The organism is Flavobacterium granuli (genome assembly GCF_900129705.1).
Lineage (GTDB): Bacteria > Bacteroidota > Bacteroidia > Flavobacteriales > Flavobacteriaceae > Flavobacterium > Flavobacterium granuli.
In genome coordinates this window covers 115,344-156,126 of the sequence record NZ_FQWO01000010.1, presented here as the reverse complement: position 1 = coordinate 156,126, position 40,783 = coordinate 115,344, and the positions used below count along the sequence as shown (strand labels likewise).

At 35.5% G+C, this 40,783-nt stretch carries 28 protein-coding genes (1 of these 28 running past the window's edge); 17 read left to right on the top strand and 11 right to left on the bottom strand.

The features are described from left to right. Nucleotides 1–3,171 (bottom strand): vWA domain-containing protein (locus BUB25_RS13005; RefSeq protein WP_139256915.1); only part of this gene is annotated, 3,171 nt, incomplete at its 3' end. A 50-nt stretch (nucleotides 3,172–3,221) separates the two neighbouring features. Beyond that, complete coding sequence (locus BUB25_RS13000) at nucleotides 3,222–3,716, bottom strand: hypothetical protein (RefSeq protein WP_072945054.1); 495 nt, start codon at nucleotides 3,714–3,716, stop codon at nucleotides 3,222–3,224. A gap of 1,024 nt (nucleotides 3,717–4,740) precedes the next feature. Here BUB25_RS13000 and BUB25_RS12995 point away from each other — a divergent pair. The 6 genes from BUB25_RS12995 (at nucleotide 4,741) to BUB25_RS12970 (ending at nucleotide 10,699) form a co-directional block, all read left to right on the top strand. Continuing rightward, nucleotides 4,741–5,595, top strand: a complete 855-nt coding sequence (locus BUB25_RS12995; protein WP_084089596.1) for a hypothetical protein — start codon at nucleotides 4,741–4,743, stop codon at nucleotides 5,593–5,595. A gap of 210 nt (nucleotides 5,596–5,805) precedes the next feature. After that, nucleotides 5,806–6,324, top strand: coding sequence for a hypothetical protein (locus tag BUB25_RS12990; RefSeq protein ID WP_072945050.1), 519 nt, complete (start codon nucleotides 5,806–5,808; stop codon nucleotides 6,322–6,324). Nucleotides 6,325–6,424: 100 nt separating this feature from the next. Then, nucleotides 6,425–7,165 carry a CsgE family curli-type amyloid fiber assembly protein gene (locus tag BUB25_RS16355; protein WP_084089594.1) on the top strand — a complete coding sequence of 247 codons (741 nt, stop codon included), beginning with the start codon at nucleotides 6,425–6,427 and terminating at the stop codon, nucleotides 7,163–7,165. Nucleotides 7,166–7,230: 65 nt separating this feature from the next. Next, nucleotides 7,231–7,635 (top strand): curli production assembly/transport component CsgF, encoded by a 405-nt coding sequence (locus BUB25_RS12980; RefSeq protein WP_072945048.1) that lies wholly within the window; start codon nucleotides 7,231–7,233, stop codon nucleotides 7,633–7,635. A gap of 111 nt (nucleotides 7,636–7,746) precedes the next feature. Beyond that, nucleotides 7,747–9,120 (top strand): CsgG/HfaB family protein, encoded by a 1,374-nt coding sequence (locus BUB25_RS12975; RefSeq protein WP_072945046.1) that lies wholly within the window; start codon nucleotides 7,747–7,749, stop codon nucleotides 9,118–9,120. A 97-nt stretch (nucleotides 9,121–9,217) separates the two neighbouring features. Further along, complete coding sequence (locus BUB25_RS12970; protein WP_072945044.1) at nucleotides 9,218–10,699, top strand: carboxypeptidase regulatory-like domain-containing protein; 1,482 nt, start codon at nucleotides 9,218–9,220, stop codon at nucleotides 10,697–10,699. A gap of 358 nt (nucleotides 10,700–11,057) precedes the next feature. Here BUB25_RS12970 and mobC read toward each other — a convergent pair whose 3' ends face one another. The 4 genes from mobC to BUB25_RS12950 form a co-directional block, all read right to left on the bottom strand. Further along, nucleotides 11,058–13,040 carry a conjugal transfer protein MobC gene (mobC, locus tag BUB25_RS12965; RefSeq protein WP_072945069.1) on the bottom strand — a complete coding sequence of 661 codons (1,983 nt, stop codon included), beginning with the start codon at nucleotides 13,038–13,040 and terminating at the stop codon, nucleotides 11,058–11,060. Between the two features lie 17 nt (nucleotides 13,041–13,057). After that, on the bottom strand, nucleotides 13,058–14,374 hold the full coding sequence (locus BUB25_RS12960; protein WP_072945042.1) for a relaxase/mobilization nuclease domain-containing protein: 1,317 nt from the start codon (nucleotides 14,372–14,374) through the stop codon (nucleotides 13,058–13,060). Further along, nucleotides 14,362–14,751 (bottom strand): plasmid mobilization protein, encoded by a 390-nt coding sequence (locus BUB25_RS12955; protein WP_072945040.1) that lies wholly within the window; start codon nucleotides 14,749–14,751, stop codon nucleotides 14,362–14,364. Before BUB25_RS12955 ends, BUB25_RS12960 begins: the two co-directional genes overlap by 13 nt. Before the next feature lie 283 nt (nucleotides 14,752–15,034). Next, nucleotides 15,035–15,934, bottom strand: a complete 900-nt coding sequence (locus tag BUB25_RS12950) for a toprim domain-containing protein (protein WP_072945067.1) — start codon at nucleotides 15,932–15,934, stop codon at nucleotides 15,035–15,037. Between the two features lie 157 nt (nucleotides 15,935–16,091). On the opposite strand from BUB25_RS12950, the gene BUB25_RS12945 reads away from it, so the two are divergent. The 3 genes from BUB25_RS12945 to BUB25_RS16475 all read left to right on the top strand — a co-directional run bounded on the left by BUB25_RS12945 (nucleotide 16,092) and on the right by BUB25_RS16475 (nucleotide 18,646). Further along, nucleotides 16,092–16,385: a hypothetical protein gene (locus BUB25_RS12945; RefSeq protein WP_072945038.1), complete on the top strand. Its 294-nt coding sequence runs from the start codon at nucleotides 16,092–16,094 to the stop codon at nucleotides 16,383–16,385. A 389-nt stretch (nucleotides 16,386–16,774) separates the two neighbouring features. After that, entirely contained in the window at nucleotides 16,775–18,304 is a 1,530-nt protein-coding gene (locus BUB25_RS12940; RefSeq protein ID WP_072945064.1) for a DoxX family protein, read from the top strand. Nucleotides 18,305–18,379: 75 nt separating this feature from the next. Then, a complete protein-coding gene (locus BUB25_RS16475) occupies nucleotides 18,380–18,646 on the top strand; it encodes a DUF6520 family protein (RefSeq protein WP_139256914.1) in 267 nt (88 codons plus the stop codon). 134 nt (nucleotides 18,647–18,780) lie between these two features. Here the strand turns inward: BUB25_RS16475 and BUB25_RS12930 are convergent, their stop codons facing one another. Genes BUB25_RS12930 through BUB25_RS12920 form a run of 3 tightly spaced genes read right to left on the bottom strand, consistent with a single transcriptional unit; the run spans nucleotide 18,781 to nucleotide 25,813 of the window. After that, nucleotides 18,781–21,381 carry a S9 family peptidase gene (locus tag BUB25_RS12930; protein ID WP_072945034.1) on the bottom strand — a complete coding sequence of 867 codons (2,601 nt, stop codon included), beginning with the start codon at nucleotides 21,379–21,381 and terminating at the stop codon, nucleotides 18,781–18,783. Between the two features lies 1 nt (nucleotide 21,382). After that, complete coding sequence (locus BUB25_RS12925) at nucleotides 21,383–22,762, bottom strand: RagB/SusD family nutrient uptake outer membrane protein (protein ID WP_072945032.1); 1,380 nt, start codon at nucleotides 22,760–22,762, stop codon at nucleotides 21,383–21,385. A gap of 18 nt (nucleotides 22,763–22,780) precedes the next feature. Continuing rightward, nucleotides 22,781–25,813 (bottom strand): SusC/RagA family TonB-linked outer membrane protein, encoded by a 3,033-nt coding sequence (locus BUB25_RS12920; RefSeq protein WP_072945030.1) that lies wholly within the window; start codon nucleotides 25,811–25,813, stop codon nucleotides 22,781–22,783. A gap of 1,539 nt (nucleotides 25,814–27,352) precedes the next feature. Here BUB25_RS12920 and BUB25_RS12915 point away from each other — a divergent pair. The 7 genes from BUB25_RS12915 (at nucleotide 27,353) to BUB25_RS16855 (ending at nucleotide 34,595) form a co-directional block, all read left to right on the top strand. Further along, on the top strand, nucleotides 27,353–27,661 hold the full coding sequence (locus tag BUB25_RS12915; RefSeq protein WP_139256913.1) for a hypothetical protein: 309 nt from the start codon (nucleotides 27,353–27,355) through the stop codon (nucleotides 27,659–27,661). A gap of 477 nt (nucleotides 27,662–28,138) precedes the next feature. After that, nucleotides 28,139–28,696 carry a mobilome CxxCx(11)CxxC protein gene (locus BUB25_RS12910; protein ID WP_072945026.1) on the top strand — a complete coding sequence of 186 codons (558 nt, stop codon included), beginning with the start codon at nucleotides 28,139–28,141 and terminating at the stop codon, nucleotides 28,694–28,696. A gap of 11 nt (nucleotides 28,697–28,707) precedes the next feature. Then, nucleotides 28,708–28,887, top strand: coding sequence for a hypothetical protein (locus BUB25_RS12905; protein WP_072945025.1), 180 nt, complete (start codon nucleotides 28,708–28,710; stop codon nucleotides 28,885–28,887). Nucleotides 28,888–29,068: 181 nt separating this feature from the next. After that, nucleotides 29,069–29,716, top strand: coding sequence for a hypothetical protein (locus BUB25_RS12900; protein WP_072945023.1), 648 nt, complete (start codon nucleotides 29,069–29,071; stop codon nucleotides 29,714–29,716). Nucleotides 29,717–29,861: 145 nt separating this feature from the next. Further along, on the top strand, nucleotides 29,862–32,804 hold the full coding sequence (locus BUB25_RS12895; protein ID WP_072945020.1) for a type I restriction enzyme HsdR N-terminal domain-containing protein: 2,943 nt from the start codon (nucleotides 29,862–29,864) through the stop codon (nucleotides 32,802–32,804). A 205-nt stretch (nucleotides 32,805–33,009) separates the two neighbouring features. Then, on the top strand, nucleotides 33,010–33,813 hold the full coding sequence (locus BUB25_RS12890; RefSeq protein WP_072945018.1) for a DUF2971 domain-containing protein: 804 nt from the start codon (nucleotides 33,010–33,012) through the stop codon (nucleotides 33,811–33,813). A 593-nt stretch (nucleotides 33,814–34,406) separates the two neighbouring features. Next, nucleotides 34,407–34,595 (top strand): hypothetical protein, encoded by a 189-nt coding sequence (locus BUB25_RS16855; RefSeq protein ID WP_317047066.1) that lies wholly within the window; start codon nucleotides 34,407–34,409, stop codon nucleotides 34,593–34,595. A 249-nt stretch (nucleotides 34,596–34,844) separates the two neighbouring features. Here BUB25_RS16855 and BUB25_RS12880 read toward each other — a convergent pair whose 3' ends face one another. After that, complete coding sequence (locus BUB25_RS12880) at nucleotides 34,845–35,510, bottom strand: nucleotidyl transferase AbiEii/AbiGii toxin family protein (protein WP_084089589.1); 666 nt, start codon at nucleotides 35,508–35,510, stop codon at nucleotides 34,845–34,847. Continuing rightward, nucleotides 35,507–35,971, bottom strand: coding sequence for a type IV toxin-antitoxin system AbiEi family antitoxin domain-containing protein (locus tag BUB25_RS12875; protein WP_211297021.1), 465 nt, complete (start codon nucleotides 35,969–35,971; stop codon nucleotides 35,507–35,509). Before BUB25_RS12875 ends, BUB25_RS12880 begins: the two co-directional genes overlap by 4 nt. A gap of 726 nt (nucleotides 35,972–36,697) precedes the next feature. On the opposite strand from BUB25_RS12875, the gene BUB25_RS12870 reads away from it, so the two are divergent. Beyond that, on the top strand, nucleotides 36,698–40,783 hold the 5' portion of the coding sequence (locus BUB25_RS12870) for an MBG domain-containing protein (RefSeq protein WP_072945016.1). The gene runs 3,915 nt beyond the window's last position; only the first 4,086 of its 8,001 coding nucleotides appear in the window; it begins with the start codon at nucleotides 36,698–36,700; its stop codon lies off the right edge, out of view.

The window sequence follows — 40,783 nt, the reverse complement described above, 5'->3', positions numbered from 1 at the left end:
ATCCCATAAGTAGGTGTATCCTCCATTTCCGCCAAGCGGAGTAACAGTGGCTTCACCATCACTTAAACCATTAGAAGAAACAGCTTTGTCTTGTATAATTGAACATGTTAATACATCTTGGGGTTCTGTTATAGTAATTTGTTCAGTATCGCTACATCCTTTGGAATCCGTTACTGTTACAGTATAAGTACCTGCGGCCAATCCAGAGGCTACGGCTGTATTTTGCACAGGATTGGTATTCCAGCTATAGGTATAAGTTGCAGTTCCGCCAGTTGCCGAAGCATTTGCCGAGCCTGTCGCACCACCTTTACAGTTTACATTTGTCACAGAACCAATTGCTGCTACGAGTGCATCTTGCGGTTCTGTTATAGTAATTTGTTCAGTGTCGCTACATCCTTTGGAATCCGTTACCGTTACGGTATAGGTACCTGCAGCCAATCCAGAGGCTACGGCTGTATTTTGAACCGGATTGGTATTCCAGCTATAGGTATAAGCGGGAGTTCCGCCAGTAGCCGAAGCAGTTGCAGAGCCTGTTGCGCCACCTTTGCAATTTACATTCGCCACAGAACCAATTGTTGCTACGAGTGCATCTTGCGGTTCAGTTATAGTAATTTGTTCAGTGTCGCTACATCCTTTGGAATCTGTTACCGTTACAGTATAGGTACCTGCAGCCAATCCAGAGGCTACGGCTGTGTTTTGAATAGGATTGGTATTCCAGCTATAGGTATAAGTTGCAGTTCCTCCAGTTGCCGAAGCAGTTGCCGAGCCTGTCGCACCACCTTTACAGTTTACATTTGCCACAGAACCAATTGCTGCTACGAGTGCATCTTGCGGTTCAGTTATAGTAATTTGTTCAGTGTCGGTACAACCTTTGGAATCCGTTACTGTTACAGTATAGGTGCCTGCAGCTAATCCAGAAGCTAGGGCTGTATTTTGAACCGGATTGGTATTCCAGCTATAGGTATAAGCGGGAGTTCCGCCAGTTGCCGAAGCAGTTGCCGAGCCTGTCGCACCACCTTTACAGTTTACATGCTCCACAGAACCTATTGCAGCAACAAGCACATTCTCCGGTTCTGTTATAGTAATTTGTTCAGTGTCGGTACAACCTTTGGAATCCGTTACTGTTACAGTATAGGTGCCTGCAGCCAATCCAGAGGCTACGGCTGTATTTTGAACAGGATTGGTATTCCAGCTATAGGTATAAGCGGGAGTTCCACCAGTTGCCGAAGCAGTTGCAGAGCCTGTTGCACCACCTTTACAGTTTACATTCGTCACAGAACCAATTGCTGCTACTAGTGCATCTTGAGGTTCAGTTATGGTAATTTGTTCCGTGTCTGTACATCCTTTGGAATCCGTTATCGTTACGGTATAGGTACCTGCAGCCAATCCAGAGGCTACAGCTGTATTTTGAACTGGATTGGTATTCCAGCTATAGGTATAAGCGGGAGTTCCACCAGTTGCCGAAGCAGTTGCAGAGCCTGTTGCACCACCTTTACAGTTTACATTCGTCACAGAACCAATTGCTGCTACGAGTGCATCTTGAGGTTCAGTTATGGTAATTTGTTCCGTGTCTGTACATCCTTTGGAATCCGTTACTGTTACAGTATAGGTACCTGCAGCTAATCCAGAGGCTACAGCTGTATTTTGAACTGGATTGGTATTCCAGCTATAGGTATAAGCGGGAGTTCCACCAGTTGCCGAAGCAGTTGCCGAGCCTGTTGCACCATCTTTACAGTTTACATTCGTCACAGAACCAATTGCTGCTACGAGTGCATCTTGCGGTTCAGTTATAGTAATTTGTTCCGTGTCTGTACAACCTTTGGAATCCGTTACTGTTACAGTATAGGTACCTGCAGCCAATCCAGAGGCTACGGCTGTATTTTGAACAGGATTGGTATTCCAGCTATAGGTATAAGCGGGAGTTCCGCCAGTTGCCGAAGCAGTTGCAGAGCCTGTTGCACCACCTTTACAGTTTACATTAGTTGGGCTAATAGAAGCAGTTAAACGGCCAGTAATAAATCCTGTGCCATCTATGGTGTTTTGATTAAGTACTTGAACACATAATGAATTGATATAATTCATTTTGGTGTTACTTACCGTTTGATTTCCAGGATTTGTATTCGCAGGAGTAGGCTGTACTTGATATTTAAGAGTTATCGTTTCGGAAGATAGAATATCTTTATTAAAATAAATTTCTTGTAATGACTGAGTGGCTGTAGTTCCCGCTGAAGCTATGATAGAACCAGGAACTATTGTGAACCCACTTGTTACAGTTTCAGTGATAAGGTTTAGTCCTGTAATTTTTTTTGCTGCCCAAGATAATTGACTTAAAATTTGACTATAGATGCCACTTAAATTAGCGGCACTATTTGTATAAAATGCTCCACCAGTATTCTGTATAGCATCTAAGGCAAAATGAGCATCTGCTAAATTCGAAGCAGAAACCCCTCCCATTAAGCCAATGGAGAAAATTTGATTTTCGTACACTACAGAGCTAACTACAGTTGTTTTGGCTGCATTTGCCGCGGTGATAGCACTTTGAATGCACGTTCCCCCGGAACCACTGCTACAGTTATTTCCACCTGTACCCGTTCTGTTGGCTACACCATCTGTAAGCAGTATAATGCTTCGTGCTGTTTGACAATCAAAATTTCCATTTGGTGGTGATAAGGCTATATCAGCCTTCACAATACCATCTTGGATATTTGTTGCTCCACCATTTGCACTTAAATTACTGATGCTAGTAAGCAGACTAGTTTTACCGGAAGAACCCGTCAAAGGAGAAACAATAGTAGCGGTTGTGCCGTATTTAACGATAGCAACTCTATTTAATCCAGTTGGGTTATTCGCAAAAAGATTATTTATAAAATCTGTTGCGGCTGCCTTAGCATAATACATTGAGGTATTGGTATCACCCGGTATGTTGTCAGACATGCTACCTGATACATCAATAACTAATACAACATCTAGTGGCCTTACTGGGGCTACTCCTGTAATACTAAGGGTAACATCATAAGTATTACAAGATGAGGGAGTGGCTATTATTGTTTTTGTTGGAGTTATTTGTTGCTGACCAAAAAAAGACAATGAATAGAGTAAAAAAAGGAATAAAAAATAGATTTTCTGTAATTTTCTATTTAATTCAGTAGAATTAGGTAAAATTATTTCCATGATATTATTTTTAAATAAGATAATATTCTTTTAAAAGGGGATTTGGTTATTTAGTCCTCATTAGGATCAAGAACAAATGTTTGAACATCTGTTTGGGTCTTATAATTACTACAATTAGAGGATTGAGCCTCAATTCGCGTACAATTCCATCTTTTTACATTTGTACTAATTGGTTTGTCTACTTTAGCATAAAAAAGAATAGATTCATTTGCAGACAATGTTATAGGTGTATTTATTGGGGTTAAATTTTTGTCTAGAAAACTAAAAGATAAGTTTACGTTAAGTGATGAATCAGATTGATCATTATTATTACAAGAACCATTAATATTAATAGCTGAAACGGAAAAGGAGTCCGACTGATTGCCCGTATTGGTTAGTACTAAGGGATAGTAAATACTTCCTTTATTTATTGTACTTATATTGTTGTTTTTTTCAACAACTAGTGTTGCCTTACAACCATTTTGAGAAAAAATAGTAGTTGAAAACATAAGAAAGAAGAAGAAAATAGTAACATTTTTTTCAAAAAAGGTAGAGTTGTTTTTCATAATAATTTTGTATTACGGTGTTAATAGCTTGGTGAAATAAAAAATCAATTTTATAAAAGGTATTAATTAGAAAAACACCTCGTGTTAATCCTATTTTAATACGTATTTAAGTATAATTCAGGGGCGGGTATCTCTATAATCCAATAAGAAAGAACATATAGTTCATTAAAATTTGAAAACAGAATTTATATTTATACTTTGTTTGTTTCTGGACTTAAAAAGTAAGAAAATAAAAAAACAACAATTGTTAATTTGGTATTTGAATTGTTAAATTGTTAGATAAATTTATAAACAATAAATTGTATTAAGTGCTTTTTGTCTTTAAATAGCTTAAATAATCGTTTAAATGTATTTTTCTTATAAAAACAATGGATGAATAGTTAATAAAGAGTATATCTGTTTAATAACTAGTTAGTTATTTTTGTGTTTTCTTTTTTTTAGAAGAAAAGTCCTTTATTATAATGGCATGTAACATATGTTTTTTTTTTTTTGCATTTGAGGGTATAAAACAGAAAAAGAAGTACATCATCCATACCATTGGTTTGACATATCATGAGAGCTTAGGACTGTGGGAATACAACAGTTGATATTTTGATTTGAATAGATAAATTAGAGAGGAAAATACAATTTATTTGGAACACTAGATTTATCATTGATGAGTTATATTACATTATAGTTTGGTATAAAATGGAAATTTGCCTTAATACACACTATTTATTTTTAGATTCCCCATTTAACAGTAGAATTTGTTAAAAATTATTAACAATTGTTTTCTTATCGGATTTTTTTGACTTTTCTGTTGTTTAACGAGTGAGACTTACTTTTTAACGATTTTTTTGTTAAATACATGAATAACAATATATTATGTATTGTTATTTGGTCGTTGTTTTTATATCTTTGAGTATGAAATTTAGTTAAACAGTTTTTAATGTAAATACTAAACTTCATTAAAAAAGGATGACCCAATAACTTTTTTAAAACCTACATAATAAGTTGTATTAATAACCAATTAAATATATTTATTATGAGAAAAGTAGTTTTAAGCATCTCCGTGATGCTGCTGTCAATGGCTGGATTCGCACAGTTAAACAACAAAAGTACAATTTTACAATCTGGTTACGATAATGGTGTAACTGTTCTTCAGGATGGATTTAAAAATTTATCAGATGTAAAACAGGCTGGTCATGGAAATGACTCTGACGTAAATCAAGATGGTAGCTTTAATAAAGCGACTATAGTGCAGTACGGTAAAATGAATAATGCTACCATCAACCAAAATGGTAATGGTCAAATTGCAAGTATTAATCAAGAATGCGATAGTGATGATAATACTGTAGTGATTTCACAAACAGCAAGTGATGGTAATGACTGTCTAACATGCTATGTTCCTGATCCTTGTAAGACATGTGGCGATGATAATGAGCATGGAGACAAAAAGGATAAAGACAGAGACCGTCGAGATGATAAAAAAGGACATGGTGATAGCCATGGTAATAGTCATGGTTACGGCAGTGGACCTAATGTAGCTACAGTGGATCAGGGAGGAAAGCATAACGATGCTGAAATTGATCAAGATGGAAAAGGGAATGAAGCTAATATTGATCAGGAAGATACTCATAACTGGGCTAAAATTGTTCAATCTGGTAAAGATAACAAGGCCGATATTGATCAAGAGGGATCCTTCAATAAAGCTTTGATTGATCAAAGTGGAAAAGATAATACTGCTTTTATTGATCAGGATGGTTATTTTAACAATTCTATGATTACGCAAGGTGGCGAAGATAATTATGCAAGAACAAATCAATCCGGTTTAAATCAATGGAGTAAAATTACGCAATGCGGTAAAGACCTTACTGCTAGTGTAACGCAAAGAAATTAAAATTAGAATGTTAATTATAAGTGGATTTGAGTGTTAGGTCAGGTCCACTTATAATTTTTTAAATTTAATCATTACTACTTACTGGTTAAAAGTTTATTGAAGGATCGTTATTTACATTTTTTTTCAATATCGGTAAGTATTCGGTTTTTACATATATCCCTTAGTTAATATAATTAGCTTTTAGAAGAAATAATTATTAATCAACAAGTCATGGAGTCAATAAAAAACAACTATCTATTGGTAATAGGTTTACTCTGCTTTTCTTTCGGAAATGCACAGTCAACGGAATTCAATTCTGATCTAACTCCAATAAAGAAAGTGGATAAAGAGACGATTTATTTTCAAGATAGCGGATTAGGTAATGCTCAGTTGAATAATAAGTTTTTATTGAATCAGAATATAGTTCAAATTTCTCAAATGGGAAATTCTCAAAGCATAGATTTAAATATTGCCAGCTCTAACTCTAAAATAAGCATTGATCAAAATGGTTTTAATAATCATTTAGAAGTATATAAGAATGCAAAACAATTAAATCAAACTATTGTTCAGAACGGAAAAAATAATTTTATAAGCGATGTATCTTCATATTATGAAAAGGCAATTAATATGGACATAAATCAAGAAGGTAATAATCTAGTTCTGTTCAATAACGGTACAAATTCGATATCAAAAGATTTAAAAATATCACAGAAAGGAAATTCAGGTAGTGTATATATTTTTAATCATTAAGTTGTAAGTTAGTTACTTATGATAAGTTTATTTGTTGGAAAAATAGATAAACAAGAAGAAAGTAAAAATACATATCCTCTAACAATTTAATCTTACAAATATGAAATACTTAACATCATATTGTGTCTGTATCATTTTCATTTTTAATATTCAAGTGGCGTTTTCTCAAACAGAATTTAAAGAGGTCAAGGCTAAAATAGAAATAGAACAAGTTGAAGATGTTTTGTCTATTGTGGCCATGGTAGAAAATTTGAAATCAGAATATAAAAACATCTCATTTATTCTCTATGTTTCTAAAACAAATAAAACCAACACCAATAAAGCTAATAATTCCCAAGATGGTCGTGCTACATTAGAACCCTTACAAAAAACTTCTTTGTCGAGCACGCGAATTAATATTGACAAAACAGATCAGATTATGATAGCATTATTTATTTACGATGAAAATAATGTCGTCATAGGAAAAGATAAAATAATGATTGGAGGGGAACAAAAAGAAAACTTAAAGGTAGCAATTGCAAAACCGGTTGATGGGATTGTAATGAAGGGTATTGTTTCTAACGATACAAAAACTAAGCTAGGGAATGATTTTTATGATTTATTTTTTAAAGAATTGGCTAAATTAAATGCCAATTCTTCGAAAACTGTTACTATTCAAGAGGAATTAACTTATGGTAGAACTACAAAAATAATTGTTGATGTGGAGGGAGAAATAGTAGATGAATTTATAGCTAAACCAGATGAAGAATTTTTAGAATATATGGCTGTTTCATCTTCTTCGAAAGTGTATAAATACTTTGCAATGAAAGAGAAACAAGACAAAAGTATATTTCAATATTAACGTTATTAGCTTTTTACGGGAAAAATAAGAGCTATAATTTTTGTCATTATTTAAATAACTATATTATGAAAATATTTACTATATTTATACTAGTGTTTGGGTTTAATACTATTTCTATTGCCCAAGATTTGGTTTATAAACCAATAAATCCAGCTTTTGGAGGGGATACCTTTAACTACAGTTGGTTATTAAATTCAGCTGAGTCGCAAAATAAGTATAGAGAGCCGGATAATAATTCAAGTAATTTGACAGCTCTGCAATTATTCAAAAATAATCTTAATAATCAATTGCTAAGCCAAGTATCAAATTCTTTATTTCAAAAACAATTTGGTGACAAGGGAGTAGTACCTGGATCTTATACTTTTGGAAGTTTGGCAGTAAATATCTATCCCTCTAATTTGGGATTGGTAGTTGATATTTTAGATACAGATACTGGTGAAAAAACACAAGTTTTTATTCCAGGCGGATGATAATAATCTAGTTTACTGCTAATATTTTTTTTAAAATTCATTTTAAGTTTTTGTTTTGACAAAAATCGCATCTGCATCTATTACTGTCCTCAAATCTTAAAAAAGTTAGTTATGAATAAAAATGCGACTATTACTCTTTTATTTGTATTTATAATCTCCGGTTGTTCAGCCTATTTTAATCAGCCTGTTGGTGTTCAAAAAGCAGTTTACGGAGAGAATACACCTGCAACATCGTCCTTAGCTAAATTGCCAAAACCTAAAGAACAAATTGTTGTTGGGGTTTATAAGTTTAAAGATCAAACTGGACAATACAAATCCACAGAACTAGGAAGTACTTTTAGTACCGCTGTAACGCAAGGAGCAACTTCGATTTTAATTAAGGCTTTAGGAGACTCAAAATGGTTTGTACCTATTGAAAGGGAAAACTTAGGAAATCTTCTCAATGAGAGAAATATTATTAGATCTACAAGACAGGAATATTCAGGAGGTACACCAGACCCGAAGGACAATCAATTAACTCCCTTACTATTTGCAGGTGTTTTATTAGAAGGAGGAATTATTTCATATGATTCCAATATCATAACTGGTGGATTTGGGGCTCGATATTTTGGTACAGGAGCTTCCACAAGATACAGGCAAGATAGAATTTCAATATACCTTAGACTAGTATCAACTTCTAATGGTAAAATTTTAAATACGGTTTATGTGTCTAAAACAATCTTATCCCAAAGTGTAGATGCCAATTTGTTTAAATATGTAAATCTTAAAAAATTACTTGAAGTTGAAACAGGTTTTACCAGAAATGAACCCATTCAATTAGCTGTTACCGAAGCAATAGAAAAAGCTGTTGAAGGATTAATTGTTGACGGAATTAAAAGTAATTTATGGCAGGTAGATGCTACAAATCCAGAGGTAGTAGATTTTTTGGAATCCTATACTAGAGAAAGAGATGAAGCTGATTTGGGAATGCTTTATGGAAGAAATCAAACGGAAAAAAGAGGTAAGATAGGCCTAGAAGGAACTGGAGGTGTCACTTTGATGCAAGGAGATTATCCTAACCCAGTTGCTAAACCCATGATTCGTGGAGCAATTAAGTATTTTTTTGCTCCAAATTTTAATCTTAGTGCATCAACAAATGCTTTTTGGTTAGGAAATAAAAATGTGTTGGATGTGGGATATGCTTCGTTCGATTTGAATGCCGAGTTATTGGTTCTACCCTATGACATTTTTACCCCATATATTTTTGCAGGTGCCGGTACAAGTTTCAACAAAAAATTTGAAAATAATTATTCAAAAGTTCAATATGGAGCTGGTTTGGAGTATCTAGTTAGTAATAATTTTGGTTTTAAGATATATGGGGAACACAATTTGACTTTTTCAGATAATGTTGACTATGCTGTTCACGGCAAAAGAGACGATTTTTATTGGCGTTTTGGAATCGGTTTAACTTATTATTTCCCTCATAAATTAAAAATTAAAAAATAGTTTATATTTTTTGATGTATCAGAATTAGAATTGAAAAAGCATTCATGTATGTAATTATGATTTGGGTAGTTGTCTAATATAATAATACAATCTCAAGATGAAAAAAATAGTATTAAGCGTATTAATGTGTTTTATTCTTTTGGTTTCTTGTAGCGAGGATCCTATAGTTGATGGAGGTTATGGAACAGTAAAAGGAAGGGTAGTCAAAGCAGGTACTTTTGAACCTGTGGAGAATGCGCGAATTTCGACAAGTCCTTCAACAAGTACTTTCTTCACAGACAAGGATGGTTATTTTGTTTTTGATAAAATTTTGGTGGGAAAATATTCTTTTCAGGCTCAAAAAGAAGGCTACACGGCAAAGTTTGAGCCCGCAGTTGTTACTGTAAATAATGAAATACAAATTGTGTTTGAGTTAGAAATTGCGACTGCTAACAATAAGCCACCAGGAATTCCAGTACTTACAGCACCACTTGATAATGCAAAAAATCAGGGATTAACATTAAACTTAACATGGACAGCGACAGATGCAGAAACCGATCCGTTGACATATACTGTGATGGTAAGAAATGGAACTACTGATGTAATAACGACATATAGTGATATTAAAACAACAAATTTGTCAATATCGGGGTTGAGTTATAGTACTAAATATTATTGGCAGGTAGCATCATCAGATGCTATAAATAAACCATCAAATAGTATTACAAGTTCTTTCACCACCTTAGCTTTTCCAAATCCAAGATTTTTATATGTTAAGAAAGTTAATTTTAATAATGTCATTTATACTGCCGATGAGTTAGGAAATGAACTACAACTTTCTTCCGCAGAAGTGAATAGTTATCGTCCTCGAAAAAATTTACAAACCAATAAGATTGCTTATATTAGTTCCGATGGATCTCAAAATCAAATTTATACTATGGATCCCGATGGGTCTAATGTTTTTAAGGTGACTAATACCGTTCCTATTTCTGGATTTAACATGGAACATGTAAATTATTGTTGGAGTACAAACGGTAGCCAACTGATTTATCCTAGTTTTGATAAACTATATCGTATAAATTCTAACGGTAGTGGATTGGTTCAGTTATATCAAACTCCAAATGGCAAGTTTATTTCAGAATGTGATTGGAGCCAAGATGGAAGTCAGATTGTACTTAAAGTAAATGATGTTTCAGGTTATAATGTAGAAGTTTATGTTATTAATACTTCTGGCACCGTATTGTATGAAGTTCTTTCTGGATTGAATGGCGCTGTTAGCGGATTAGATATTTCTGTCGATAATCAAAAAATAGTATATACTAGGGATGTTTCGGGTTTTCAGAATGCTAATTATAGAAGACTTGATTCTAGGATCTTTATATATAACCGATCTTCCAATACCTCAATAGAATTAGACAATCAAAAACAAAATGGTTTTAATGATCTAGATGTAAAATTTTCCCCGAATGAAGCGGAGGTTATCTTTACGAATACGTCGAATGATGGATTATCTATTAAGAATATTCAAAAAGCTAGCGTTACAAATTCAACAGCACGAACTACATTGTTTGCTGGGGGGTCAATGCCAGAATGGAAATAAGATTTTAAAGTTATATAATCAGGAGAATGAAGAGGAATGGCAGGGATTAGAGCCATTTCTTTTCATTTGTTATAACCTATAAAATAGAGATGTAACTGAGCTATAAAATCTTGAATAAAAAAATTAAATGTTCTTTTTAACTGATGAAGCTGTCCTAAAATCAGTATTTTTGGCTCTGAGATAATCGACCTAAAAATGTACGATGCCAATTCGAAATTGGGGAATTGTTTTTAAATTAATTTACCTTTATATTTGAAAAAAGGCTCAGATTATAAAAATCGAGCCTTAACTTTTCAACTTACACACTTTTTGGGATAGTCTCCCGAAGAGGCAGAATGAGTAGGTAGGTTCTTTCGAATCACTTCCTAACCACCAAATAGGCCAGCCCTGGATCATTCAGCAACCGTTCTATTTCAGAATGTACTATTTCCTGAACATCTTGTTTGATCTGTAAATAGTTTCTTTGTACGATAGAGGAATCTAACTTGCGAATAACTGCTATATCGGTATAATTATCCTGTTCTTTTTTTAAGGCTTCATGGTCATTGATAATTTGACAATGAAACGTCTTCAATTCAATTTTACAATCAGGATCATCGGCAACCATACCAACAAACTCACCTGAACTTAAGGAGGATATCTTAGAAGGAGGGACGGCTGATTCTAATTGTTTGGAACGGCTGATCGAGCTATCTGCACTATTAGTAGACAGACTCTCTCTATCCTGCATAATTTTCCCAAATCGTTCTGAAAGTTGCTTGGCCGTGTCTCCAGTTACTTGACCGCTGACAATGTTTCCGGTGATGTTCATAATCACATCTGCCTGTTCACGACCATAATCTTTACGAAGCTGACTGAAATCTTGTATGCCTAAACAAGTGGCTACTTTATTGCTTCGGGCAGTGGCAATAAGACTGTCCATATTATTGAGATAGATAGTCGGAAATTCATCGAATATAAGACTGCTTTTTAGTTTGCCTTTTTGATTAACGAGTTTTACCAAGCGGGAGACGTACAAAGATAAGACAGCTCCATAAATTTGTATCTTTTGAGGGTTATTTCCCATGCAGATAATCTTTGGTTCAGCTGGATTATTGATGTCTAATGTAAAGTCATTTCCAGATAATACATAATACAATTGGGGCGAGGAGAGTCTGGCCATGGCAATCTTAGCCGAAGCGATTTGTCCTTCTAATTGTTCCATTACATCATTGAGATAAGCATTTACAAAAGGATTAATAAGTACCTCAATTTCTTTTTCTGTACGCAATAATGTAAATAGGCTATCATAGTCGAGTTGCATGAGTTCAATAACGTGAGGAAGGGTACAGAATTGGCCTTCCTTGTACTTCCTTAAATACCAAATTATAGCGGTCAGAAAATTGATAGGTGACTCCACAAAAAAGTCTCCCTGTCTTTTAATCCATTCTTTGTTGAGCCCCAATAAAATGGTCCGGGCTGATTCTGCTGCATCTGTGATGTCTGTCATCGCAGATGGCTCCAGTGGATTGCATCGATGTGTGCGGCTCAAATCATCAAAATTAATTATATAAAACTTCGGAGGGATTGGATAGAGGTGCTGGTATTTCAGCCAGCTGTTATAAGTAATTTTAGAAAGGTCATCAAATTTAAAATCATAGACGAACATAGTAAAACCTTTACGGATATGTTGAGTAATGACGTGACGAATGACAAAATAGGATTTACCGGATCCTGGTGTACCCAAAACCATCAAAGCGCGAAAGGGATTAATGATGTTGATCCAACTGTTTCTAACTTTATCTTTCAAATGATAACGGGCTGGAAGATTGATGGAATATTCATTTTCAAGCAATCGTTCTTCCTGAGGAAAAGTTTCATTTTCTTTATTGAAAATATCTTTATTGCTCAGACTGTTTTTTATTATTCTGGAAAGTAATGTACCCCCGGAGAGGACTAATAAATATCCTATACAGGTATTAATGATATAGACAATCGCCACTTCAGTACTATCTATTTTTATGAACAACGATAGATAGCTTAGAAAGTAGATTAATATCCCCGTAATGATATAGGCTAAGGCTGTTTTATGATTCAATTTCTCCTCTTTGCGTCCTTTCGCTCCAAGTAGGGAAATCAGCAAGAATCCCAAGGTGAAAAGTTTGGATTTATGAAAATTACTAAACAATCCGGTGCGGTATATATTGCCTAAAATGGTATCGCTGAATTCACTAACATAACCCCATTCTTTGAAAGTGATATAGCAGTAATAATAAAAATGGATCAATAAAATTACGATACTGATGAGTCGGGTCATATCCAGTATTTTTCGTAATGCCTGTTCGTTTTCTCCGGTTTGCATAGCCATAATGCTGTCTTTTATTGGTTATCAGATTGTCCTTTTCGTTTCTTTTTTTTCTTCTTGGCTTTCAATTCATTCGGCAGGTAGGCTGAATCTTGTTCCGACTGCATAAATGTGTTTACTAATTTGCCAATCTCAATAGCGGGTTTAGCAGCTGAATTCTTTAGTGAATCAGTAAAGCTTGATGCAAGGAAAACTTCTTTGGAATTTTTTTGTGTTGTGGCTCCTTGTGGTTTTTCATTTTTAAAAACGCTTGCTTTTTGCAGTGCCATTTTATTTAAACCGCAGCGTTCCTGAATGGCCTTTGCACTGTATAGTTTTCCTAAAGCACTTCCATTAAATACACATTGCGTTTGATGATCTACATACGTAATACCATATATTAAACCCTCTCCGTTTTGTCGAAAGACCATATTGATTCCAGAAAGTGCCACAGTTTTTTTAAGTTCCTGAATCGACATTCTTTTCTTGTCCAGTAATGTCATATCAATTGTGTTTTTTATTCTGGACTTATAAGGTGTGCGTGCTTTTTCATTTTCAATAAATCGCTCTTCTAAAAATTTCAATGTTGGATGGCTATAAAAATCACTAGCTTTGATTGGAACTCCAACAGCTTTGCCTTTTTCATCTAGTATCCGATACAGCAATCCTCTGTTTTGAAAAATCCTTGAATTTTCGCTTCCTCTGTCTGCTGTAACATTATACTGTTGAAGCACTGCATTTAATTCTGGCAGGCTGGCATATTTGTAATTTTGAAGTACTTTGTCAAGAACATTGGTTATCGCGCGTTTTGATTCACTTCGTCCATATTCTACTTTACTGGCGTCAACTGGTTTTACAATCAATTCTTTTTCTCGTTTATGCTTCTCTGCCCTAATTAATCCATAAGCTGTTTCGATTTCTTTTCGAGCTTTTTCGGATTGGTTTCGACCAATATTCTGCATATCAATCCGGCTGCCATCAGCTCTGACTTTTAAAGAAATAATATGGATATGCGGATGTCCAGCATCATGATGTTGATAAACCAGATAGGGCTGTTCTTTAAAACCAATCTTTCCCATATAAGTATCAGCTATTTCCATCAGTTTCTCTTTTAAAATTTCTGTTTCCCTCACGTCAAAATTGAGCGAGATATGCACACTATTGCGTTTTACATTTTCATTTAAATTAGCCTGTTTCAACAAGCGGTTTAGTTTCATGGTAAACCCCATTTTTTCGATATCGACAGGGTAATTGCCAGCCCCAATGCATTCCGCTACTCCCTGCTGCACTTTGTTTTCATTGTAGTTTAAAATCCGATGGATGGAATGCCCCGTTTTAATTATTGCAACCATGATTCTGCCATTTTTTGAATCTGTTTTTTTATTTCATCCACCTTATTAAAAAGTGTTTTTTTCTCCAGTTCATAGCTGATGAGCCAGTGCTTAAAATCGGAAATCTGTTGAAGGGTATGCAGTTTTTTTACAGACTGATTAAAGTTGTTCCCGATGGCATTAAGTTCCCCTCTCAGGCGTATCATTTCTGCCATAAAATCGTCTAAGGATTTATTTCGATAGGTCCTAACGATAGGTTTCTGTAAAAGGTTTTTTCTGGCGTAATCGCTTAGTTTTCGACAAGTTGATTTGCTGAATTCCTTTTCTATTTTTTGATGCTCTTCAGGTGTCAAACGAAGATGAAGCCACTTCGTTCTGTTGTTGTTTCTCTCTTTCATTAGTTCTCCTTTTACTCATTACTTCAAATTGCCTTTTATCGGTATTTATGAATTCGCTATGCTTCATTTCATATTTACAAACTCTTTTGTCCTTTCAGTTTCACTGCCCACGAGTCCCGAGTGAATGGGCAGCAAGATATCGGTTGTGATACAACCGGACATCTTGCCGATTGCAGGAACGTGGCAATCTTTTAGCCATTTTTAATGTTTTGCAGCAGCTTCAACTGTTCAGAAGTAAAAAAAACATTGGAATTACTTTTAGCCTTGGAACAAAGAATGACCATTATAATTTTCTTCCCAAATGCCTTTTTGCCGACTTTCCGCAGTTCATACTCCAATCATTTAAATCCTTATAATGTTCATAGAGTTTACTTTCATCAGTGTATTTAGTACTCAGAGAAAGTGCACGGCTGGTATAATTTTGCCCCGTTTCATCCCGATCTAGAAAAAGCCGAATGGATTGATGGTTTTCCATAAAAGGACGTGCTCTTTCGAAAAAAGAAACAGAATTTAAAACAACAAAATCCTGACTATTTTCAGGAAGGTTTTTGGTTGTGGCTTTAAAAGATAGAAAGTCTATAAAACCTTCAAATACAACCACCTCATTACTGCAATTGTCAAAGGAGGTTATGCCCTTAGGGGAACTGCTTGTTTTGAAGTAAGGATTTCTAATTTCGAAACCTCCAAGATCATTTTTAAATCCAATACCATAGTAGGTATTTTTATTTAACGCATATCTAATTTCAACACAAAATTGCTGGGCTATTTTGATTGGAATTCGTCTCTGTTCGAGGTAGCGCAAAAGGGATGGAGAAGCTAGTGGCTCCTCTTTCAAAATTTGGATCTTATACGTCCTTTTTGGATCTTCATTTGCATGTTGGGTTATTGGTTTTTGAAGAGAAAAAGTATGACTTAAATTTTGCAGCAGTTCACTAATGGAACAGTTGTAATAGAGTAGCCCAAAAGCGATTAAGTTTCCGCCCTTTCCTATCCCGTGATCGTACCAGCAGTTTAGCTTTTGATTGACTTTGAAAGAAGGTGTTTTCTCCACTCTTAAAGGAGAGAGAAACCAGAAATCCGATCCCTTAATTTTTGAGGGTTTAAAACCTAAAACAGCTAAATAATTAATTAGATCCAGTGTTTTAGCTTGTGCAATGGTCATGTTGTGGTTGCTGAAATTCATAAAAGTCATTTTATCAGGTTCATAATTCAGGTTTACATTACTAAATTATAGAAGCTAAAGAGACTGTCCAATCCTCTACATATTTTGATTGGGAAGAATTCAGATAGGCTGTCTATTTTTGTATGGAGAAAGAGTACTAACTTAAATGATTTGAATTATGATTACAACAAATGATGTAGCAAGAGTGTACGATACTATTTTGAGTACACCAGGAATGAATGAGTTGGTGAAGATTGATTTAAAAATCTCCCGAAAAAACGTATTGTTATTAAATCAGGTAATCAGGCGCGGCTTATCTTCAAAAGAAGAAAAGGAGGAGCTTCATTTTTTAGGGAGCATGTCTGAGGAAAACCTTCAAGACTTGAAAGCCTTGGCAGGGGATTGTCTGTTAAAAGCAGGGCTAGTAGAATTGAATGAAAAACTGGGGACATTAACTAGAGAAGGAAAGTAATTTGGTTTAATCGGCTGCCTGTGAGGAGTATATTTCACTTCCTCTATAATTTTTTTTAAAATTCAACTGAGAACGCCATTTTGATAAAACAAAATGGCGTTTTTTATTAAAAAGCAGATTTTTCAAAACTTTTGGCTGGATTTTGAAATACAGTTATTGGTTTAATAACAATAATTTTGTGATGCTGTTCAGTTTATAAGTTGTTAGTCATTAGTTTGTTGTGGATGAAATGCAACTAAAAATTGATTTTATAAAGATTTATCTGGAAAAAGAGTTGAATGTATCTAATGATAAAAGTCAGTATGCTGGCATAGGGCTTCATCTCAGAAGGATTGCTTTAGCAGCAATTATAATAGCGTTTATTGTTTGATACTAAAATTGCGGATGACATGAAAGTAAAAACAAATATTAAGGGAATAATTATCGAAGCTATTTGTTTGCTGTACATTCTATTGTTTGTATATGCTGCAGTTAGTAAGCTGTTTGATTTTGAGAACTTTCAGGTTCAACTAGGACAGTCGCCCTTGTTGAGCGCTTTTGCTGGTTGGGTCTCCTGGGGAGTACCTATTGTAGAGCTTTTGATTTCAGTACTGCTTATTTTTTCAAGATTCCGTTTACTAGGCTTGTATGCCGCTTTTGCGATAATGACAATGTTTACCACCTATATAGTTATTATTTTAAATTTTAGCTCTTTTGTTCCTTGCTCTTGTGGCGGAGTTCTTGAAAAGTTAGGTTGGACAGAACATTTGATTTTTAATATAATTTTTATTGCTTTAGCCTTTATAGCTATTCTACTGTTTATCACCCAAAAAACAGATACGAATGCAAGAAAACGCCAGCATCTGTTTACTAGAATACCAGTTGTATTTGTAAGTAGTATAATTGTTATGATTGCACTTTTTCTATGCTCGGAAGATATTATTCATCATCGTAATAATTTTATCAGGAGGTTTCCGAAGCATCCCACAATATTTAAATACAGTAAAGAGCTTCCTTATGATTCTTACTATCTTGCGGGATATGATCAAGGGCATATCTATCTGGGAAATCGGACAGCGCCACTAGTGGTTACAGTAATAGATACCGCCTTGCAATCAAGCCGACAATTCAGGATTGATCTTCCTAAAAACAATTTTCCTTTTAGTTCACCAAGGTTAAAAGTTGTATCTCCAAATTTCTATTTTATAGATGGGACGGTGCCCTGTGTTTATAGTGGCAGCATTTCTAATTGGAAAGCAAAACTGAGACTTTATAAGAATGCTTATTTTTCCGTTTTTGAACCAATCTCTTCCGATAAGGCAGCTATAAGGACAATTGGAAGTAAAAGCAAAGAGCGAGTGATTGGAATAATCGATTTAGCCAATCAGCATACATTAAATCTAAATCATCATCTCCTAGAGAAACAAATAGATGGTGTTTTTGATACGGATGGAATGCTACTGTACAACAAACAGTTGGACACCCTATTGTACACTTACTATTATCGCAATAGTTATTTGAAGATAGATCCCTCGCTAAAGAGACGTAATGTGGGACACACCATTGACACGATTACAAAAGCTCAATTAAAAATTGCGAAAATTAAATCTAAAGGGATTAGTACTCTAGCCAGTCCACCTTTGCTTGTCAACAAGAATACCGCTACCTATGGGAACTATCTATTTGTCGATGCGGGATTAATGGGGCAATATGAACCGGAAGAACTCTGGCAAAAGGCCTCGATTATAGATGTGTATGAGTGGACCAAAAACCGATATGCTTTCAGTTTCTATATCTATAAAAGAGATGGTCAAAAAATGAGGGAATTTATGGTGAACAATATGCTATTAATAGCACTTTATGGAAAGTATTTGACCGTTGAAAAACTAAATACTGTCGATTACAAACCTTGGGAAAAGGAGCAGAACAATCTTAAATAATAATATACAGCGCTGTATCAGGGGAAGATCGAAAACCTGTAAAAGAGTAGATCATTAACTATTAAATTTTATATTATGAAAACGAGAATTTTAAAACCCGTACTTTCTTTTTCGGCAGTGGCTTTCGCTGTGTTAGCAGCCTTCGCTTTCAGTACTGCGCCCCAGAAAACATCTCTTGTAGATGTAACTGGTTTAGATCCAAACAATGATTGCGAACCTACATCTACCCAATGTACGACTATAAGCGGCACGCCAGTCTGTACCAATGGAATTAATGGGCCGCAATTGTTTGACATGAATTTGAGTCAAACGGATTGTAACGTTGAATTATATAGAAAGTAAGCTCAACAACAGCAATCAAAAAGGCAATGCCGGAAATCATAGAAAGATTCCGGCATTGTTTCTTTTAACTAATGCATTCCAATGAGGATTGAATCCTTCCGTTCATAGAAAGATTCCGGCATTGTTTCTTTTAACTAATGCATTCCAATGAGGATTGAATCCTTCCGTTCTTTGAGATAATAGTCAAACCAATTTTTTGTTTTGTTGGTAAGATCTTTTTGCAGTTCTGGGGTACGAATCGTATGCGATTCATTTTCATAGACAAGAAACACATTCTTTTTTCCTAACCTTCGTAAGGCCATATGCAGCTCGGCACTCTGCTTCCAAAGCACATTATAGTCTTTCTTTCCTGCCCAACTGAACAAGGGTGTTGTTATCTGATTGGCATATCTGATTGGTGAGTTCTCTTGGTAGGATTCCCAATTGTCAAATGGGGTACAAGCCATGCGTCCTTGCTGGGATTCAAATCGCCAAGCATTGGATCGGATATTCTCCGGCTCATATGTAAAATAGCTTGCCGTGAGATTCATAATGCCCGAACCTGAAACAGCAGCAGCAAATGTACTGCTTTGAGAGATTACAAAGGCAGCCTCATAACCCCCATACGAATGACCAATAATACCAATACGGTCTTCCAATACCATTTGGCGTTTTTTCACCTCAGCTATTGCCGATTCAATGCAATCGGCAGCCGATTTACCGGGCGAGCCTATGGTGTAACGGATATCAGGCATCAATACCAGATAGCCATCAAGGAAATAGTGGGGAGGGGTAAATCCCATCGGACTATATTCTGTAGGCCTAATATAGTCATTAAACTTAGGAGTTATTTTTTCATACACCAGTACAACCATAGGGTATTTTTGACCTTGAATATAATTTGAAGGTTTGTACAAAATCCCTCTTAGTTTCTGATTAGCACTGTTTTTATAGTCAATCAATTCGGCAGTACCCCACAGGTATTGTTTTGCGTGGTTGTTCGATTGAAACACTAGCTTAGATTGCAGAACCTTACTTTCTTTGATCATCAGTCTTGGTGGCAAGGAAGCGGACTCTTCTATAAAGAGATAAGTTTCTCTATTCCTTGCTTTTCTCAATCGGCTATTGCCGGTTTTCTCGTATACTATTTTTTTGAGTTCTGCAGTAGGCAACCACTTAAAGTAGCCGCTTTCCATATCCTTACCCAAGGCTTCCAATACCAGTCCTTTTGAGAAATCATAACTTGAAGACGGGAGATCATCCTTAGTTTGTTTTATATTTCTATTGTAGAGATCTTTATATATTCGGTATCTAATCTTATCTTTTCTCCCATCGGTAATTCTCGTTCTCGTTTTTCCATCGGCTGAAAACAACCAAATGTCATAATCATCATAAAAAATTATAGTCTTCCCGTCGATGGACCAACCGGGACAACCAACTGGGACTACCAAACCCGGATACTGATCACTGCTGTCTGTTAATTGCAACCCCAAACCCTTTGTTAGATTCAAATGGCTTCGTTTTGTATTGTCGTATATCCACCAATCCCCCTCTTTGAAGTAATGAATGTAACGTCCATCAGGTGATCCCCCCATCATACCTATTGCCGTAGAACAATTTTTTAAGAGAAGATGCTGCTCAGATGAAGCCCAATCCCTAATGTAAAAATCTGCTGGAGGATAATGCTCATATTGCGGTTCGTACAGCATCGGATTAAAAATAAGGGCATATTGCTTAGTAGCATCCAATAAAACACCGGGGTTTTCTAGGGTTGACACCTGCTGTAACTGAGCTGAGTCCACTGTCCATACCCATAATTTAGGTCGGCTTTCCATAGTAGAATGGTATTTGTTTAGCGCGTATTCGTAGGCTGTAGCGGAATCCCAAATTTGATACTTTTCTTCTTCAATCGGGACAGCTTCAGAGGCTACTGCAAAAAAGAGGCTGTTCTCATCGCCAGAAAATGTCGCTGCCGGAGCCCCTTTTCTCAGTACAATCCGTTGCGGTTGTAACGAGTCAATAGCAGATGATTCCAATAACCTAAGCTTGGAATCCTTTGTAGTATACCAATAGATTTTGTGGTTTTGGGGTTTGATTCCATCATCAGATAACTCCTCAAAGAATGTCAAGGCATGACCACTTTTACTCCATTGTAATTTTTTGAAAGTTGCATCGACATCGGTAGCTATTGTCTGCAGTGTAAAATTTTTAGCAGGCTTCATAATGGCTACATCATGTGACCTGATAATGGCTATTGTTCCATCTTTTGCTATACTAAAGTCCTTCACATCTAAAACCCGCCTTACTTGGTTCTTTCCGTATTGTTGAATGATAAGTTCGGTAGATTCACCAAGATTACTAAGGACTACCCAATACTTCATCGGGCTATGGAACTCATGGCGAATCACTTTTGCATAGGTTTTCAGTTGTTCCGTTTTCAATTCGAGTACTGATAATGTATTTTCATTATCGGTACAGCTAAACCACTTGCCATCATCGCTAAAAATGGCATTAGTAGCAGAAGGAAAAGCCAGCCTTTTTCCGGAATGGGTATTCTGCACAAAGAGACTATCCGCACCATAATCGTATCGTAATTTATAGCTGACCCATAGACCGTCAGCTGATAACTCTTCGGCATATAACAGATTCCATTTTTTATAATCTGCCAGCCTTACAGCACGTTTATTAGCTTGCCCCAAGACTAATGTCGGGGAAAATAGCAGTGTTAGCAGTATGTTATAAAGTATTATTTTCATTTTAATAGCCGGGATTTTGCGGCAACAGCTGCTTGTTCAATAGCAATTCTGCCTGTGGAATGGGCAATAGGACCTGAGTGTTTTCCCAGCCCGATTTTATAGGACGCAATACTGCTTCGGCAGTATTAGTGCGTTTGAGGTCAAACCAACGATGCCCTTGCTCCGTAAATAATTCACTGCGCCTTTCCATAGCTACGGCTTCCAAAAGACTTTCAGGGGTATCGGCGGTCGTATTAGCCAACCCCGCTCGATTTCGAATCTTATTCAAATCGGACTGTGCTCCAGCAATATCACCTAAGTGTGCCCTTGCTTCTGCACGGATTAAATATTGCTCAGCAAGGCGAAAGAGGATTGTATATTCTTGCGATGTTGTTGTGCCTAGGGTTTTTTTGTACTTGTAGGGGCAGTACCAGGTGCCAACACTGTTGCTAATGGTTCGTACCCATAAGTTCTTTCGTAGATCTCCGGACTCAAAAGAAGCAACAAAGGCGGGGGAGAGTTCGGGTTTGCTTGGAGGTCCGCTGGAGAATACAAAGAACCGGGCATCCTTGGTGTTCACACCGGGATAACCCGGATGCAACGCCCAGATCGTAGCTGTAGATTCCTTTAAGAATTCCAGTGCGGGATTAGTGACCCAAACATATTTTGGATTTTCAATTAGGGCGCTTGCTTTTAGGGCGGCATTAGTCCAATCTTCCTTATACAGATAAACGCGAGCCAGCATGGCATTGGCTACAGATTTATTAGCTCGGATTCTTTCGGTGGTTGGATAATGTTCAGAGAGAAGTACTTCTGCTTGCTGCAATTCAGTTGTAATATGTTCCCATAGTTGTTGCTGGGATGATTTTGGGATAGTCTTGTTCAGGATGTAATCGGTACTGCTGACATAAGGCACCTCGCCAAAAAGATTCACCAGATAGAAATGGAGAAAAGCCCTTAGGAACAAGGCTTCGCCTTTGAGATGATTTTTGTCCTCATCAGCTATTTTTGTGCTGTTTTCCAATCCTTCAAGTATGAGGTTTGAGGCGTAAATTTGTGAATAAGTGGCATTCCATAAGGCTAGGATCGAACTATTCGATGGTACTATGCTATGGTTAGTAAATTGTTTGATTTCGATACTGGAACCATAATATTCCATTTCGTCAGAATAGTTTCCCATTAAATTGGATAGTCCGTAGAAAGTGCCATTGACCATGCCTTGCTCTCGAATCTGTGCATAAACATCAGCCATTGCAGCATCTGCTGTTGCCGTGCTTTCAAAGACAATCGGGCTTGTAAGCTGTGACTGAGGTATATCTACCGCAATAAAATCCTCACAAGAAGAACAAATAAGCATTGCAAGAGTCGCGATGACGTATAATGTAAATTGTATAGTTTTCATTTTTTTTATTTTTAAAAGTTAGAAGCCTAATTGAAATCCTACACTAAACTGACGTAAAGGGGGTAAGGAGCTAAAGGATTGGTTCTCTGGATCTGGACCCCTGAAGTGGGTAAAAGTGAGTAGGTTTTGACCTTGCACATATACTGTAGCACTACCTTTTTTGGACCAATTAGGAATCTTGTAGGACAGGCTAACAGACTTTAAACGAATGAAAGAAGCATCACTGAAAGCCGCATTACTATCCCTGAAATTGTAATAGGCTTCTACTAGCGTACTATTTTCTCCTGTTGAATATTGTTGGGCTATGGCAGTGGAACCATCTTGTGGAAAATGACTCAACATTTCTTTTGCCTGATTGACAAATGTCCCTGCCAAGGAAGCAGTATAGAGGTAGTTTCTACCCAGTTGCTTGACAAACTGAAAATGAGAATCGAAGTTCCAGTTACCAAATGAAATTTGATTGCCCATCCCTCCATAAAATTTAGGGGAAGTATCAGCTATAAGCTGACGGTCAGCCTCAAAAGTAATCTGTCCATCATCATTGTAGTCCTTAAAGGTATAGGCACCCGTTTGGGGATCGATACCCGTATAGTGGAATACCTTACGTATCGAGAGAGATTTTCCTAGAACCAGACTGTTCGCATAGGTGGACGCTTCTAAGTTAGGAAACGCAACCAGCCTGTTTTTAGGCACAGTAAGGTTGAGGCTGGTAGTCCATGAGAAATTCTTTTTCTTTAAATGAGCGCTTCGCAATTCCACTTCCAGACCTGTATTCTCTACAGTCGCATCAAAATTAGATTGGATGGAAGGAAAACCGGTAGTGGCAGGCAATGGAACTCCTATCAGTTGGTTGGAAGAACGATTTTTAAACCATGCCGCTGAAAGGAAGAATTGATCTTGCAAAAAGCCGAGTTCTAAACCCAGTTCCAACTTCTTATTGGTTTCCCAACCAAAATCAGGGTTGTATAGACGTGATGGTGCCAAACCGGACACAGTATTGTACAGGTATGGCGATACCTGATACGTATCGAGGTATTGATAGTCGCCAATCTGGTCACTTCCGGAGATACCATAGCTGGAACGAATTTTACCAAAACTCAGTAGACTTTGTCTATTTTGAAAGAAGGATTCCTTAGAGAATATCCAAGCTGCTCCGATAGCTCCAAAATTAGCAAAACGGTTTCCGTCACCAAATCGGCTGGAACCGTCACGTCTGCCCGTCAGGTTTAAAATGTATTTTTCATCCCACTTGAGATTGAGACGGCTAAATGCGGCATTATAACGGAATTCTACCACTTCATGATTAATCATAGCTATGGTAGAGGCTGCTTTCATGTTGTTGATCAGCGCATCACTGGTAAAACCGGAACCCATCTGCGCGAGTCTGGTCGTTTCTTGATTTTGAAATGTACTACCCAGTAGCAAGTCTAGATCGAGACGATGGAACTTTTTGGTGTAGTTCATTTGCGGTTCAAGAATCCACGAAGTGCCTTTGCCATTGGCAATGTAAAGCGAAGCTTGATGGGTACTCGTGTCAAATGGATTATATATGCTTAACGGACTGGTGATCGTTTGTGATAGAGTGGTCTCATTATAGCCCATACTTGTTTTTAGTTGAAGCCCAGGTACCAACTGATAGGATAGGAGGCTATTAGCTAATAGGTTTGTGTTAGCGGTATGGTATTGACCTTCCAATACGGCCAGCGGATTGTTGAAAGTTCCTCCTTCCCAGTTGAGCTTTCCCTGATCATTATAAAGTTCTGGCGCATTTGGAGCCAATGAATAAACACGATAGGTGAGATCGCGACCGGGAAGGCTGTTGCTGTCGGAAGTATAATTGGTAGAAAATTGAATACGGAAGCGCTGGTCTGAGGAACTGTGATTCAAACTACTGTGAACAGCTCCCTTGTCATAATGCGAATCTCCGGGAAAAACAGTGGTCTCTCTTCGATACGTCCCGCTAACTAAGTATTGGGTATTGTCTTTTCCCCCAGATACCGCTAATTGGATGTTGTTAACTAGTGCAGTACCACCTAAAAGCAGCTTAGTCCAATCTACATCACGGTTGGGATCCCATGTGCCATTAATATCATAGGCATTGGCAGGGTAGGAGGTTATTCCATCATTGGCAAATGCCTCCGCCCGCATTTTCAAATACTGTTTGGTATTCATCAGATCCAAGCTGCGACTTATTTTTCCCATACTGCTAAAAGCATCAAGGCTGAAACGCGTTTCACCACTGCGACCTTTTTTGGTAGTAATCAAGACCACACCATTAGCACCTCTTGAGCCATAGATGGCGGTAGCATCGGCATCTTTTAATACTTCGATACTTTCAATATCGGCAGGATTCAGGTTGTTAAGCGGATTAGCCAGTCCGGTAATAGCGCTCGCTGCTATGGTGGGATCGGCGAGCGACTGTGAAGCAAAGGGCACGCCATCAACAATGTACAGGGGTTCATTGCCTTCGGAACGGATACTATTGATCCCACGTATCTGGATACTAAAGCCCCCGCCAGGCAGTCCCGTGTTTTGCACTATATTCACCCCCGCCATCCTGCCTTGCATAGCAGCAAGTGGATTGTTGACGGGCTGTTTTTCAATATCCTTAGCCGTGATGCGAACAATGCTTCCGGTGCGTTCTTTTTCATTGACGGAATAATAACCGGCATTGATGCGGACTTCCTGCAAGGAGGTGATGTCTTCCTGTAGCTGGATGTGAATGTTTTTGCGGTAGTTTATTGGGATTATGGCTGTTTTATAGCCTATGTAGCTCACGACTAAGGTATCATTGGCTTTGGCTAGGAGGGTGTATTTGCCATCAAAGTCGGATAGGACAGCATAATTGATTCGGTTTTTTATGGCGATGGTGACGCCCGGCAAGGGTGCTTTGCCATCAGTTATGGTACCGCTTATTTGGTTTTGCTGTCGTTCAGACAATAGTGGCCTTAGCGGCTTGTTAGCTAAGGCTGGGCTGCTGCTTAGTATGAACGCGATAAATATCAGGTAACATAAAGCCGAAGCCGCTTTGTAAAATGAATAATTTTTCATAATTTTATATTTAATGTTTTTTATCGGTCTTATGTCATTCGCAAATAGCTATTGGTGCTTGCATCACGCCAGAGTTATGCTCATTTCATAATATTGGTATAGTTAAATAGAACATTAGTTCTAATTTATTAGGGTCCTCTATTTAAGTTTGTCGACGGGTAGTAGAGGACCTATTTTTTATGTCATTGCGAGGCAGGGAGCAAAGCAATTAATGGTGTTATTTTATCATAGGCAATGAGGTATAGTTAAGGGTATGGTTAAAGGTGACGTATTATAGGCTTTGAGTTAAGTGTTATAGGCTAATTAAGTAGTGATTAGGCGTTTTTTTCTCTCCGTTCTTGCTTCTTTGTTCTATATTTCTCAACCATAAATCCAAAGGCATATCAATGTTATAAATGCTAGTATTAATAAGGCTTGTATTTGTTTGTAATATTTCATGTTATTTAGTAGGTTATTAGTTATCAGTTATCCGCCCCGATAGCGATCGTGATCTGTTCGTTTTGTGTTTAGCTAAAACATCCTGCACCATTAATAAATTCAAATTAAATTAATGAGATCTTTTGCTCAAAGGACCGTGCGGTGCAGGAGTTTTTTTTTAGTCTTAAGATCTCCAATCGAAGGTATTAAAGTCTTTAAGGATGCGGTTTTATTTTATCATAGGCGTTTTTTTTAGTTATGGGTTGTGAGTTATCAGTTGTCGGTTTTCAGTCCCGATAGCTATCGGGATCGGTTGATTTCCGTCACTTCGAGTAATTTTATAAAATAGCGACAGCATTTTTATAAAATTGTATCGAGAAGTTGGCATAGGAATTCCTGACCGGTTAAGAAAAGTGCATTTTCCTGACTGGGATTTTGTGGTTTAGTGATATAAACCACGGTTAACGCAAGGCGTTGGTTTTTTAAGGGGGCATTGTTATTTTATTCATGGGCTTTTATAGTTAATGGTTAATAGTGAGTAGTTCATCGTTTAAAGTTGGCATAGGTATTGCAGACCAGTTTAGAAAAGGTGGTTTTTTAGACTGGTAATGAGTGGCTTAGTAATAATAACCACGGTTAACGCAAGGGGTTGGCTGTTTTTAGGTGTGTAATTGCATTTTGGTCATAGATTTGAAATTAAAAGGAGGACAGCCAATGGCTGTCAGGTGTTTTTCGACGAAGCGACCTCGTCAAGTCATAGCAATATTAAAATCAAAACTTTGCGAGACTATGAAAATTATGAAGTGTTGCTAAGAATTTAAGCGGAGTATTGAGCCAATAGTATAAAAAAAAATGGCATGGAACTCAGCTTACTGCACTAGAGGTACTGGAATACCGAGCAACAATAAGTGAGCCCACGCCATGGGGCGTGAGCATCTTACTTATTATCTCGTTGCAAAAATTTCCAGTTTTCTAGTGCGAGATTCTAAGCGAATGCTTCAAATATTTTATATGAAGAAACGCAAATTTATGTATTTAATCTAAATAATGAATCAAATATAAAACATTTTAACGACATAAAAGTAGTTAAAACAAAAATATTTTATGTTTTTTTTTACATTTATGAAAAATCAGAAAATTGAGGATTTTAAAATTGCAGTCATTTTGACGTTAAAGCAACTTCGCAAAGAGAAAGGTGATATTTCGCAGGCAGCTTTTAATGCTGATATTTTAGATAAAACTGGTTTTACCCATAATATAGGTAGAAATGAGGTAGAGGGTAACTTTAATATGGAAACTCTTTATATATACTCGGTATATTTTGGAATTGAGCTTACTGACTTTTTTGAAAGAGTCTGTAAGGTATCTTCACAAGACATAGAAAAATTTAAAATCGACAAGATTAAAAGGAAAACAAAAAAAGATGCTTAAGCATCTTTTTTATTTTAGAAATGCTCCCAAATTGCATATTGAATTTTCCAAAATGCATATTATATAAAAAATGAAACACCTATTTTGAACTTACTTAAAGATTCAAAATATGGAATGGTATGAAATTATAGGACTAATTGCGGTATGGGTTTTAGGTCTTTATGTGACAGGGAAGTTTTATGAGTTAATGAGAGATTATTTATATAAAGATAGCTGGAGAACTAGAAGTAAGAAATGAAAAATATGTCACATTAGAATTAGCTTACTATTATATTCTTTAATTTAAGTCAAAATATCACTAAATGTGGGTATTGTGATTTCAACTTAAAAAGCTTCCATTTGTAAGTAAAGATAAATAGTATAAATAACCTTACTATTTTAAAAAAGATGTTTGTGTTTGATGTTATATGCTAGTTGTAGGCAATGCAACAAGACTACGCAGAAAAAAACTGACGTTGGCAACAATTATAAAGAACTATGCAGAATAAAATTGACCAAACAAAATTTAATGCTATTTCGGCAAAAATCCTGCATCGCAAAGCAAAAAACTATTATGATAATTTAAATAATATTTTGCTTGTTTTGACTTTGATTGTTCCTCTATTGTATATAATCGCTCAATACGTGACTGTCGCAACAAATTGCGAAAATCTAGTAAATATTATTAGCTTTATTTTATCAATTCTTCTTTTAGCAGCTTCATTCTTATCTCTGATTTATAAAGTTGGAGACAAAATACTGATTCATAAAATGGGGCTAAAGAACAATATTTACATTGCGAACGAATGCGACAATATTTCTAAATTGTCTGAGAAAGAACAAGAATGGTTTTTTAGATATGTCACTGAAATGGATAATAATGATAATGATACATTTGCAAATATTTCAGAAAAAGATAAAAGAAATGCTTACAGGGAATCTCTAAAAGAATTTCAACATGGAAATTATAATGCTGAGTGCCCCCATTGCCATTCTTCTCCCTGGAATTATAAACCTGGTGATTGTCAACTATGCGGTAATACGAAACAAATTTAAAGATTATAAATATGTTACAAAAAATTAAAATGCTGCTCGCAACATTAAGTGAAGCAGAAAAACGTGAATTAATAAGATATTTGCAAGGTGGAACTTCTACAGGTTATCCAGGTTCTGGCGAGGCTATGCAAAAAGGAATACACACTGGCCCAATGAATACAAGTGGAATATGTCCTAAATGTGGCAAATAAATACTGGTAACAGCTACGGTTTCTTTGCGTGTGCAACACGAATAATGAAAGCTGTGTTGAACGGAATCAGAGGTAGTTTAAAAAAAATGTTTGTGGTTTAGATCACATATATTTACATTCTTATTAACCAAATAAAGTTCGTTTGAAGGTTTTTAGACGAACTGAAGTTAGCTACAATTTTATGAGAATAGTACTCAAAACCATTGAAGGACATATTCAGTTATATTGGATAAAGGGAACATCAAGATCAATAACTGGATGGATTGCAGGTGATTTGATAAAAAAAGACTTTAATGTTTCTAATGATACAACAGTAGACCTTCATTTTACTTATCCAAAAGATGGTAATTTCCACCATTCGTACAAGATTGTAAATCAAAAAGAAGAAGTTTATGTTTCAGTTTACAATAATATCATAAAAACCAAAATAATACAACCTGATTCAGGAAATAGAACTGTAACTGAAGAAGCTAGACTCAAATTAAACTCAATGCCATTGAGTGTTTTTGTCCCAACCGAAAAACAACTGCCATTAGACAAAGTTAAGTATCGACAATTTCAAACTATTGGATTTACTATAGTAGATGGTAAGTTTGGTCTAAGTGATAAAATTAATTTTATTTTGCCGAGTGAAATTGATAAAAAAGATTTAGTTGTTGATGTAACAGAGTTTAAAAGTACATCTATAAATTTGACTGCATTTCTAAGAGAGAAGAGTACAGAAATTGGAAACTTTGGTGATTCAAGGTTTGAATCATCAGAAATAGAATTTGACGAAAACCGACTATTAGAAGTCCGTTGCGTTATACATGAAAAAAAACAAAAATAAAAACTGTAGCTAAATTTAAAAAAGGATTTGTATTTGGGATTTTGGCAAATCCGAATAATGGGCTTAATTTAGTCCCAAACCCGCTGTAGTAGTGGGACCTTATCTCTCATTAAAAAAAACTTGCACTCTAGATTGAATAGTATTTATGAACGAAGAAGATATAAGAGGTAAGCTATTATTACCATACATTAAGGACTTAGGATTTGATGTTTCAGAAATTTCGTTAGAACACGCATTTTCAATCCGACTTGGAAAGAAAAAACATGTAACTGGAAGATCGGATATACTTTGCAAAAGACATAATAAAAATTTATTCGTTATTGAGCTGAAAAATGATTCAATTCCAATTACTCAGGACGATATAGATCAAGGTATTTCATATGCAAGATTATTATTAGATGATATAGCACCATTTACAATAGTAACTAATGGAAAAATAACAAGGATTTTTGATTCAGTTTCAAGAGAAGAACTTTCAGGCAAGATCTCTGGTCAATCATCTTTTTGGAAAAATGGTTACGTACTTTCTACAGAGGAAGAAATAAGGATTAGATATGAAGCACTCAAAAACTTTATTTCCTTATCTCCAGAAAATTTAAAAGTCTTTTGTGAATCGCAGGTTCGAGACAGAATGGGACAGATTATCGGGAGTATAGATAGTCCATTTTCCAAATTTGTTAAAGAACTTTATGTTCAACGTAAAGAGCTACAAATTGTATTTGAGGATTTCATAAATTCTGATGAATCTATATTTGGTTTGGTCGGAGCGGCAGGAGTCGGCAAAACAAATGCAATATGCTCATTGGCACTTCAAAAGTTAGAAAATACATTTGTTTTTTTTTACAATGCCGCTATTCTCAACTCACCACTAGAATGCATTTCTCAAGATCTGAATATTGCATTTTCCAGTAGAACCGAAACTGATATTGTTCTAAAAAAACTTGATGAATTAGGTAGGTATGCAAACAAAAATGTTCTAATATTTATTGATGCAATAGACGAATGTACTAATCAAAATATCACTCATGAATTAAGTGAAATGGCCTTAGTAGCTAAAAATTCAGATAGAGTCAAAATAATAATTAGTTGCAAATCCAATATTTGGAACACAATATTGAAAATCAAGAATAAACCAACCCATCTTTACGACGAGTTAAGTAAATCTCACAATAGAATCAGTAGTCTAGAAAATAATCCAGGATTCCTTTTAACTGATTTTACGGATGAAGAATTAAACAGTGTTCTGCCCTTGTACCAAAATGAATTCGGTTTCAAAGGAGTAATCTCAAGTTCGTTATTAAAAGAACTAAGAAATGGGTTCTTTTTAAAAATATTTAGTGAAGTTTATTGCGGTAAACTGATACCTGAAAAAATAAATGATAAAGAACTAATAAAAAAATATTTAAAACAATCGCTCGAAGAAACAACTATTGGTTTGTTGTCGAGCCTAAGGACGCTTTCTGCAATTGGAAATATTATTCTTAATCATGAATATACTTCTTTGGAAGCTTATAAAGATGAAGGTTTAGATGTGAATCATATACTTGAAAAATTAAATTTTTCTCTTGATGAAAATATCCCTGAAGATTTATTTACCAGAAATATACTCATCAAATCTAACAATGAGGACTCGTACAATATCTCATTCTATTATTCAAAAATCCGTGACTATATAATATGCTTTCATTCGTATCGGTTAGATAAATTAACAAATGATGAATTTTATACTGTTTTATGTGATTTCTATCAAAATCACATAGGCAAAAGTGCTCTCGATTTTTACATCGAAAATGCTAGTTCTTCTCATCTAAACGTTTTGATCAAATTCAAGAAGGACAAAGCTCTTAGTTATGTTCTTGGTTATAATTTATACTTAGAGGATAATTTTAATAAATTCAAAAATAAATTTGATCCACAGACAAATGGTAATATTGGAATAGTAATGCCAAAGGATCTCATCAACAATGATGGTTATGGTCTCTTCCCTCTGGATTCAAAATCAAATGATATAACTGCATACGAAGATTTGAGTTTCGATGCTCCTTATGAAACAAATACTATATTGCAAATGGGTGTTGAAACAATCTATGGAAGTAATACTTCTTTATTTGTCAAAGACCAAAGTACAGTTATCAAGAATAATATTTTCAAACAATTAAAAAAGACAATTGAAAAAGGAAGAATTAGTGTCTATAATTCCGATACTCTCCTTCTTGAACAAGTTTCCGTAATTCTTTATTACTATTACAAAAAACTTGACTATGAATTTAGCATCGAGGAATATTATCTGCCCAGATTCAAAAGTATTTATCCTATAGATTTGAAAGACTTAAATCTCAGAATAAATAAGTTCAAACTCACAGAATTTTATAGGTATGAACCTATGGAACAAAACCTTATAAATGAAATCGTCGAAAATGCATTGAAAGAAAATCGTAAAATTCCGGAATACAATACAACAGGTGATGTTCCTCCATTTGAAGAATTAAGTAAAATTGTAGACATATTATTAGAAAGAGGCTACGACCAAATCAAAGAACATTACCTGCCCCTTCCAGACGCGTCAATAATTGAAACTAAAAAGTTCTATGAACAAAACAGAAAGAATTACATTAATCAAATTAGAATGGTACAATACAGTGAATCACAAGCGAAACTGTACATTACAGAGTTTTTTAAACATTTAGAAATCTGTTATAAAGAATTTGTTGAATATTGCTTTCCAACCTTTAAAGATGAATTCCCATTTTATACAGCAATCCCCCATGAATATATCTTTTATATGAAAGAATCTGATGTGCTTAAATGGGGAACTTTCGGTTATCGCCCCTCTCAAACCGGTAAATTTGAAATTTATTTTAAAGATACTAGTAAATCGGGAGAAGCTTTTGGAAAAGAAAGCCTTAAATGTTTAAGGACATTTTCACTAGACGCAATATTATGTGTTAATGATTATGCTCGTTATCCCGTGCAAACGGTTGATAAGATTAATACATCAAAAGTTGATGAATACTGTGTAATTAGAAATTGGATTTATAAATTTCTTGAAGACGATATGAAAAAACTTTTTAAAGAAAATGACGATTAATTTAGAATTAAAGAAATAACGAGAGCTAACACTAAGGCTTCGTTGTGTGAGCAGCACGAACAATGACATCCGTGTTGAACGGAACCGGATACAGTTTTAAAAAAGAAAAACAATTGTAACTTAAATTAATATATCTACATTCTAATTAACAAGATAAAGTTCGTTTGAAGATTTTTAGACGAACCAACCTTAGGAAATATTATTTATGGAAATCACTAGTATATATCATGGAACATTAGATGATGGGGAATTTCCCGCAGTAGTCTATAAATATAGAGATTGGAATTACAGTTACCACGACCGGTACATAAAAAATCGCGAAGTATATTTGGCTGCTCCAAGTTCTTTTGAAGATAAAGTCGATTGTAAAATCCCTGTACGTTATGATCTGCTTAATGAAAAACAAACAATGATATTTGCTATGCGACTATCCAAAATGGCAAATCCACATTTTACAAGGCAACAGCATAGAAAAGATATTAGAGAATGGACTAAGCAAAAACTTTTAAAGAATAAGGCATATTTAGATGACTATCACAAATTTTATAGCGAGGAACATGATACCCGATTAGGTGTCTTAAGCTTAACTGCTGAACCGTTTCTAGATGCCATGTGGGAAAAATATGCAAATTCAGCAAAAGGTTTCTGTATTGGCTATAATTCTCGCATAATGTTTGAACACTTAGGAGGTGGAGGTGCTGTAAGTTATTTAGAACAGTTGCCTATTTTACTGCCGGAACCAATAATGTCATGGCACCAAATTCGAACTAGTCAAATTTTTTCAAAAGAAATTAAATGGAATTTTGAAAAAGAATATAGAACACATATGTTTTGGGAATCACCAGCTAAAATAACTGATCGTCAAATTAAACTACCTCGTGAAGCTTTTAATAAAATTATTTTAGGAAAAAATATTTCGACAAAACATAAATTAGAAATTGAAGCTGCTGTAAAAGATAATATAGGCGACATTCCAGTTATTGAATACAATAGCGTTGCTAACAGTTAAGTTTTAGTTACGTGCGAAGAACGAACAATGAAATAAAATTCATGACCACCAAAAAAATATTTAAAATTTGTGATTGATAGCAATCAATAAACCTAAATAAATTAGTTTAAATATATATAAAACTTACTATGAGACTTATTACTACAGGAGAAATTGAGAATTGGGCGGACACGATAGAATGCAAATATTATCTTCCGTAACTGATAAGGAAACTAATTGTAGCAACAATAGATTTTAATTCTATAAGACATTTGCAATTCTCTTATGGAGAGGATGTGAATACTGGAGGATATGATGGCGAGCTATTAACAGAATCTGAAAATTTATTTGTGCCCCCGCTACCGCACGAAATGAAATTCAGCGAAGCTAATCCTTTCGTGTGATTCGTGATTAAAGTGCAAAATTTGTGTAAAAACTAATAATTATGAGTAGAAATTATAAATTTCACAATCCAGAGGGATGGTATTTTATAAGCTTTGCAGTGGTAGCTTGGTTGGATGTATTTACGAGGAATGAATATAAAGATTTGTTTTTAGAGAGTTTAATTTTTTGTCAAAAAAAGCAAAGGTTTAGAAATTCATGCTTGGTGTATAATGAGTAATCACGTACATCTGGTTTTTAGGAGTATAAATGATCAAAAACCGGAATTATTGATTGGTGATTTAAAAAGGTTTACTAGTCAATCAATTGTAAAAAGCATTCGAGAAAATCCAAGAGAAAGTAGAAAAGAGTTCTTGTTGGATTTTTTTAAAAAAGAAGCAGAAAAGAGTTCTAATGTATAGCATTATCAGTTTTGGAGACACGATAACAAACCAATTGAGCTATGGAGCAATAAGGTTATTCAACAAAAGATAGATTATGTAGATAATAATCCTGTAGAAGAAGGTTTAGTTTATAAAGCAGAAGATTATGTATATAGTAGTGCCATAGATTATTCGGGGCAAAAAGGATTAATTGACGATGTAGTAGTCTTTAGAATGTATAATGTTTAACGATAATGAACCACACGAAAGGATTAGCTTCGCTGAATTTCATTTCGTGCGGTAGCGGGGGAAATGACCAAGATCAAGTTTAATCCCTTTTTTGATATACCATTCCATATCGTACCAGTCACGTCCCTTTACATTAGTTCCCCATTTCCGAAATAGCAGTGCATGCATCTTACCAGCAAAGAGGTCTGGAAGAGTAAAGCACTTGACGTAAAAGGAGAAAGGTTTTACAAGAAGTTTTTCTTCTGTTTTAAAACCTAAAGGCGGTTCTGTATCTACCTCGATCTTGATTTTTATGTTGGCTTTAGTATCGAGACCATTTTGAGGTATGATAGTTTCCAATTTTAATTCACGCCAAAGGGTTTCAGATTTTAGGAAGGCTGAATTGATATTATTCTGCTTCACTTTCTGTTTCTCACTTATACTTACGGTCATTCCTAAGGATGCAAATTCATTTACAATTGCATGCTGGTACTTTTCTAAGGAGAAATCTTGTTCTGTTTGTAATAATGAAAAGTCAAGGTCTTCGGAGAAACGATCGAGGTTATGGAATATTCTCAATGCCGTTCCTCCATAAAAAGCCGCTTTGTCAAAAAAGTTCGAGCGTTGGAGTCCTGCAAGTGCAATTTCTTGCATGATTTCTCGAAGTGCTGATTGTGCTTCTTCTTTGTTTTTAGGATTATAACTTTCAAGCCATTCTTTTATCATAATTTCTCTATCATTTTTATTAGTATTTCCAAGCTCTCTTTTTTTGGTGCATCTGATAACCAGGAACGCATTTCAGTGGTATTAAAGTCTTTTAAATCGGATTGTTCCATTCTAAGATTTTCGAAAACATAATTTTGAGCATTATTCATACTTCTAAGTATAACTCCTGATGTTGTTGCTATTTTATCGGCGAGTGCTTTTTCCGGCGAAGCCATAAGGACTTGCTGTTTCTCGTGAAGTATTACATTCTTAATTCCGAAGGCAAAATAAGGCAGTGGAAGATAGGAGTAACTATATAGTCCGATCGAAGTTCTGAATTCTTTTGAAGGTTTCGTTGTCATCGATGTTACTGCATATACGCGTTCTGGAATCAAGCCGTAATGAGATAATGAGGTTTCCATTGATAAATAACTTGGGCCATAAATATGATTGGCAATCAAGCCGCTTTCAGGCACTCGCATATTTGCGTTTTTTCCTGGAATGTAGATCCCTCTTTTTACAGATTTGATTATGTCTTTGTCTTTCAGTGCTTTGATTTTGTCATAAGGTCGCTTGTATTAACTCAGTATGCTGGTCAGCATTTGATGCGTTATTGGCTGTCCTTCAAAAGTAGATAATAATCTGCTGAAATCCATAATCTGTTTTGTTTTTGTTTGTGAAACAATAAGTGTATAATCGATAAAATATCGATTATCTATTCTTTTAAATACATGAAAATTTAAGGAAGAGTATTTCATTAATAAATGAAATGTTACAATATTTTACTTGTAAGCTAGAATTATAGACAGTTCAGTTATTTCTTTTTCTAGTAATGTTTTAGGTTTTATAGTGGACAAAATCCTAGTAATTCGTTTACTAATAAGACTTAGAAAAACAGTGTCTAATTAATAAAATAATTAACTAAAATTAATAAACAAATGTTAAAATTTCCCCTTTTTTTGTAAGTTTGCCCCTCTTGTTAAATTGAAAATCAATCTTAATCCCAAATATAGTTGCTTATGAAAAAAATGAATACTTTTTTATTGTTTATGTGTGTAGTACCTAAAAATGAACAGAAACCATTTTTACTAGAGAAGTGTCTTTTCATGATACATTAAGATTAATTATCTTAAAAAAACAAGCCTGCTTCTGTAAAATATTTAGAATAAAATGATTTTTTAGTTCTACACTGATCCCCCAAAAATATTATGAAACAAAACTACTCAAACTTCCCTTTTTTTATAAATCAATTCAGGGTTTTATTTAAATCTAAATTGAATTTATTAACAAATAGAAAACTTTCTATTAATCTAATTTTCTTATTTTGCCTACTTTCTTTGCAGTTAAAGGCACAAACTTACTGTACTCCAGCTATTTCCAATACGGGTGTTTATATTAATAGTCTTCAGTTTAATTATGGTACGCCTTCTCAATCATATATTTCTAATGGAAATAGTGGTTACACAGCAACATTAGGTTCATCATCAGGTAATTTAAATCAATACCATTATTCTTCATTCTTTCATTCAATCAACAATTCAACTGGCAGTGCTAAGCAAGTTAATTTGAAAGGCTATGCCGATTGGAACAATGACGGGGATTTTGATGATCTTTTAGAGATTTTTCTTAATTATAATACAAGTGTACCTCCTAATTCCAGCAGTACTACAGGTGGTGGGATAGTTCCTGAATTAGCTGCTATACCTGGAAATATAAGAATTCGTTTTGTGTTAAAGGGTGGAACTGATACAGCAACAGCTTGCGGAACAGCCGAAGAGGTTGAAGACTATTATATGGTGGTTCAAGCTAATGTCGCGCCGGTTTTAAATACTTCTTTAACCAATACTTTGAGTTCTATCAAGTCAACAGATACTAATAATGAAGGTTTTTATATCAATGAATTGGTAGATATGAACGAGCCTACTGCACATTTGATTACCGATGCAGATGATCGTAATACTACTTTTCAAACTGCAGTTCCCAGAGGGATTGCTATTTACAATCAGACTGCGATAAATGGAACATGGCAATACAAAGTTGGATCGGGTAGTTGGGCTAATTTTGGATCAGTAAGTGCTTCAAATGCGCTTCACTTATTGGCTGATGCCAGCCTTACCCCTTATCAAAATAAAACAAAAATTAGATTTGTCCCAACTGGAGTTGGAACTCCAACTTTTGATTTTAGGGCTTGGGACGGTACAAATGGTTTAAATTATAATGGAACTTTTCATGTTATTAGTACTACAGGAGGAACTACTGCTTATAGTACAACTACAACATCTGCAAACCTGCCAGTACTTCTTGGCAGTGATTTTGATGGAACCAAGATGTATTTAGTCAATGATCATGCTGACCAACAATTATTTTCTGCCGACATAAATAGGACTACAGGAACCGTTACTCAACCAAATACCCTGCTATCTGGAAGTGATACTTATAAAGGGTTTGACATTGCTATTGATGAAACAAATGGCAAGATCTATTGGTCTAATGCTGATTATAGTAATGTTAGTTATTGTAATCTGGATGGGACTGGAGTTGGTACTATAGCTAATGCAGATGAGAGCGGTTTGACAGGGGTTGCCGTTGGAGGGAATAAGCTATATTATTCTGGTTATTCAGGTATTCAGGTTTCAAATCTTGATGGTAGTAGCAAAGCTGCTGTATCTTTTGATATGTTGGATTTATGCGACATTGGTGATATTGAATATGATAACGGTAAATTATATTTTGTTTATAATACATGTTCTGATTCTAAATATAAAGTAATTCAGTGTAATACAGATGGGACCGGTCTTACTGTTTTGTACACAACGTCTAATTATATAAAAGGGCTCAACGTAGTTAATGGGACGGCCTATTGGACGGAGAACAAATCCTCTACCAATGAAGGGTACTTATACAAAAAAGCAGTTTCATTAGGCAGTGGCGGCAGTGCAACATTAGTATTAAATGAACAAAAAACAGGATATAATGATGTTTTTGTTGATTCAAGTAATAGCTTTATTTATGTTTTAGATTATGATCCGGTTTTTAGCTCTGGACATACTGGTCTGAAAAGGATGTCGTTGACTGGTACTGGTATTACTAGATTGGGATATTATAAAATGAATGTATATTCGTTAGTTTTTAATAATTCTGTTCTTTCAAATTCTCCTGCTTTATCAACTACTTCACTTACCGGTTTTGACAATGTTTGTTTAAACACTACCTCTGCTCCTAATTCATTCACTATTTCAGGAACAGATTTAACAACAGCTAACATAACAGTTGGGGCTTTGTCTGGATATACATATAGTACAACCGCAGGGGGTACCTATACCAGCACGCTAAATCTTGTGCAATCAGGAGGAAGTTACTCACAGCCAATTTACGTGAAGTTTACACCAACTGCAGTGCAAACTTATAATGGAAATATAACCATCGGCGGTGGCGGAGCAACCTCCACTAACGTAGCTACTACCGGAAGTGGAATTGCTTGTGTATCGACTGTTACCACTTTAACAGTTTTGAATATTACCCCATCTGGAGCTACATTCAGTGGAGAAGTAAGTGCTGATGGTGGAGCGGCAGTAACTGAGCGCGGATTTGTATACGCTACCAGCACTAATCCAACCACTTCAAATACCAAAGTACAGGATGGAACAGGGACAGGTGCTTTTTCAGAAGTTATTACAGGACTTAATGCTTCTACTACTTATTATGTACGAGCCTATGCTATTAACAGTGTGGGAACCAGTTATGGCAATGAGGAGAGTTTTACCACTAGCAGCCCTCCTTGTGCAGGAACAATTACAATAGGAACAATAGCATCTGGTGCAGGATACGCCATTAACAATGGTGTTTTAACAACGGCAGGTGATGCAACAGTTCCTGCTTCAGTTATCCTTGATTATCTCCAGAATACAGGAAATCTTATTTTACAGTCTTGTAACGGAAATATTGTTTTAGCTACCAATATCAGCGGAGCACTTAGTACAGAAAGAACTCTTACTCTTAAAGCTACTGGGAATATTATGTTTAATACAGGAAGTTCTATAGTAGTTTCAGGGAAAGCTTTAAACACTGTTCTATGGTCAGATTCGGACAAGGATAAGGCTGGAGCTATTTATTTGAAACAGAGCGCTATCACTACAAATGGAGGACATTTATGGATAGGTGGAGGTACTCAAAGTGCCACTCCGTGGAATGGATTAACTGTCGGAGATGGTAGTGCTTATGCAAGTGCCATACACACCTTTACAATTGGAGCAAATACCAATAATTACAAAAATGGAATCACTTTTTTTAAATCATCGGTAAATACAGATGCGGGTAATTTAGCCGTTTCGGGTATCGCTGACGGAGTGAGTGGTGTCTCAAATGGCTATAATGGGGTTTATATGGAACAAAGCTCTTTAGTCTCAGGGTCAGGAAACATAGATTTAAAAGCCATCTCTACAGCTACGAATAATGATGGCAGCTGGCATTATGGATTGTTAATGGGAACGGTTGAGGACAATACAACAGCTACTATTGCAAGTACATCGGGTAAAATCACCATTCTTGGAGAAACAGACTTTAGTGAGCAAACTTATGGAGCTGGAGTAGGACTTTATTCCTTTGGAAATGCCAATAGCACAGTCATGATAAAAAATGTATCGGGAGCTATAGATATTAAGGGAAGATTAAAAAGTACTGGGTTTAATAATCAATATGGAGGGATTTTCTTATTTGGAGGAGGACAAGAACAAATCGTTTCTCAAACTGGAACGATTAATTTGGAGGGTACTTCCGCTAACTCAAATGTTGCAGGTATAAATCAGTGGCCTGGAAATACAAACAGTGCCATAGGTTTCGATGGTATAAATCCATTTAGTGGAGATATCACGTTTAATTCGAATACATTTATTAACTATGCTGGTGTCATCACTGCCAATAATCTCGAATTGTTGGGCTCGGGAGTTGTATATGATTTTTCTAATTCAGGAAATAATATAAACAGTTTAACCGCTGATACAGGTACAATCAAATATCTTGATAGTAATGCGCTTACGCTGGAAGATATAAATGCGACAGGCGAAATTGAGATTGCTACCAATGAGGGAAATTTGACATTGGCAGGAAATTTAACGACAACTTCTTCCTCTTTGAATGCCATAATTCTTAATGCAGGTAAAAGCAAGAATATTGGGGTAAAAACAGGTGGGGATATTCTTGTGTCTGGAACTCCAATAATTACTACTGGATCAAGTGGTATTGCCAAATTATTTAGTGGTTCAGAAGCAGGAAGCACCGGACTTACAGATTTAGTG

Excerpts from the sequence above, each read along its gene's own strand:
- BUB25_RS12880 (WP_084089589.1), bottom strand. The coding sequence starts at position 35,510 with ATGATAAAAGAATGGCTTGAAAGTTATAATCCTAAAAACAAAGAAGAA.
- BUB25_RS12900 (WP_072945023.1), top strand. The coding sequence starts at position 29,069 with ATGAGAATAGTACTCAAAACCATTGAAGGACATATTCAGTTATATTGG.
- BUB25_RS12970 (WP_072945044.1), top strand. The coding sequence starts at position 9,218 with ATGAAAAAAATAGTATTAAGCGTATTAATGTGTTTTATTCTTTTGGTT.
- BUB25_RS16475 (WP_139256914.1), top strand. The coding sequence starts at position 18,380 with ATGAAAACGAGAATTTTAAAACCCGTACTTTCTTTTTCGGCAGTGGCT.
- BUB25_RS12950 (WP_072945067.1), bottom strand. The coding sequence starts at position 15,934 with ATGAATTTCAGCAACCACAACATGACCATTGCACAAGCTAAAACACTG.
- mobC (WP_072945069.1), bottom strand. The coding sequence starts at position 13,040 with ATGCAAACCGGAGAAAACGAACAGGCATTACGAAAAATACTGGATATG.
- BUB25_RS12990 (WP_072945050.1), top strand. The coding sequence starts at position 5,806 with ATGGAGTCAATAAAAAACAACTATCTATTGGTAATAGGTTTACTCTGC.
- BUB25_RS12945 (WP_072945038.1), top strand. The coding sequence starts at position 16,092 with ATGATTACAACAAATGATGTAGCAAGAGTGTACGATACTATTTTGAGT.
- BUB25_RS12890 (WP_072945018.1), top strand. The coding sequence starts at position 33,010 with ATGGAAATCACTAGTATATATCATGGAACATTAGATGATGGGGAATTT.
- BUB25_RS12905 (WP_072945025.1), top strand. The coding sequence starts at position 28,708 with ATGTTACAAAAAATTAAAATGCTGCTCGCAACATTAAGTGAAGCAGAA.
- BUB25_RS12975 (WP_072945046.1), top strand. The coding sequence starts at position 7,747 with ATGAATAAAAATGCGACTATTACTCTTTTATTTGTATTTATAATCTCC.
- BUB25_RS12995 (WP_084089596.1), top strand. The coding sequence starts at position 4,741 with ATGAGAAAAGTAGTTTTAAGCATCTCCGTGATGCTGCTGTCAATGGCT.
- BUB25_RS12910 (WP_072945026.1), top strand. The coding sequence starts at position 28,139 with ATGCAGAATAAAATTGACCAAACAAAATTTAATGCTATTTCGGCAAAA.
- BUB25_RS16855 (WP_317047066.1), top strand. The coding sequence starts at position 34,407 with ATGAGTAATCACGTACATCTGGTTTTTAGGAGTATAAATGATCAAAAA.
- BUB25_RS12930 (WP_072945034.1), bottom strand. The coding sequence starts at position 21,381 with ATGAAAATAATACTTTATAACATACTGCTAACACTGCTATTTTCCCCG.
- BUB25_RS16355 (WP_084089594.1), top strand. The coding sequence starts at position 6,425 with ATGAAATACTTAACATCATATTGTGTCTGTATCATTTTCATTTTTAAT.
- BUB25_RS12915 (WP_139256913.1), top strand. The coding sequence starts at position 27,353 with ATGAAAAATCAGAAAATTGAGGATTTTAAAATTGCAGTCATTTTGACG.
- BUB25_RS12920 (WP_072945030.1), bottom strand. The coding sequence starts at position 25,813 with ATGAAAAATTATTCATTTTACAAAGCGGCTTCGGCTTTATGTTACCTG.
- BUB25_RS12960 (WP_072945042.1), bottom strand. The coding sequence starts at position 14,374 with ATGGTTGCAATAATTAAAACGGGGCATTCCATCCATCGGATTTTAAAC.
- BUB25_RS12980 (WP_072945048.1), top strand. The coding sequence starts at position 7,231 with ATGAAAATATTTACTATATTTATACTAGTGTTTGGGTTTAATACTATT.
- BUB25_RS12895 (WP_072945020.1), top strand. The coding sequence starts at position 29,862 with ATGAACGAAGAAGATATAAGAGGTAAGCTATTATTACCATACATTAAG.
- BUB25_RS12955 (WP_072945040.1), bottom strand. The coding sequence starts at position 14,751 with ATGAAAGAGAGAAACAACAACAGAACGAAGTGGCTTCATCTTCGTTTG.
- BUB25_RS13000 (WP_072945054.1), bottom strand. The coding sequence starts at position 3,716 with ATGAAAAACAACTCTACCTTTTTTGAAAAAAATGTTACTATTTTCTTC.
- BUB25_RS12925 (WP_072945032.1), bottom strand. The coding sequence starts at position 22,762 with ATGAAAACTATACAATTTACATTATACGTCATCGCGACTCTTGCAATG.
- BUB25_RS12875 (WP_211297021.1), bottom strand. The coding sequence starts at position 35,971 with ATGCGAGTGCCTGAAAGCGGCTTGATTGCCAATCATATTTATGGCCCA.
- BUB25_RS12940 (WP_072945064.1), top strand. The coding sequence starts at position 16,775 with ATGAAAGTAAAAACAAATATTAAGGGAATAATTATCGAAGCTATTTGT.